General features: G+C 54.9%; 57 protein-coding genes and 1 pseudogene (1 of these 58 running past the window's edge). 22 read left to right on the forward strand and 36 right to left on the reverse strand.

Annotated features, from left to right (window positions below; all coding sequences use genetic code 11):
• Together LBW88_RS12265 and LBW88_RS12270 are read right to left on the reverse strand one after the other, a co-directional pair.
• Positions 1-244, reverse strand: a pseudogene (locus LBW88_RS12265) (acetyl-CoA carboxylase biotin carboxyl carrier protein); the annotation flags it as partial.
• 257 nt (positions 245-501) lie between these two features.
• Positions 502-1044, reverse strand: coding sequence for a chorismate mutase (locus LBW88_RS12270; RefSeq protein ID WP_224932562.1), 543 nt, complete (start codon positions 1042-1044; stop codon positions 502-504).
• A 145-nt stretch (positions 1045-1189) separates the two neighbouring features.
• On the opposite strand from LBW88_RS12270, the gene LBW88_RS12275 reads away from it, so the two are divergent.
• Genes LBW88_RS12275 through LBW88_RS12290 form a run of 4 tightly spaced genes read left to right on the forward strand, consistent with a single transcriptional unit; the run spans position 1190 to position 4198 of the window.
• Positions 1190-1762, forward strand: coding sequence for a peroxiredoxin (locus tag LBW88_RS12275; protein ID WP_224932563.1), 573 nt, complete (start codon positions 1190-1192; stop codon positions 1760-1762).
• Between the two features lie 15 nt (positions 1763-1777).
• Positions 1778-3007, forward strand: a complete 1230-nt coding sequence (locus LBW88_RS12280; protein WP_224932564.1) for a protein-disulfide reductase DsbD family protein — start codon at positions 1778-1780, stop codon at positions 3005-3007.
• 17 nt (positions 3008-3024) lie between these two features.
• Entirely contained in the window at positions 3025-3576 is a 552-nt protein-coding gene (locus LBW88_RS12285; protein WP_224932565.1) for a sigma-70 family RNA polymerase sigma factor, read from the forward strand.
• Positions 3569-4198 carry an NrsF family protein gene (locus tag LBW88_RS12290; protein WP_224932566.1) on the forward strand — a complete coding sequence of 210 codons (630 nt, stop codon included), beginning with the start codon at positions 3569-3571 and terminating at the stop codon, positions 4196-4198. Before LBW88_RS12285 ends, LBW88_RS12290 begins: the two co-directional genes overlap by 8 nt.
• 113 nt (positions 4199-4311) lie before the next feature.
• On the opposite strand, the gene LBW88_RS12295 is transcribed toward LBW88_RS12290, so the two are convergent.
• On the reverse strand, positions 4312-4707 hold the full coding sequence (locus tag LBW88_RS12295) for a winged helix-turn-helix transcriptional regulator (protein ID WP_224932567.1): 396 nt from the start codon (positions 4705-4707) through the stop codon (positions 4312-4314).
• Between the two features lie 100 nt (positions 4708-4807).
• On the opposite strand from LBW88_RS12295, the gene LBW88_RS12300 reads away from it, so the two are divergent.
• Entirely contained in the window at positions 4808-5539 is a 732-nt protein-coding gene (locus tag LBW88_RS12300) for an SDR family NAD(P)-dependent oxidoreductase (RefSeq protein WP_224932568.1), read from the forward strand.
• A gap of 126 nt (positions 5540-5665) precedes the next feature.
• On the opposite strand, the gene LBW88_RS12305 is transcribed toward LBW88_RS12300, so the two are convergent.
• A complete protein-coding gene (locus LBW88_RS12305; protein WP_224932569.1) occupies positions 5666-6016 on the reverse strand; it encodes a TonB family protein in 351 nt (116 codons plus the stop codon).
• Positions 6017-6154: 138 nt separating this feature from the next.
• On the opposite strand from LBW88_RS12305, the gene LBW88_RS12310 reads away from it, so the two are divergent.
• On the forward strand, positions 6155-6526 hold the full coding sequence (locus tag LBW88_RS12310) for a hypothetical protein (RefSeq protein WP_224932570.1): 372 nt from the start codon (positions 6155-6157) through the stop codon (positions 6524-6526).
• Between the two features lie 109 nt (positions 6527-6635).
• Here the strand turns inward: LBW88_RS12310 and LBW88_RS12315 are convergent, their stop codons facing one another.
• Entirely contained in the window at positions 6636-7703 is a 1068-nt protein-coding gene (locus LBW88_RS12315; RefSeq protein WP_224932571.1) for an SDR family oxidoreductase, read from the reverse strand.
• Between the two features lie 100 nt (positions 7704-7803).
• Here LBW88_RS12315 and LBW88_RS12320 point away from each other — a divergent pair, with 100 nt between their 5' ends.
• Positions 7804-8706: a LysR family transcriptional regulator gene (locus LBW88_RS12320; protein ID WP_224932572.1), complete on the forward strand. Its 903-nt coding sequence runs from the start codon at positions 7804-7806 to the stop codon at positions 8704-8706.
• 237 nt (positions 8707-8943) lie between these two features.
• Here the strand turns inward: LBW88_RS12320 and LBW88_RS12325 are convergent, their stop codons facing one another.
• The 7 genes from LBW88_RS12325 to LBW88_RS12355 all read right to left on the reverse strand — a co-directional run bounded on the left by LBW88_RS12325 (position 8944) and on the right by LBW88_RS12355 (position 17031).
• Positions 8944-9594: a methionine ABC transporter permease gene (locus LBW88_RS12325; RefSeq protein ID WP_224932573.1), complete on the reverse strand. Its 651-nt coding sequence runs from the start codon at positions 9592-9594 to the stop codon at positions 8944-8946.
• Positions 9578-10678, reverse strand: coding sequence for a methionine ABC transporter ATP-binding protein (locus LBW88_RS12330; protein WP_224932574.1), 1101 nt, complete (start codon positions 10676-10678; stop codon positions 9578-9580). Before LBW88_RS12330 ends, LBW88_RS12325 begins: the two co-directional genes overlap by 17 nt.
• A 2-nt stretch (positions 10679-10680) precedes the next feature.
• Positions 10681-11481 (reverse strand): MetQ/NlpA family ABC transporter substrate-binding protein, encoded by an 801-nt coding sequence (locus tag LBW88_RS12335; protein ID WP_224932575.1) that lies wholly within the window; start codon positions 11479-11481, stop codon positions 10681-10683.
• 20 nt (positions 11482-11501) lie between these two features.
• Positions 11502-12863, reverse strand: a complete 1362-nt coding sequence (locus tag LBW88_RS12340; RefSeq protein WP_224932576.1) for an LLM class flavin-dependent oxidoreductase — start codon at positions 12861-12863, stop codon at positions 11502-11504.
• The gene (locus LBW88_RS12345) at positions 12860-14062 is read right to left on the reverse strand and encodes an SfnB family sulfur acquisition oxidoreductase (RefSeq protein WP_224932577.1); all 1203 of its coding nucleotides are present in this window, start codon (positions 14060-14062) and stop codon (positions 12860-12862) included. The genes LBW88_RS12340 and LBW88_RS12345 overlap by 4 nt, the downstream gene beginning before the upstream one ends.
• A 9-nt stretch (positions 14063-14071) precedes the next feature.
• Positions 14072-15277, reverse strand: coding sequence for an SfnB family sulfur acquisition oxidoreductase (locus LBW88_RS12350; protein WP_224932578.1), 1206 nt, complete (start codon positions 15275-15277; stop codon positions 14072-14074).
• Between the two features lie 332 nt (positions 15278-15609).
• Positions 15610-17031, reverse strand: a complete 1422-nt coding sequence (locus LBW88_RS12355; protein WP_224932579.1) for a hypothetical protein — start codon at positions 17029-17031, stop codon at positions 15610-15612.
• 223 nt (positions 17032-17254) lie between these two features.
• Here LBW88_RS12355 and LBW88_RS12360 point away from each other — a divergent pair, with 223 nt between their 5' ends.
• Positions 17255-18649 (forward strand): amidase, encoded by a 1395-nt coding sequence (locus LBW88_RS12360; RefSeq protein ID WP_224932580.1) that lies wholly within the window; start codon positions 17255-17257, stop codon positions 18647-18649.
• Positions 18650-18766: 117 nt separating this feature from the next.
• Complete coding sequence (locus tag LBW88_RS12365) at positions 18767-19702, forward strand: helix-turn-helix domain-containing protein (protein ID WP_224932581.1); 936 nt, start codon at positions 18767-18769, stop codon at positions 19700-19702.
• Between the two features lie 12 nt (positions 19703-19714).
• On the opposite strand, the gene LBW88_RS12370 is transcribed toward LBW88_RS12365, so the two are convergent.
• The 6 genes from LBW88_RS12370 to LBW88_RS12395 form a co-directional block, all read right to left on the reverse strand.
• Positions 19715-20305 carry an ANTAR domain-containing response regulator gene (locus LBW88_RS12370; RefSeq protein ID WP_224932582.1) on the reverse strand — a complete coding sequence of 197 codons (591 nt, stop codon included), beginning with the start codon at positions 20303-20305 and terminating at the stop codon, positions 19715-19717.
• Between the two features lie 128 nt (positions 20306-20433).
• Positions 20434-21138, reverse strand: coding sequence for an ABC transporter ATP-binding protein (locus LBW88_RS12375; protein WP_224932583.1), 705 nt, complete (start codon positions 21136-21138; stop codon positions 20434-20436).
• Entirely contained in the window at positions 21131-21862 is a 732-nt protein-coding gene (locus LBW88_RS12380; protein ID WP_224932584.1) for an ATP-binding cassette domain-containing protein, read from the reverse strand. Before LBW88_RS12380 ends, LBW88_RS12375 begins: the two co-directional genes overlap by 8 nt.
• Positions 21859-22890, reverse strand: a complete 1032-nt coding sequence (locus LBW88_RS12385; protein ID WP_224932585.1) for a branched-chain amino acid ABC transporter permease — start codon at positions 22888-22890, stop codon at positions 21859-21861. The genes LBW88_RS12380 and LBW88_RS12385 overlap by 4 nt, the downstream gene beginning before the upstream one ends.
• Entirely contained in the window at positions 22890-23759 is an 870-nt protein-coding gene (locus LBW88_RS12390) for a branched-chain amino acid ABC transporter permease (protein ID WP_224932586.1), read from the reverse strand. Before LBW88_RS12390 ends, LBW88_RS12385 begins: the two co-directional genes overlap by 1 nt.
• A 12-nt stretch (positions 23760-23771) precedes the next feature.
• Positions 23772-25007 carry an ABC transporter substrate-binding protein gene (locus LBW88_RS12395; protein WP_058960260.1) on the reverse strand — a complete coding sequence of 412 codons (1236 nt, stop codon included), beginning with the start codon at positions 25005-25007 and terminating at the stop codon, positions 23772-23774.
• 444 nt (positions 25008-25451) lie between these two features.
• Between LBW88_RS12395 and nthA the strand changes: the two genes are divergently transcribed.
• From nthA to LBW88_RS12425, 7 genes are all read left to right on the forward strand, one after another.
• The gene (gene nthA, locus LBW88_RS12400; protein ID WP_224932587.1) at positions 25452-26036 is read left to right on the forward strand and encodes a nitrile hydratase subunit alpha; all 585 of its coding nucleotides are present in this window, start codon (positions 25452-25454) and stop codon (positions 26034-26036) included.
• Between the two features lie 13 nt (positions 26037-26049).
• A complete protein-coding gene (locus LBW88_RS26620; RefSeq protein WP_414004081.1) occupies positions 26050-26352 on the forward strand; it encodes a hypothetical protein in 303 nt (100 codons plus the stop codon).
• 9 nt (positions 26353-26361) lie between these two features.
• Positions 26362-26730 (forward strand): SH3-like domain-containing protein, encoded by a 369-nt coding sequence (locus LBW88_RS26625; protein ID WP_414004082.1) that lies wholly within the window; start codon positions 26362-26364, stop codon positions 26728-26730.
• Positions 26723-27193: a nitrile hydratase accessory protein gene (locus LBW88_RS12410; protein WP_224932588.1), complete on the forward strand. Its 471-nt coding sequence runs from the start codon at positions 26723-26725 to the stop codon at positions 27191-27193. Before LBW88_RS26625 ends, LBW88_RS12410 begins: the two co-directional genes overlap by 8 nt.
• A gap of 15 nt (positions 27194-27208) precedes the next feature.
• Complete coding sequence (locus LBW88_RS12415) at positions 27209-28195, forward strand: HoxN/HupN/NixA family nickel/cobalt transporter (protein WP_224932589.1); 987 nt, start codon at positions 27209-27211, stop codon at positions 28193-28195.
• Between the two features lie 194 nt (positions 28196-28389).
• Complete coding sequence (locus tag LBW88_RS12420) at positions 28390-30681, forward strand: TonB-dependent siderophore receptor (RefSeq protein ID WP_224932590.1); 2292 nt, start codon at positions 28390-28392, stop codon at positions 30679-30681.
• A gap of 88 nt (positions 30682-30769) precedes the next feature.
• Positions 30770-31669 carry an alpha/beta hydrolase gene (locus LBW88_RS12425; RefSeq protein ID WP_224932591.1) on the forward strand — a complete coding sequence of 300 codons (900 nt, stop codon included), beginning with the start codon at positions 30770-30772 and terminating at the stop codon, positions 31667-31669.
• A 41-nt stretch (positions 31670-31710) separates the two neighbouring features.
• Here the strand turns inward: LBW88_RS12425 and LBW88_RS12430 are convergent, their stop codons facing one another.
• From LBW88_RS12430 to LBW88_RS12465, 8 genes are all read right to left on the reverse strand, one after another.
• Entirely contained in the window at positions 31711-32820 is a 1110-nt protein-coding gene (locus tag LBW88_RS12430; protein WP_224932592.1) for a lactonase family protein, read from the reverse strand.
• Between the two features lie 195 nt (positions 32821-33015).
• Positions 33016-34035 (reverse strand): C45 family autoproteolytic acyltransferase/hydolase, encoded by a 1020-nt coding sequence (locus LBW88_RS12435; protein ID WP_224932593.1) that lies wholly within the window; start codon positions 34033-34035, stop codon positions 33016-33018.
• 21 nt (positions 34036-34056) lie between these two features.
• Positions 34057-34779: a glutamine ABC transporter ATP-binding protein GlnQ gene (gene glnQ / locus LBW88_RS12440; RefSeq protein ID WP_224933004.1), complete on the reverse strand. Its 723-nt coding sequence runs from the start codon at positions 34777-34779 to the stop codon at positions 34057-34059.
• A gap of 2 nt (positions 34780-34781) precedes the next feature.
• Positions 34782-35438, reverse strand: a complete 657-nt coding sequence (gene glnP, locus LBW88_RS12445; RefSeq protein WP_224932594.1) for a glutamine ABC transporter permease GlnP — start codon at positions 35436-35438, stop codon at positions 34782-34784.
• Between the two features lie 51 nt (positions 35439-35489).
• Entirely contained in the window at positions 35490-36242 is a 753-nt protein-coding gene (gene glnH, locus LBW88_RS12450; protein ID WP_224932595.1) for a glutamine ABC transporter substrate-binding protein GlnH, read from the reverse strand.
• A 128-nt stretch (positions 36243-36370) separates the two neighbouring features.
• Complete coding sequence (locus LBW88_RS12455; RefSeq protein ID WP_224932596.1) at positions 36371-36925, reverse strand: carboxymuconolactone decarboxylase family protein; 555 nt, start codon at positions 36923-36925, stop codon at positions 36371-36373.
• Complete coding sequence (locus LBW88_RS12460; RefSeq protein ID WP_224932597.1) at positions 36922-38250, reverse strand: aspartate aminotransferase family protein; 1329 nt, start codon at positions 38248-38250, stop codon at positions 36922-36924. The genes LBW88_RS12455 and LBW88_RS12460 overlap by 4 nt, the downstream gene beginning before the upstream one ends.
• Positions 38251-38378: 128 nt before the next feature.
• The gene (locus tag LBW88_RS12465) at positions 38379-39236 is read right to left on the reverse strand and encodes a MurR/RpiR family transcriptional regulator (protein WP_224932598.1); all 858 of its coding nucleotides are present in this window, start codon (positions 39234-39236) and stop codon (positions 38379-38381) included.
• 196 nt (positions 39237-39432) lie between these two features.
• Here LBW88_RS12465 and LBW88_RS12470 point away from each other — a divergent pair, with 196 nt between their 5' ends.
• Positions 39433-40071 carry a LysE family translocator gene (locus LBW88_RS12470; RefSeq protein WP_224932599.1) on the forward strand — a complete coding sequence of 213 codons (639 nt, stop codon included), beginning with the start codon at positions 39433-39435 and terminating at the stop codon, positions 40069-40071.
• Here the strand turns inward: LBW88_RS12470 and LBW88_RS12475 are convergent.
• From LBW88_RS12475 to LBW88_RS12495, 5 genes are all read right to left on the reverse strand, one after another.
• Positions 40042-40842 (reverse strand): AraC family transcriptional regulator, encoded by an 801-nt coding sequence (locus LBW88_RS12475; protein WP_224932600.1) that lies wholly within the window; start codon positions 40840-40842, stop codon positions 40042-40044. The genes LBW88_RS12470 and LBW88_RS12475 overlap by 30 nt on opposite strands.
• A gap of 156 nt (positions 40843-40998) precedes the next feature.
• Positions 40999-41799, reverse strand: coding sequence for an inositol monophosphatase family protein (locus tag LBW88_RS12480; RefSeq protein ID WP_224932601.1), 801 nt, complete (start codon positions 41797-41799; stop codon positions 40999-41001).
• Between the two features lie 14 nt (positions 41800-41813).
• Entirely contained in the window at positions 41814-42875 is a 1062-nt protein-coding gene (locus LBW88_RS12485) for an ABC transporter ATP-binding protein (RefSeq protein WP_224932602.1), read from the reverse strand.
• Positions 42872-45094, reverse strand: a complete 2223-nt coding sequence (locus tag LBW88_RS12490) for an ABC transporter permease (protein WP_224932603.1) — start codon at positions 45092-45094, stop codon at positions 42872-42874. Before LBW88_RS12490 ends, LBW88_RS12485 begins: the two co-directional genes overlap by 4 nt.
• Before the next feature lie 118 nt (positions 45095-45212).
• The gene (locus LBW88_RS12495; protein WP_224932604.1) at positions 45213-46241 is read right to left on the reverse strand and encodes an ABC transporter substrate-binding protein; all 1029 of its coding nucleotides are present in this window, start codon (positions 46239-46241) and stop codon (positions 45213-45215) included.
• A 215-nt stretch (positions 46242-46456) separates the two neighbouring features.
• Here LBW88_RS12495 and LBW88_RS12500 point away from each other — a divergent pair, with 215 nt between their 5' ends.
• Together LBW88_RS12500 and LBW88_RS12505 are read left to right on the forward strand one after the other, a co-directional pair.
• Positions 46457-47491 (forward strand): substrate-binding domain-containing protein, encoded by a 1035-nt coding sequence (locus tag LBW88_RS12500; RefSeq protein ID WP_224932605.1) that lies wholly within the window; start codon positions 46457-46459, stop codon positions 47489-47491.
• Between the two features lie 60 nt (positions 47492-47551).
• Positions 47552-48835 (forward strand): histidine-type phosphatase, encoded by a 1284-nt coding sequence (locus tag LBW88_RS12505; protein WP_224932606.1) that lies wholly within the window; start codon positions 47552-47554, stop codon positions 48833-48835.
• On the opposite strand, the gene LBW88_RS12510 is transcribed toward LBW88_RS12505, so the two are convergent.
• Entirely contained in the window at positions 48810-49730 is a 921-nt protein-coding gene (locus tag LBW88_RS12510; RefSeq protein ID WP_224932607.1) for a LysR family transcriptional regulator, read from the reverse strand. The genes LBW88_RS12505 and LBW88_RS12510 overlap by 26 nt on opposite strands.
• Positions 49731-49862: 132 nt before the next feature.
• Here LBW88_RS12510 and LBW88_RS12515 point away from each other — a divergent pair, with 132 nt between their 5' ends.
• A complete protein-coding gene (locus tag LBW88_RS12515) occupies positions 49863-50543 on the forward strand; it encodes an SDR family NAD(P)-dependent oxidoreductase (RefSeq protein ID WP_224932608.1) in 681 nt (226 codons plus the stop codon).
• A gap of 160 nt (positions 50544-50703) precedes the next feature.
• Here the strand turns inward: LBW88_RS12515 and LBW88_RS12520 are convergent, their stop codons facing one another.
• A complete protein-coding gene (locus tag LBW88_RS12520; protein ID WP_224932609.1) occupies positions 50704-51627 on the reverse strand; it encodes a LysR family transcriptional regulator in 924 nt (307 codons plus the stop codon).
• A 102-nt stretch (positions 51628-51729) separates the two neighbouring features.
• Here LBW88_RS12520 and LBW88_RS12525 point away from each other — a divergent pair, with 102 nt between their 5' ends.
• Together LBW88_RS12525 and LBW88_RS12530 are read left to right on the forward strand one after the other, a co-directional pair.
• Complete coding sequence (locus tag LBW88_RS12525) at positions 51730-52551, forward strand: MBL fold metallo-hydrolase (protein ID WP_224932610.1); 822 nt, start codon at positions 51730-51732, stop codon at positions 52549-52551.
• 4 nt (positions 52552-52555) lie between these two features.
• Positions 52556-53899: an amidase gene (locus LBW88_RS12530; RefSeq protein WP_224932611.1), complete on the forward strand. Its 1344-nt coding sequence runs from the start codon at positions 52556-52558 to the stop codon at positions 53897-53899.
• Positions 53900-53926: 27 nt separating this feature from the next.
• Here LBW88_RS12530 and LBW88_RS12535 read toward each other — a convergent pair whose 3' ends face one another.
• The 3 genes in view from LBW88_RS12535 to LBW88_RS12545 are tightly spaced (at most 35 nt apart) and all read right to left on the reverse strand, a layout consistent with a single transcriptional unit that may run on beyond the window.
• Positions 53927-54334: a DUF2000 domain-containing protein gene (locus tag LBW88_RS12535; protein ID WP_224932612.1), complete on the reverse strand. Its 408-nt coding sequence runs from the start codon at positions 54332-54334 to the stop codon at positions 53927-53929.
• A 34-nt stretch (positions 54335-54368) separates the two neighbouring features.
• The gene (locus LBW88_RS12540; RefSeq protein ID WP_224932613.1) at positions 54369-55226 is read right to left on the reverse strand and encodes an AraC family transcriptional regulator; all 858 of its coding nucleotides are present in this window, start codon (positions 55224-55226) and stop codon (positions 54369-54371) included.
• A gap of 35 nt (positions 55227-55261) precedes the next feature.
• Positions 55262-56372, reverse strand: partial view of an SLC13 family permease gene (locus LBW88_RS12545; protein ID WP_224933005.1) — the 3' portion only. Its footprint extends 176 nt past the window's final position; only the last 1111 of its 1287 coding nucleotides appear in the window; the start codon falls outside the window, past its right edge; it ends in the stop codon at positions 55262-55264.

Consider the following 56372-nt stretch of genomic DNA (forward strand, 5'->3'; position numbering starts at 1 on the left):
CGATGTGGCCAGTGATTTCTGGCTTAGCCGCTTCAACCGGCGCCGCAGCAACAGGTGCGACCGCAGTCGCCAGGCCTGGCTGCTGCATCATTGGTGCAGCGTAAGCCTGCTGCATCATCGGGTAGCCAGCGTTTGCAGGTGAACGGCTGATACGAACTGACTCTTCGCCTTCAGAGATTTCCAGCTCGGAGATGCCGGACTCTTCAACCAGTTCGATCAGTTTCTTAATTTTACGAATATCCATGACAAACTTTTCCTGCGCGTTATCAACTCGCAGCAGTTATAGCAGAGGGGATTCTCCAGCAGGACATAGGGAGTTCAGTTGGGGTTATAAGGAAAAGGTGGCGGTATGGATCGTTGGCCATCTGAATTTTATCCCCACCTGGGGATAGTGGGTGCTTTATCCCCAGGTGGGGATATCGTGGATAATATTGCAGTCTGTAAGGTGAACGACAGAAGAAGGAGGCGTAACCTTAATACGCCCCGCCATATAAATAACCACTACTTATTCAGACTAATTTTTTGCAGGGCTTCCCACAGCCGCGTTTTATCACCCTGTTCCAGATTCGCTTGATCAAGCGTGTGCAGAAAGGCGGCTTTATCGGTGAAGGGTTTGCCCTGCGCTAACTGCGCACGGATACCGCTCAGTATGCTGGCGCTCAGCACATTAATTTTGGTTCTGACCTGATCCAGCGGCAAAGGCTGCCATCCCTGCTCGGGCGTGGAGAGCCAATCTGCGCGATAGCGATATTGAATCGCTTTGGCTGCATCCATCTGAGCCTGCACAAAGGGTTTCACAGACTCGCCCGCTAAGCCCAGTTTTTCGGCTTGCTGCACAGCGCTGGCCAAAACCTTGTCTTCTTGCGGCAGATCTTCAATCGCAAGATGATTGGCGGCTTTATACCCCGCCACATCCTTCATATAAGACAGACGCTGGTTGATCAGTGAAGCGACATCACTGTTTATCGCCGGGGCCGCCAGCGCGGTAGCCGAGCAAGATAACCCCATTAACAAAATGATTTTACTGAAATAATTCCGATTCATCTCTCTTAGCCTCTTTTTCCATGAGTCACATTGCGCCGCTAATTTAACTTTTTTTTTACTGGCACCGAAACCTTTCCGCCCCCTCCAGCGAACTGATGTATTGAGTCACTAAAACCGGACCTCCCTTACATCGCTGGAGCAGATAATGAAATCGTTCAAAACCCTCGTTTGTACTCTGAGCATCACCGCCGCATTGGGCCTCTCTGCCACCGCTTTTAACGCCAGCGCCGCGCTGCCGGTTGGCGCAAAAGCACCGAATTTCGAACTGCAAGGTGCATTAGCCGGTAAACCATTGACCTTCTCGCTGCAAAAAGCGCTGCAAAAAGGGCCAGTGGTGCTTTACTTCTTCCCGGCAGCGTTTAGTGCAGGCTGTACGATTGAAGCGCATGACTTCGCCGAAGCCACAGACAATTTCACCAAAATGCACGCCACGGTCATTGGTGTAACAGCAGGGAACACCGATCAGGTGAGCGATTTCTCTAAACTGGAATGCCGTGACAAATTCGCCGTCGCCGCTGACCCAGGTGCAAAAATTGCCGCGCAGTATCAGACCACCATGCAGATGAAAGGCAAAACGCTTTCCGATCGCACCTCTTATGTGATTGCGCCTAATGGCGACATCCTGCTGAGTTACACTGATAGAAACCCGGATACGCACATCGAGAAAGCCCTCGCCGCCGTGAAGCAGTACGACGCCGCACATCCGCAAACTAACTAAGCAAAGAGGCCAGCGATGTTAACCGCCATGCTGGCCGCCTTTATTGGCGGCATCATTCTTAACTTAATGCCCTGCGTCTTTCCGGTCATCTCCCTGAAAGCGCTCGGCCTGTTGCGCCACACTGACAATGCCGCCAACGCGCGTCGTGAAGGTTTAGGCTTCTTACTGGGCGTGATCGTTACCATGATGGCGCTCGCAGGTATTCTGCTGGCCGCGCGTGCGGGCGGTGCCGCCGTGGGCTGGGGATTCCAGTTACAGTCCCCTTTGGTGATTGCCCTGCTGTCATTGGTGATCCTTGCCGCTGCGCTCAATCTGCTCGGCGTGTTTGAAGTGGGCTTGTCAGTTCAGCGCGTCGGAGCGGTGGAAATCAATCGCGGCGCATTCTTACGTTCTGCGCTGACCGGTGTATTGGCGATCCTTGTCGCAACGCCTTGCGCAGCACCCTTTATGGCAAGCGCGATTGGATATGCGTTGGTGCAACCGCCTGCTGTGGCACTGGTGATCTTCTTTGCCCTGGCGATCGGCTTTGCGGCACCCTTCACGCTGGTTTCCCTGTTCCCACAGCTGGCGAGATTCCTGCCTCGTCCAGGCGCATGGATGGATGTACTGAAGCGCGGTTTAGCCTTCCCGATGTTTGGCGCTTACGCCTGGCTGGTATGGGTGCTCGCGCAACAGGCAGGCAGCGCGGCATTGGCTACACTATTAGCAGCCTCTGTGGTGGTGGCATTCGCGGGCTGGCTATATGGGATGGCGCAACACCGCCGCTTTGCCGGTAAAGGCCATAAAGTTCTGTTCGCCGTAACCGCCGTATTGGTTATCGCCGTGCTGGCCCCCCTGCCGCAGTTAATTCAACCGGGCGCAGCGCTGGCAGGCGACCAGGTGGCAAGTCAGCTCACCAAAGAGAAGTGGACACCGCAAGCCGTTGCCTCTCAGCGCGGACATGGTAAAGCCATCTTTGTCGATTTCACCGCCTCATGGTGTATTACCTGTCAGGTGAATGAAAAAACCTCACTGTCGACGCAGGCCGTTAAAGATGCGCTGACAAAAACCGGTACGTTGTATATGGTGGCGGACTCCACCAAGTTTAATCCCGACGTCGATGACGCCATGAGCGAGTTTGGTCAGGGCGGACTGCCGATGTATCTGGTTTACCCCGCCGATGGCGGACCGCCAAAAGTGCTACCGCAAGTGCTGACACCGAGCATTGTGGTGAATGCGCTGCAAGCGGCCAGCACCAAGGCGTAATAGTTTCAAGGCGGATTATGCAAGCAAGTGATAGCGCGCGCGAAAGTTGGCCCGCGCTAATGGAACAGGCGCAGGCGGGCGATCAGCTCGCCTACACCCGACTGCTCAAAGCGCTAGTGCCGGTGATACGCGGGCAAATACGCAAACAACTCACCGACCAGGCATTAGTGGAAGATGTGATTCAGGATGTGCTGTTAACCGTGCATCGGGTGCGTCACACCTATGATCCTGCCTACCCGTTCTTACCCTGGCTGATGGCCATCATCTCCGCTCGCGCCGTAGATGCCCTGCGACGACGCGGACGCCATCAGCAATGGGAAGTCCATGTAGAAACGCTAACTGAAGCTGCTATTGCGCCAGAGGCACCACCGCTGGATACACAAGAGGAACTGGCTGGCTATCTGCGCCAGCTTCCCTCGCGCCAGCGCGAGATTGTCGAACATGTGCATCTACGCGAAATGAGCCTGACGGAAGCGGCAGAACATAACAATTTGAGTGTGGCAGCGGTGAAGTCGCTGCTGCATCGCGCGCTGAGCAATTTGCGTCGCTTTGGAGCACACCATGAATAATCATGACCTGTTAATTGAAAAACTCGGCCGCGATATGCAGCCCGTTCAACCAACGCGGCCGACTTATTGGCGTGTATTAATGTGGCTGCTACTGGCGCTGCCCTGCGGCATCGCCGCCAGTTTTCTGGTGCAGCGTACGCTAACCGATTGGTCACAACCCGGCGCAATGCGCGCGCTCATTCAACTGGCGCTGGCGTTTGTTCTCGGGCTGCTGGCCATTCGTAGCGCATTCAATATGAGTATTGCCGGGCGCCGGAGCATCAGCTGGAAAGCCCTGCTACCGATTGGTTTACTGTGGCTGGGATTGAGCCTGAGCAGCATTCCTCATGCGATCGCAGAAGCACACGACAACGACAGCACCCGTTGCTTTACCTTTCTGCTAGTGGTCAGCACACCGATGATGGCTCTGATGATTGCCAGTTTACGGAAGACACGCGCACTTCATCCGGTTCGCAGCCTGGCGATGGCCGGACTAGGTATCTCCTGCATGGCAGTCACCCTGTTGGCGTTTTGCCATCCGGTGCATCTGCATCCTATGGATTTCGTGATGCATCTGGCCGCGATAGCGGTGATTGTGGTGATGACTGTGCTATTAGGTCGCCGCTGGGTGAAGTTAGGTTAAGGCAATAAAGGGATACTCTCTAATAAGCGTTAATACAGAATTAAACGGCAGCGCATCGTAAATAAGCTAATGCGCTGCCAATCTCTCCAATTTCCTAAAATAAAACCCAATCCTTAGACCTCTTCCACTAACTTTTTCGCTTCAAGTTTTGTGAGGTCATAAGCGGCCTGCGCTTGTTCCATCTCAGAACCGTACTCCATCGCCCAGCTCGCCAAGGCCATAAACGGCTGCTGCAGCGTCTGCGCTAAAGGTGTGATGCTGTATTCCACGCTGATGGGCGCAGTCGGTAGCACTTTGCGATTGACCAGACCATTGCGCTCCAGACGTTTAAGCGCATCCGCCAGTGCTTTGTGCGTAATCCCATCCAGTCTGCGGCGAATCTCATTGAATCTTGAGGGCTGTGTGCAAAGCACGGTGAGAATTAATATTGACCATTTATTGGTAATATTTTCCAAAACAGGTCGAGTTTTACCGATGTCAATCAATGGCTTGTCAGTATTCTCATTCATGGCGATATACCCGTATATATCTGATATAAACTAAGTGCGTAATTGATATCAAGTATAGTTTTTATATCATCTGGGTTCCACTCTTAAAGGAGCATTGCAGATGAGCAGATTAGAAAACAAAGTTGCCGTGGTACTGGGCGGCGCAAAAGGTATCGGTTTGGCGATCAGCCAGCGTTTCGCCAGCGAAGGAGCAACCACCTGGTTTACATCCCGTCGTGAAGAAGAATTAGCCATTGCCAGCCGCAAGATATCCGGCATCGCTAGGCCGTTGCGCGCCGATGTCAGTCAGAAAGAAGAGTTGGCCGGTATTATGGACAGCATCAAAAACACCTCAGGCCAGTTGGATGTGTTGGTGATCAATGCGGGCATGTCGGAATACGCCCGGTTAGACGAGATCAGTGAGTCTCACTACGAGCAGATTTTCGGACTTAACGTGCGCTCGCCGCTCTTTGCTTTACAAGCTGCGCTGCCCCTGCTCAAACCAGGTGCGAGCGTGGTGTTGATTGGCTCAATTGCTGATGTGATTGGCACGGAAGGTTATGGTGTTTACTCTGCCAGCAAAGCCGCTCTGCGCTCCTTTGCCCGCACGTGGACCCGTGAACTCGCCCCTCGCGGTATTCGCGTCAATGTGGTCGCACCCGGCCCTGTGGATACTGAAATGATGGCAGCAGCTTCAGAACAGGTACGAAAAGGGCTCACCAGCGCCATACCGCTCGGCAGAATGGCGAAACCGGAAGAGGTGGCCAATGCCGCGTTGTTCCTCGCCAGTGATGAGAGCAGTTATATCGCGGGCGCTGAGATCTGCGTTGATGGTGGGTTGACGCAGGTTTAGAAACGACATTTAAACAGCCATCGCAAGATGGCTGTCACTAAATTCAGAGATAGTCAGTGTTCGAAAAGAATGCTTTGCTCACCACACCTTAAGCACTCTGAATTATTGCGAAGACCGCTTAGCCCATCACAACATCGAATCACTTATATTGGGCGGAGGACTCACGCGCATCACCACATTCATTGGAATATTTTTAGCGGGATGGCCTTTTTCAAATCGCCACTTGTTGACAGCTCTTATAACCGCGTCATCAAACAGATGGTCAGGTGTGGATTGAACAATGCGCATTTCACTGACCTTACCTTGCGCATCGACATCATAAAAAAATTGCACCTTTCCTTCGATATGATTCTTTGCAGCATAAAAAGGGTAATCAGGCTTATCCATTCGCAGGGCTTTGGGATGTGCTTTATTGGCGGATGGAGTGGTGCAACCTGCTAATGCCAGAGTGAGAATGATGGGCAGTACCTTGAACATAACAACCTCCTGTTGTTGATAATCATTCTCATGTTATCATCCCTTCATATCAACAAGATAGCGCCAGTTTTGCGTAAAGAAACCTTCATTAGGCTTCTGCTACCATGTTCACCCATCAAGATTAAGGATTAATCGTCGATGAAAAACATCGTATTTATCTACATGCCCAGTCCAACATTGTTCAGAACACCGGGATTCGGAATAGGTGGTGGATTGTTTGCCTATTTTCGCGAAGATAAATATATCGCCGCAGTGCAGAAGGCGATCGATAAACGCCAATTGAACTGGCGCTTCACCCGCGACACCACAGAGTCGAATATTGAAACGCTTATGAACGAAGGTGTTGAATTACTGGTCTGTGCTCCCGGTCTGCGCTTTATGTTTTATCGAAAAAATTTTGATAAGCAACGCATGGTGTTTCTCACTACGATGGAATTTATGAGTAACGACGTCCGACCCGTTATGCGTAAAATACGGGAGCTTGAAGATAATCAAGAATCATTACGTTGAAGGTCCCAAATACCTCAGGTTGGATATCTGAGCCCGAACATTTTAGAGTTAGTTTTAGGACGAAGGTGCGCTATGACGCGCACCCCGAAGCAGATGTCGATAACAAAAGTTATTGCGGAATCACCTTCTCCGCCTTCAGCCGATCAAACAGCCCAGTAAACGAATCCAGCGTTGAACGATATCCGGTGAAACCCGCCTTACGGCTTTTGCTCATGTCGGTGAACGCTTCCATTGGACGACCCAGATCCGCATCGGTGTGCCACCACGAAGCCAGCTTATTAATATCCGCCTCACGCAGCTGTTCGCGCGCGGCAATTTCACGCCATTCGTCTGCGGCTTCCTGCATGCGCCCTTCTAATGGCATCATCTGCGCAGGAAACGCGGCGGCCTCAACGCCAAAGTACGCGGCCAGACGGGGCCACAACCAGTTCCAGCGGAACACATCGCCGTTGACCGCGTTAAAGTCCTGATTCGCCGCTTCATCCGCTGTCGCTGCCCACAATAACTGCTCCGCCAGCAAACCGGCGTCCGTCACATCCGTAATACCGTTCCACTGCTCGGGCGAGCCGGGGAAGATAAACGGCCAGCCCTGCTCTCGACACAGCGTGGCATACACCGCCAGCGTCTGACCCATGTTCATGGCATTGCCCAGCGCATAACCGATGATGGTGTGCGGGCGATGCACGCTCCAGCGATAACCATATTTCCCGGCACCTGCAAAGATTTCATCTTCCTGCGCATAGTAGAAGTTATCGACCGGCTGGCGTCCCTGCTCTTCGCGGAATGGCGTCACCGGTACCGCGCCTTTGCCATATGCCTCAAACGGGCCCAGATAGTGCTTCAGACCCGTGACCAGCGCCACATGCGAACCCTTGAGGCGCTCGCCGAGCGCCTCAATCACGTTGCGCACCATGCCGCCGTTAACGCGAATATTCTCTTTTTCATTCTCCTGACGAGACCAGACGCTAAAGAACACCGCATCAGGCTTCTCTTGTGACAGTGCGACGCTGACCGCATTAGCATCGGTGAGATCTGCGGTCAGACTGCGGCAACCCTCAGGGATCGCGCCGCGTCCACGGGATAATCCAGTGACCTGCCATCCTTCACTTTGCAGTTTTTCCGCCAGCGCACGTCCAATGACGCCGCTGATGCCGACAATTAACGCCTGCTTTTGCATTTCAATTCTCCTCGGTTTCAGTAATCATTAGCCTAATAGAGAATTTAATTCCTATCTCTGGCTTTAATTCACATCATTCACAACCTGGATTCATGAATAGATGCACGATCAGCGCCTGAAAGACATTGTTCCCTTTGTAGCCAGCGTCGAGAGTGGCAGTTTTGCAGCCGCGGCGGAACGTTTGCACCTGACCGGTTCAGCCGTCAGTAAAAGCGTGACGCGATTAGAAACCCGTCTCGGTTCACGTTTGCTGGAACGCACCACGCGCAGCCTGAAGCTCACCGATGCCGGTAATGCCTACTATCAAACCTGTCTGCGCATCATGGAGGAGCTGGCCGAAGCTGAAGCGGTGCTGGCAGCGCAGCGCAGCATTCCTTCGGGCAGATTGCGTGTTGCGGTGCCAAATACTTATGGCCGCCTCGGAGTGATGCCGCTGCTGATTCCGTTTTGTCAGCAACATCCCGAGTTGGAACTCAACCTCACCTTCTCGGATCGTTTTATCGATTTGTTTGATGAGGGGATCGATGTCGCGGTGCGCATTGGCGGTTCGCCGGATGTACCCGCATCGCTAGGCTGCCGACAGATGGGGCGCGAGCGCATGGTGTTTTGCGCTGCGCCGGAGTATTTAGCCCGCGCAGGTCGTCCTCGCAACGAAAGCGAGTTGTTGCAGCATCAGGCGATTATGTACGAACGTGTGGATGGCAGCAGTAAGCCCTGGCTGTTTACCACCGCCGATGGGCATCCGCACTGGCGCAATGTGCCACACCGGATGGCACTGGGCGACGTGGATGCGCAAGTTCAGGCGCTGTGTGGCGGATTGGGCGTGGCGCAGATGCCCTCGTGGTTGGTGCGCGAGCCGCTGGCGCGCGGTGAACTGGAGATCATCTTGCCGGAACAACAACCCGATGGTCTGGCTCTGACGCTGATCTGGCCGCGCCGCAAGCAGTTGTTGCCGAAAGTCGATGCGCTATTGATGGCGCTGGCAGAATTACAGATTCGCTGAGGTAGGCGGCCTGAAGGCCACCCACACCACGAAGGTCTACAAATCATAACCACCTGCACGTTTTGCACGACGGCCATCGCTAAGTGCACGTTTCGCATCCGCGCGAGAATGATGGGCAAATTTTGCGGCGGCGCTGATGATGGCGTGTATGATTTGTAGCGTCGCAACCGTTGTGGAAACATTTAGCGAGACGCAATGTACTGTCCCTCGTTCATAGATGAGCTGAGATTCAACGGCTCAGCGGTGATTTAACCGCCGCGATAAGCGATCGCCAAAAAATTGCAGCACCGTCACCAACGCCACCAGCACCACGATCACCGTCAGCATCACCTGCATATCAAAGCGCTGATAGCCGTAGCGATAGGCGAGATCACCCAATCCGCCCGCGCCAATGGCACCCGCCATGGCGGAAGCATTGATCATCGTCACCAGCGTGATGGTAAAGCCACTCACAATGCCGGGGCGCGCTTCTGGCAACAGCACATGCCAGACAATATGCCAGCGATGAAAACCCATCGCCTGCGCCGCTTCGGTCAGTCCTTTGTCCACCTCACGCAGACTCACTTCGGCGATGCGCGCAAAAAAGGGCGTCGCTGCTAAGGTCAGCGGCACCACTGCCGCCCATACGCCATAGGTGGTGCCTACAATCCAGCGGGTAAACGGGATCAGCGCCACCATCAGGATCAAAAAGGGGATCGATCGAAACAGATTCACTACCCATCCCAATACACGATTCAACAGCGGGCTGGGAAACAGATCGTCGCGACCCGTTACCACTAAAATCACCGCCATCGGCAAGCCAATCGCCAGCGCTAAGAGTGATGACACGCCGACCATCAGCAGCGTATCCAGCAGCCCGGTCCATAAACGATCAAGACTCAGTGACATAACCTGTTACCTCCAGTTGATCCGCTGAGTCTGTCAGCAAGTCATATACCTGCGCCGCATCATGGTGGGCATCCAGCAGCAACAGCAGTTGCCCGGTGGGCTTACGCTCAACCCACTCGACCGCGCTATAAATCAGCGTTAACGCACCCGGCACGCGTGCGCTGATCGCCGCCAGATCGGGTTGCGCGCCCTGACCGCTGTAGCGTAATCGCACCAGTAAACGTGAATCAGGCTGCTGGCGCGTCGGCGTCAGTAGCGGTTGCAGTGCTTCAGGCAGCGCCGCAAACTGCGGGTTGAGCAACTGCCGCGTGGTCTCCTGTTGCGGATCGCTGTAGACCTGCCACACCGGGCCGCGCTCAATGATTTCACCCTGATCGATTACCGCCACCTGGTGACAGAGATCGTGCACCACATCCATTTCATGGGTGATCAGCACAATGGTGATGTGCCGCTGCTGATTGATTTTTTTCAACAGCGCCAGAATTGAACGCGTGGTTTCGGGATCGAGTGCCGAGGTCGCTTCGTCACACAGCAACAACTCAGGGTCGTGCACCAACGCGCGCGCAATGCCGACACGCTGTTTCTGTCCGCCAGAAAGTTGTGCAGGCCATGCGTTTTGGCGCGCCTCCAGCCCCACCAGCGCCAGCAGTTCATCCACCTTCTGCCGCCGCTGTTGCGCGGGCACGCCCGCCACTTTCAACGGCAACTCAATGTTTTCCCGAACGGTTTTCGCCGACAACAGATTAAAATGCTGGAAGATCATCCCGGTGCGACGACGCCACGCCACCAGTTCGCGGTCGGTTAAACTGCTGAGGTCGATACCATCAATCACCACCGTTCCCTGGGTGGGCCTTTCCAGACGATTGAGGCAGCGAATCAGCGTGGATTTTCCCGCGCCGCTGCGGCCAATAATGCCAAAGATCTCACCGCGCTTAACCTGCAAATCGATCTCCTTCAGCGCCTCCTGCGTCTGTCCGGCATAACGTTTGCTCAGCGCACGAATCTGCACGTGCGCCTTGCCAGGCACATCCACGGTGGGCGTCAGCAGCGCATCATGTTCGCCGGGAATCGTCAGGCTCACCATCCTTACTGGCTCCAGCCCGGCTGATACAGCTTGCCGTAAAAATCATCCAGTTTGGCGCGTACCACCTGAGAGTGCTGGTAAATATCGACAAACTTCTTCAGACGCGGATCGTCCTGATGTCCTTCGCGCACCACGAACTGAATCACATACTCTGGATGTTCGAGGCCATCAAACAGCAGCGCATTGTTGGGATCGATGGTTTTCGACAAACGCAGATAGTGCGGATAGCCTTGCGCCAAATCGACTTCATCCAGCGAACGCGACAGTTGTACCGCTTCGACTTCGATGATCTTCAGATGCTTCGGATTGCTGGCAATATCATCCACGGTGGATTTCAGGCCCGCACCCGGCTTGAGAGTGATCAGCTGCGCCTTCTGCAGCAGCAGCAGCCCGCGTGCGCCATTGATGGGATCGTTGGCAATCGCCACCGTACCGCCGTCAGGGATCTGATCAATGGCAGTATGTTTTTTCGAATAAAGACCAATGTTATTGATGATGGCCGGCGCATAGGGCACCAGGTGGAAACCGCCCTGCTGATTGGCGTTTTCAAGGAAGGGTTTGTGCTGGAACAGGTTCACATCAATGTCGCCGTTCTCCACGCTGACATTCGGTGCGGTCCAGTCTGTGAACTCCACCAGCTGCACCTCAAGCCCCTGTTTTTTGGCTTCGGCCACGGCGGTTTCAAGCGGTGGCGCGAAGGCTGCTGTGGTACCCACTTTCAGCGGGCCGCTGTAATCATTGGCGGCAAATGCGCCGAAGGTCAAAATCGAGGCGCTGAGCGCCAGTACCTGTGCAATCTTCATATCAAATCCCTGAGGTTAAATTAACGAATATTTTGAGCGGGACGCCAGCGCGCCGCCGGGTGGCGATCGGGCAAACGGTCCTGCTGCTGGAATATTTTTTGTCGTAAGCTGCCGGGCTGATAGGCGGTTTTATAACGACCGCGCTGTTGCAACTCCGGCACCACCAGATCGATAAAATCGCGGTAGCTTTGCGGATTCAGGATGCGCGTCAGGTTAAAACCATCGATGCCACCTTCATCGATCCATTCAATCAACGCATCCGCCACCTGCGAAGGGTTGCCGACAATCAGCGGATAACGGCTGCCCATGGCGTGCTGCGCCAGCAAGCGACGGCGTGTCCAGCCGTTGAACGCCTTACTCACCGATTCAATGGCGCGCGTGTCGCCGCTTTGGATAGGTTCATCCAGACCAAACGCCGCCAGATCCAAGCCAATCGAACTTGAGAAGTGTGCAATACCCGCTTCCGGGCTGGCATATTCGAGGTAGCTGCGATGCTTTTCCTGCGCTTCGCGTTCAGTGGGCGCGACAATCACGCTGACACCCATAAAAATGCGCAGATCGTCAGCATGTCGTCCTGCCGCCACCGCCGCCTGACGTAAACGTGTGGATTGCTCGCGCATCGCCGCCGGTGAAGCCGCATTCACAAACGAGCACTCAGCGTGGCGTGCGGCGAACTGCACCCCGCGCGTCGATGAACCCGCCTGAAACAGCAGCGGTGTGCGTTGCGGTGAGGGGCTGCTCAGGTGATAACCCTGCACCTGATAGAACTCGCCCTGATGATTGATTGCATGGATCTTGCTGGCATCGGCGTACAGCCGTTTGGCTTTGTTCGCTTGCAATGCATCATCCTGCCAGCTGCCTTCCCACAGTTGATAAGCCACATCGAGGAATTCATCCGCCTGGTCATAGCGGCGGTCATGATCTTGAAGCTGCTTCTGGCCCATGGCGCGTGCGGCGCTGTCGAGATAGCCGGTGACAATATTCCAGCCAATGCGTCCCTGGGTGAGGTGATCGAGCGTCGAGAAACGGCGAGCAAACGGATACGGCGCTTCATAGCTGAGGTTAGCGGTGACGCCAAAGCCGAGATGTTGCGTTACGCTCGCCATGCCGGAAATCAGCATCAAGGGATCGTTGACTGGCAACTGGATCGACTCGCTGGCGGTCAAGCCAATGCCATCTTGATACACATCGTAGACACCGAGAATGTCAGCGATAAACAGGCCGTCAAACAGGCCGCGTTCCAGCAGACGTGCCAGATCCAGCCAATACGTCAGCGAATTGAAATCCACCGAACGATCGTCTGGATGCGTCCACATCCCATGATGGATGTGCCCCACGCAGTTCATATTGAATGCGTTCAGCAGAATGTGTTGCTGGCTCATATTGTCCCCCGGCGCGGCGGCAGCACATCGTTGAGCAGATAGTTGCCAATCGCCGGATATTTCCAGCGCACTGGATCATGTAGCGTGTGGGTACGCGCATTGCGCCAATGGCGATCAAAATGGTGCTCTCGCAAGCTGGCGCGCGATCCGCCTAACTCAAACAGCAGATTGCCGGCTTCCAGCGACACTTCGGTGGTCCAGGCGCGCGCTTTCGCCACTTCTATTGAGGCACGCGCAACGTTTTCCGCCGTTGCTTCACGCTTCGCAGCGTCTACCGCCTCTCCAGCGACAGCCAGCAATGCATCACCGGCACTCAGTCGTGCCGCCATTCGGCCAATGCGATCCAGCGTGAGCGGATCCTCGCTGGCTTTTGTCACGCCGCTGTCCGGCCACGGCCGCGCACGTTCACGCACAAAGCTCAGCAGGTCGTTAAACGCCTCACGCGCGATACCCTGATCCACTGCGGCATGCATAATCTGCGCGAACGGGCCAACGGTGGTTGGTCTTTCAAACGCGGTTTGGAACGGCACCACATCTTCTGCGGCAATCGCCACCTCGCGGAACTGCACGCTGCCGCTGCCGGTGGTGCGCTGACCAAAGCCGCTCCAGTCATCAATCACCGTCACACCAGGCTGCTGGCGCGGGACAAACACCAACTGCTCTTTACCGTCATCGGCCAGCGCTAAAGTGGGAATACGATCGGCGAACAGCGCCCCCGTGGCATAAAACTTATCGCCGTTGAGGCGTAAACCTTCGGCATGCTGCGTGATAGCGGTGGATCGTTGATGGGCGGTGGGCGAACTGAACTCGGCTAAGGCATTACCCAGATGCACCCCGGCTGATACTTCGGCGTAAAGTCGCTGCTGCTGCGCTTCACTGCCGTTGACACGTAACACTTCCAGCGCATAAAAGTGATTTTGCGGCACCTGGCCGATTGAGCCATCTGCTGCACTGAGAATCACGAAGATCTCAGCCAGTTCGGCGGTGGAAATGGCGATGCCGCCATGTTCGCGCGGCACGGTGATGGCACCGAGGCCCGACTCAAAATAGCGCTGCAGTTCTGCATGCGGTAGCTCGCGCTCGAAATCGCGCTGCGCCGCACCGCTGCGGAAGCGCTCAGCAAGGCTGTACGCGACTTCCAGCGCATGTGCTGCACTGCTGATACGCTGCGCACGCTGTTTGGCGGAAACCTGCGTCATGGTAACTCCTTAAATCCAGGCATGACGCGCAGGCAGCACGTCGTTGAGGTAATAGTTGCCGATGGCGTGATGCTTCCAGCGAACGGGATCGTGCAACGTATGGGTGCGCGCATTCCGCCAGTGCCGATCAAGGCCATGACGCAGCAGCGTGGCGCGGCTGCCGCCCCATTCCAGCAGTTTCTCGCTGGCGCGGAGTGCGATCTCGGTGGTGAGCACTTTGGCTTCTGCCACCGCAATCGAGGCGCGCGCGCAGTTTTCAGCAGTGAGTGACTGCTGATCGATGCTATCAATCACGCGGGCGGCACGGGCCAACAGCGCATTGGCTGCACTCAGCTCGGTACTGATGCGCCCGACGTCGGCGAGGATATAGGGATCGTCGGCATTACGACTGACTCCGGCATCGACCCATGGACGGGAACTGCTGCGCACGAACGCCAGCGCCTCATCCAGCGCCCCCTGCGCGATCCCGGCATCGATGGCAGCCTGAATCAGCTGAGATACCGCACCGCGCAGCGTGGGTTTTTCGGCTGCAGGCAGCGGCATGGTTAGCGCCGCCTCCACCGTAACCTGCTGCAGTTTCACTGTGCCGCTGGCGGTGGTGCGCTGTCCGATGCCTGACCAATCATCAATAACTTCCACCCCCTCAGCAGGCAGTGGAATAAACGCCATCACCGGCTGTTCAGCGTGAAACGCCGTGGTGGCAAGCACGTCCGCGAACAACGCACCAGTGGAATAGAACTTTTCGCCCGTCAGCTGCAAATCCTGTGACGTTGTCACCAGCTGTGCCTGTACATCCCGCGTATGTTGGGTGTTTTTCTCTGGCCCGCCATTACCCAGACGTTGACCCTGCACCACTTTGCTCAACAAAAACTGCTGCTGTGCCGCGCTGCCTTCGCCAAGAATGAATTGAATTAAACCAAAATGATTTTGCGGAATTTGCCCCAGCGAAGGGTCGCTGGCCGAGATCACGCGAAAGACTTCCGCCACGGTCTGGAACGACAATCCGCCACCGCCGAACTCGCGCGGCACGCTAATACTGCCGAGCCCCAATTGGGTGAACTGATTGAGCAGTTCACGCGGATAAATACGCTGCTGGTCGCGTTCTACCGCACCGGCCAACGCCTGCTCTGCCAGATGTTGAGCGGCGGCAATGGCTTCTGCATCGGTGGTTATCACCGCAGCGCGCGGCGTTAAGGAATCACTGTTTTGCGTCATGTTTTATTTCACTTTTTACCGCGCAGTGAATAATAAGCCCGCTCTTTAGTGAGCCGCAGGCCATGGAATGTATAAAGAATTGAACGGGATATTAATCAGGGGGGATAAAACAAGTAAATAGCGTGGGTTATGCTATATCTGGCAATCCGTTGCCACTAATCAGATATACCATCATCAAGCCCTGGGATAATAAGGAATACGCGGAGAGCAGCAAGCGCGCTGAAAATAAATGCCGAGAAAAGTCTTAATAGCAATTAACACTAATGATGGTTAAAAAACGCATTAATAAAATAAAATGCCCAGTAGCGAGATGATGGTACTGGGCATCGTGTTTAATTCTCTGACTCAAACAGTGCGCGGGCGTAATTCTGTGAAGAGACATTTTTCTCGCTGTGCGGGATCTCCACGCTATCGATAAGCTTGGCCTGTTGATAGCTTTTTACCGTCTCATGCTGAGTGAGTTGCTGCGTGGTCTGCGCTGCCAGCTCACCCTTTTTGTTCTGCGAAACCACGGTCTGACTGCGCTCTTCATCGTCAATCAGATGGAAACGGTAATTCTGTGATGACTTAAGTGCGGTCAGTTTCGCTGCCCCATCAGAATCGAGTGCGGTATGGAAACTGGCCTTGAGTTTGAACAGCGTATCCTGTGTCAAATCCTGAGTATCAGTATGCTGCTGCGAGCGGGTTTGCTGCGCAACCTCTAATGAGAAAGTATCCTGCTCCTCCGGTTTATAAGGATTGTCAGAACGTGGCGTCTGCTGATAGCTGGCGGAGAAATCGGCCAATCCGCTAATGGCACCGTTCTTCGCGGCATTAGCATCAATTGAGATCACTCGCTGGGTATTCACGCTATGGCTTGCCTGTCCTTCAGTAGTATTTAGCGCCCGGAAGCTGGATTTGAACAACGACAGCATGTCACGATCGCCGTGCCCACGCGCAGCCGCCTGATCAAATTTGGCAGACCACTGTTCGAGTGCGGCGGCCTGCTGTTCGGCGCTGCCTGCCTGAGTCAGCCTGGATACATCTGTATCGAGCTTGATACTGACATCACCGTTGTGAAAACCGAGCCAGCGCTCGTTATCATCCGCGTGAAGGTTGAGGGACTGCGTAACGTTGTCGCCATTACGCAGATCGGTCTTCAAATCGACGCTTTTCAGCTGCGAGGTATCAAACTTCATCAGGTCGCTGATATCTAATTGCGTCGTCCCTGCGTCCAAACCGTCCAATGCTTTTTGCAAGCCGTCGGAGAGTTGGCTGATGGCAGCGGCTTCATCACTGTTGAGTTGACCGCCACTGGTATTCAGCTCCACCACCAATCCGCCCTGCTGGCGCGTCATTTGCAGACTCACCTCAATCCCCGACTGTGTGGTCAGGGTGAGTGCCACCGCACTCTGGCTATTACTGGTGACATTGGCTGCGGAGGTTGCGGGTACGCTTAAAGTGACATTGTCACTATTTTGCATCAAACCCTTAAGCAAACTACTGCCGATACCGCTCATGCCAACACCACCCGATTGGGCCGCCGCATTGAGTTGCGCCTGCAAATTGCTGCTGATCGTGCCACTGCTCTGCACCTGTGCTGGCACAATTTTATAGATAGCTGCGATGGCCTCACTCGCCTCACTGAACGTCACTTTAGTGGACGCTTCAGCCTGTAAGTGGCTTTGTGCTGCCCTGCTGTTCGCGGTGATATTTACGCTTGAACCCGCGGTAATCAGGTTGCGTAACACGCTGTTGCCAATCCCGTTTAGCATCAAAATAATCCTTCTTGTGAACTATTCCTGAAGGTTATCGGCAAGAGTTCGCCTCGCTTTAATATTCTCCCTGAGTTGTTCACTGCACTCTTCGCGGCTGGCACTTCTGGCACAGCATCTGTCTGCTTAAACACAGCCGAACCCGCGCGTCTGATTTACGTTGTTGATCAACACATTGTCTACCACACAGGTAGCATCTCATTTCAACAGAGGTAAGGTCGCGATGAACAACCTGCATTATAAAAGCTTGCTGGAAATTGGACGCCTGATTCAGTCTGGCGACATCACCTCGGTAGCGGTCACTGAAGCGCTGTTAACGCGCATCGACACTCTGGATAGCGACCTGCACAGCTACTTCCACGTTATGCGCGACAGTGCCTTAAAGCAGGCGGCTGAGGCTGATCAGGAAATCGCTGCGGGTAAACTGCGCGGTCCGCTGCACGGCGTGCCGATCGCGTTGAAAGACCTGATCTGGACCAAAGACGCCCCCACCAGCCACGGCATGATCATTCATAAAGATCACTATCCATCGGAAGACTCGACGGTGGTTGATCGTTTCCGCGCTGCCGGTGCGGTGATCCTCGGCAAGCTGACGCAAACCGAAAGCGCCTTTGCCGATCACCATCCAGAGATCACCCGCCCTAACAACCCGTGGGGCAGCGCGCTCTGGACCGGTGTCTCCTCCAGCGGTTCTGGCGTCGCTACCGCCGCTGGGCTCTGTTATGGCGCCATTGGCACTGATACCGGCGGCTCCATTCGCTTCCCGTCAAATGCCAACGGACTGACCGGCATCAAACCGACCTGGGGTCGCGTCACGCGCCACGGTGCCTGCGAGCTGGCCGCTTCGCTCGATCACATCGGTCCGATGGCACGATCCGCAGGTGATGCCGCTGCGATGCTGCAAGCCATTGCCGGGCGCGATGATAAAGATCCGACCTCCAGCAGCGAGCCGGTGCCGGACTATCTGGCCTTAATGACGCGCGGTGTCAGTAAAATGCGCATCGGACTGGATGCGGGCTGGGCGTTGGAAAAGGTGGATTCGGAAACTCGTGCCGCGTTGGAATCGGCGATGGCTACCCTGACATCGCTAGGTGCCACCTTTGTTGACATTACCGTGCCTGATACGGAAAAAGCCGCCGCCGAGTGGAGTGCGCTCTGTGCAGTGGAAACCGCCCTGGCGCATGAAGAGACCTATCCGGCGCAGAAAGATCAATATGGTCCGGGATTATCTGGCCTGCTGGATCTCGGCCATCAGGTCACTGCACTGGAGTATCAGCGCCTGCTGCTGAGCCGTGCGGCACTGCGTGGTGATATCTCAGCCCTGTTTAGCAAAGTGGATTTGATTCTGGCGCCCGCCACCGCTTATGCCGGATTAACCTGGGACACCATGACCCGTTTTGGTACCGATCAGGCACTGTTTAACGGCGTATTGCGCTATACCAGTGCATTTGACGCGAGCGGACATCCTACCATCACCCTGCCTTGTGGCATGACTTCGGCTGGTGCACCCATTGGTTTCCAGTTAGTAGCCGCCCATTTCGATGAAACCACAATGATTCAAGGCGCATGGGCTTATCAGCAAGTTACTGAATGGCATAAAAAACATCCAGCCCTCTAATAACGTTTTACCTGGCCGCACTGCATGACGGGTGCGGCCTTTTTACGCCGTTATGGCCTGAAACTTGCTTGATTTGTTGTGATTTCACCCTTTTCGCCAGGTTTAGGGGATGTTGCCATGAAAGAAACGTTCACCACGGATCACTTAGATAATCGCCACCGCTTTGATGCCTGGCGTGACGCCGTCTGTTCGCGCTTGATTAATGCAGAGGCGCGTCAGGTTAATGCCGGTGCATTTTCCGGCAGCTTTGGTTATTCAATGTTGGGCCATGTCGATATTGCACACCACGTGTCGCAAACCGCGCTGGTGTGGCAACGCACCACCGAATGCATCCGCCGCCATCCTAATCATGATTTTTATCTTGGCTACGTCCGTTCCGGCATGGGGACATTGCGGCAAAATGACCACCAGTCACGCGTGTGCGCGGGTGACGTGGTGATTTACGATGCCGCAACGCCCTTTGATTTCGCCATGGATAACGTGGCCATTAACATTGTGCACTTGCCCCGCCAGATGATTGAAAAAGAGGCGCCAGCGATTGCCCGGCTCGCGGGAAAAACGCTGGACCTCAGCCGTCCAGGTATGACCTCACTCAAGCAACTGCTGGAAGAGGCGTTTGTCTTCAACGCCGAGCGTGAAAATACCTTTCTCGCGGAACAGTTCGCCAATACGCTGATCAATATGATCTCGGTGAGTGTGAATTTGCAGAAAGGTGATGACGCGTTAAAACCGGATCTTTACTCGCGGGTGGTGAGTTATTTGCGGCAGAATCTGCAGGAAGCGGATCTGACCATGGCGCAAATTGCCAATGCCCACCATGTTTCCCCGCGCACCATCAGCCGCGTGTTTGCTGCACACGGCACCACGCCGATGAATTTTGTCTGGCAGGAGCGCCTGCTGGCGTGTCGCAAGGCACTGGCAGAAGGTAAAGCGCGCAACATCACTCAGGTAGCGCTGGATCATGGCTTTAGCGATATGTCGCATTTCAGTCTCGCTTTCCGCAAAGCCTTCGGTTACACCCCGAGCAGTTTGCTGCGACAAACCGAGGTATAACGGCGTCTTGTTCTACCCTTTCTGCAACTGACTAATGACACGCTCAGCAGTAAATTCCAGACTGCTGCGCGTGTTCATCGCTTCGGTACGCATAAATCGATATGCACCTGATTCATCCAACCCGAAAGTCTGCATCAACACGCCCTTGGCCTGCGCCAGGCGCTCACTCTTCGGTTTACGCTGCTGGCGAGCCTGCAGTTGCCCCCGCAACTGGGCATTCTGCCGGGCGGATTGCCAGGAGCCGATGATCTGCACAATCAAGGCAAAGGGATTAAGTTCTCGCTCGGCGATAGCAGTGGGCTGCAGTTTCATTAACAGCGGAAACAAGCGCGCATCGTGGCAGTTCGCCAGGGCAATCACCGGCGTATGATGCTGTTGCAATGAATGGAACAGCGGCGTTAATAACGCCTCGTGGTGATTTTCAATCGCCACCAACAGCAGTTGCGCGTCTGCCGGGCATTCGGCGACAGGCGGCCAGCTGTGTTGTGCGTGACAACCGATTTGCGTCAGTGAGGCACAAAAAGCCCGCACGCTTTGCGAATCAGGATGGAAAATATGCAACTGCACACCCGCAAGCGTTTTCAGCAAAGATGGCTCATTCATGTTTCACCCGTGTGCATTCTGAAGTTCGTACCATCACGTTAGAAGAGTCGGGCAATCGATGCTGTGTTGCTGCTGCCGGATGCTGTGTCAGGCGAGACAGGGCATTCACCCCGTCCCGCTTCCAGGATTTAGGCGTGAAAGCCTAAAAACTGCTCCGCCACACTGGCACTAGGCTGGGTGCGCGGATCAATCTGCTGCACGATCTGCCCTTTTTCGATCACATGAATCCTATCCGACAGCGCATACAGAAACTCGATATCCTGCTCCACCAGGATGATCGAGATATCCATTTCATGACGCAGCCGCTGCAACGTCTCAATGATCTCCTCGCAGATATTGGGCTGGATGCCTTCGGTCGGCTCATCCAGCAGCACCAGCTGTGGTTGCCCGCAGAGACAGCGCGCCAACGCCAGCAACTGCTGCTCACCGCCAGAGAGTGCGCCGCCCGGCTGGGCCAGTAAGCGTTTCAGGCGCGGGAAAATCTCCAGCATCTGTTCGATGATTGGACCCGCACGTGAAAAGTGCTTCACGCAGCCCATGCGCAGGTTCTCCTCCACGGTCAGTAGCGGGAAGATTTGCCGCCCTTGTGGCACAAACCCGATGCCCGCCACCGCCCGTTGGTGGGCCTGATAGCGCGTGATATCAATGCCGTTCAGCGCGATAGTTCCCTGCCAGGCGGGCAGTTCTCCCATGATGGTGCGCAGCAGCGTGGTTTTTCCCATGCCGTTTCGCCCTAATACTCCGGTGAAGGATTTCGCCCCAACAAACAGCTCGGACAAGTGCAGAACCGGAATTTTGTTGTAGCCCGAGACCATCTCTTTTATTTCAAGCATGTTTAATCTCCAGATTGCCGAGATACGCCTCTTTCACCAGAGGATTCTGCGTCACCTCGCGGAAAGTCCCCTCCGCCAGCACCGCGCCCTGATTAAACACCGTGACCTGCTGCGCGATCATGCTGATGAACTCCATATCGTGCTCCACCACCACCACGGTGCTCTGTTGATTGATCGCTTTAATCAGCTGGGCGGTTTTGCGCACTTCCTGATGCGTCATGCCTGCGGCGGGTTCATCCAGCAACACCAGTTGCGGACGAGAAATCAGGATCATCCCTAACTCCACCCACTGTCGCTGCCCGTGCGCCAGCTCCGAGAGCACGGCATCCTGATGATCTTCCAGTCCGATATCGTGCAATACCTGATCAATTGCGGCAGGCAGAGCCGCTTTCGCCAGCTTATTGGCTGCCGCCTGCCACAGATTCTCCCGGACGCTCAACCCTTCAAAGACGCTCGGCACCTGAGTTTTGATGCCGATACCCAACCGGGCGATATCCCAGGGACGTTTGCCTGAGATCACTTGATTGCGATAGCGGCATTCACCGCGTGTGGGCGTTACCTGACCGCTGAGCATTTTGAAAAAGGTGCTCTTTCCCGCGCCGTTCGGGCCAATCAGGCAGCGAAGCTCACCTTCATGCAGGGTAAAATCCACCTCCTTCACCGCATGCACACCACCAAAACTGACGCCCATTTTGCGCGTTTCCAACAGGACTGTTGCCGTCATGGTTTCACCTCACTCACCGATGTACGGGTTGCCGCCAGCGTGGCAGGACGCTTGCGCCGCCACAGCCGTTGTACGGTCGGCAGGATGCCACCGGGGATCAGCAGCACAAACACCGCCAGAATCACGCCGAGTACCAGATTGACATCCACCGTTTGCTGCGCGCCCAGCCGTGTCACCATCCACTGCAATAGCACACAACTGATCACCGGACCGATTAGCGTGCCGCGACCGCCGACAATTACCCAGATGATGATTTGCGCCGACTGACTGATGCTGAACACGCCGGGGCTGACAAACGCCCCCCAGTTGACGTAAAGACAACCGGCTAATCCGGCAATCGCCGCGCCAATGGCAAAGGTCACCAGTTTATGAGCCGGCACGTTATAGCCGAGCAGACCCGCACGCTGTTCGTTTTCCCGAATCGCCACCACGGTTTTGCCAAAGCGGCTGATTAGCACAAACTTCAGCAACGCATAGCACAGTGCCAACGCACCGGCGGTGACCATAAAGATCGCTTCAGGCGACAAGATCGCGTCTGGCTGGAACGGCATGTTAAGTGTTGGCACCGACGGGATGCCGTTAAAGCCGCCCAGCAGCGCTTCGCCAATATGGTATTCACTGCCCGAGGTGGAATTCACCCAGTTAAACAGCACCAGGCTCACCGCCAGAGTGATAGCACCGAGGTACACATCACTGACGCCACCGTAGAAAATCACGTAACCCAACAACAACGAGAACAGCGTTGGCAGCAGCACCGCCATCACTACGGCCCAGGTGGAATCACCCCAGTTGATGGCGCAAATGGCGTAGGTGTAGGCACCCAGACCGAAAAACGCTGCCTGACCAAAACACAGGATGCCGCCATAGCCCCAGATAAACGCCAGGCTGAGTGATAACAATCCCATCACCAAAAACACTGTGATAGAGAGCAAGGTGTACAGCTCAATCACGCCTGAGAGCCAAAACGCCAACAGGATCATCATCAGCGCACTGAGCAGAATGCGCACTTTTTCCGAAAACAGTTTCATTACAGCGATCTCCTGAAGAAGCGCCCGGTGATGCCCTGCGGCAGCAGACGCAGCAGTACAATGGCACTCAACAGCAGCGCCACCGCACCAAACACCGGCGTGGAGAGATAAGTGACTAATTGCGAGATGGTGCCGAACAGCATGGAGGATGAGAGCGTGCCAGCTATGATGGCGCTACCCCCGCCAATCACCGTGATAAAGGCTTTGGCGATAAAGCTGACGCCGATGGTCGGAATCACACCGGTAATGGGTGCCAGCAGCGCGCCACCCAAACCGGAGAGCGCGGCTCCCAGACCGAAGGTCAGGCTGTAGATTTTACCGGGATTACTGCCCAGCGCCGCCGCCATGCGCGCATTCTGCATGGTGGCACGCGCGCACAATCCCAACGTGGTGAAGCGCAGCAGCAGCCACAATGCCGCCACCAGGCACAGCGCGAACACAATCATAAACAGCGAGTAGCCGCTGGTGCTGTAACTGCCCACATTCACGCTGGGCAGTGGCGAACTGATGCCCAGCGTGGTGTTGCCAAACAGCATGGTCGCGGCTCCGATTAACGCCAGACTCAGTCCCCAGGTGGCCAGCATGGTGTCGATCATCCGGCCATACAGATGACGAATAATGACGCGTTCAATCACCATGCCAAACACGCCAACACAAAGCGGCGCAACCACCAGCATGGAGATCCAGATCGGCACACCAAAGTGGTTAGTGGCCATAATGGCGCTGTAACCGCCCAGCATCATAAATTCGCCGTGCGCCATATTGACGATTTTCATCATGCCAAACACCACCGCCAGCCCCAGACTCATGATCACCAGCACCGCAATGGCATTCAGCACTTCGATGCCATAGATAATCGACAGATCCATTAGCGCCTCCCGTTACAGCTCAATCTGATACTGTTTGGTATCACGTGGATTTTTCTTCAGGTCGCACACCATGGCGGTATCGACCGGTGCCTGATTGGTGAAGGTTTCCAGTATCTTCATCTGATGGTTCTCCACCTCGGCAATGTGCACGTCCAGCGAACAGTGATGCGTAGTGGGATCGACACTCAGCTGACCGCTTGGCGAGGTCAGTGTGACGCCTGACTCCAGCGCTTCGATCACTTTCATGCGGTCGATATCCCCCGCCTTACGCACCCCCTCGGCCCAAATCAACATTCCCTGATACGCGCCCATCGCCAGATCGCTGATGTACATATCGCCGTAACGTGCATGGAATTTATCGACAAAAGCTTTGTTCTCGGCAGACGGAATTTCTTGCATGTAGTTCGCCGCCACCAGAATGCCGTTGCTCTCTTCTGGCGACAGAATGATGTGTTCGTTGCCGCCGCCAAACACCGTAGAGGCAATCGGGATCTTGCCGCTCATGCCTGCCGCATGCCATTGGCGGTAGAAGGAGATGTGCGCGCCGCCCACCAGCGCTGACCACACCATGTCTGGTTTGGCGCTCTGGATTTTTGAAATGGCGGCGCCGAAGTCCGTGACATCCAGCGGGAAGAACTCTACCGTCATGACCTCACCGCCGTTGTCACGCACTGACTTCTTCACCCATGACGAAACAATCTGGCCGTAGTTGTAATCCGCCGCCAACACGTAGACTTTCTTGCCCCACTTCTTCATGGCGTACGGCACCAGTTTCTCTACGGTTTGTGCCGGCGTGGAGCCTGAAGAGAAGTAGTTGCGATCGCAGACGCCGCCTTCGTACTGCGCTGGATAAAAATAGAGCGAGCGGAAACGATCCAATACCGGACGAATCACCTCGCGCGATGCAGACGTAATGCCGCCGTGCACCACCGCCACTTTGTCTTTCAGCGCGGCCTGCTGGGCGTATTGCGCGTAAAGCTGCATGTTAGATTGCGCATCATAATTGATGATTTGCAGCGGTCGGCCTAACAATCCCCCGGCTGCGTTGATCTCATCCGCGGCTAAGTTGATGGCGTTGGACATCGGCTTGCCATAAATATCCAGCCCGCCTGACAAATCGAGAATGCTCGCCACTTTGATGGCGTCTTTGCTGTCAGCGGCGAAGGTGAATTTTGGTGCTACCCCCGCAGCCAGGCCCAATGCTGATACGGCAGATCCCTGAAGAAATGAACGACGACTAATAGCCATAGCACCCTCGCAATGAAGTAATTGGAATAAATAGAGTTGGAGTATTCCGGGAACCGGAAGAGATATACGGATACACAGACAGCGCTGTCTGCATTAATGCGAGAAAAGGGCCACAACATTGGGGCACGTTTTTAGATTAGCAATAAGCGGGCCAAAACCTTCATGTTCGTTGAAATTAATCTTATTCCCTGCCAGCAGAAGCGACCTCAACGAAAATTATTAACGCATTTAATCCTGACTAACATTAATTAACTCCAGTTACCTGGCCTTAATGCACTTAATTAAAGCAATCAGCACCATCAAGGTGCACTTAAATCTTTTAACACTGCGCTGTCCGCTCAAACACAGCGAATGGCAGCATTAACAAAGATGTAATTACCAGAAGCGTTAACGTCATTCACACACTCATTCATCTCATCAGTAAAAATCTATTCAGGAGCCATTATGTCGGACCATTCGGTATTACCTTCCGATGCCGCGTTAAAGATTCGTGCTATCCAATCCCTGCTGTCAGAAAAGGGATTTCTGAGTCAGGAGGTCACTGACACCATCGTGGATTATTTCGAAACTAAGGTCGGCCCACGAAATGGCGCGCAGGTGGTGGCGAAAGCCTGGTGCGATCCCGCCTTTAAAGCCCGCTTACTGGAAAATGGTCGCGAGGCGGTGAATGAACTTGGCTTCTCGGGCTTCGAAGCCGCCACCCTGCACGTGCTGGAGAATACCGACAGCGTGCACAACGTGGTGGTGTGCACGCTTTGCTCCTGCTATCCGTGGCCGGTGCTGGGCTTGCCGCCCATCTGGTTTAAATCGACACCTTATCGTTCACGTGTGGTGATCGATCCCCGTGGCGTATTAGCGGAATTTGGCACTGAAATCCCGGCCAATAAGGAGATTCGCGTTTGGGACAGCAATGCCGAAATCCGTTACTTCGTGCTGCCACAACCCCCTGCAGACAGCGAAAGCAAGAGTGAAAGCGAACTGGCCGCCTTGGTCACGCGCGACTCCATGATTGGCACACGCACGCTTTGAGCGGAGAAATACCATGAATAATATCCACGACTGCGGCGGTATGCAGAATTTAGGTCCGATCGAGATTGAAGCCAATGAACCTTATTTTCACAGCCAGTGGGAAAAAGATATTTTCGCCACCACGCTGGTGTTCTTTATGAGCGGAAAAATCGTGCTGGATGATTTCCGTTTTGAAATCGAGAAAATGTCCGTAACGGAATATTTGCAATCCAGTTATTACGAGCACTGGTTATTTGCCATTGAGCAGTTGATGTGTAAAACCGGCGTTTTCACCGAACAAGAGTTGCAGCAGCGTCTCACTGAACTCTCCGCCTGAGGACACAACATGAATACTTATTCACCGCAGGGCTACCTGGATTTAATTACCACGCCGCCCAATTACCATCGTGAGGTTGAGGTCGCACCGCAATATCAGCCGGGTGACAGCATTATTACGCACAATTTAAACCCGCTGAGTCATACACGCCTGCCGCGCTATGCGCGCGGTAAAAAAGGCGTGATTGTTGCCAACTACGGTGCCTGCGTATTCCCCGATGCGCTGGTCGCGGAGCAACAAGAGAAACCGCAGTACGTCTATCTGGTGAAATTCACCGCTGCCGAGTTGTGGGGAGAGAATAGCGAAAATTTCAGCGTCCACCTGAGCGTCTGGTCCGACTATATTCAGGGCAAAAGTGAGGATGCTGCGCATGGATGAGTTAAACGCGATTATTGCTCAGGTAAACGAAGCCGATCCCGCCTTTGCACAACCCTGGGAAGCCGATGCGTTTGTCATCGCGGTGGCCCTGTCACAACGCGGCTATTTTAGCTGGCCCCAATGGGTGGAGCAATTTGCCCAGGAGATTCGCGACTTCCCGCAGCGTAGCGATGAAAGCGCCCACACCGCCTACTATCGCCAATGGCTGAGATGTCTGGAAAAAATCCTGTCACAACATCATTTGATTCCGATGTCCGAACTGCTGATTCGTGAAGAGCAGTGGCGTCAGGCTTTCCTCAACACGCCACACGGCAGCCCGGTGGATCTCGCCGCCGCCAGCTGTCCGCCCGACCACCCGCATGATCATGGCCATCATCATCATCATCACGACCATCACCACCATGATCATCACGACTCGCAGCCGCTGATCCAGCCGCTGCGCGTCTTTGCCGCTGTCGGGTAATTCTCAGGAGCATTTATGAAGGTGCTGAGTCATAAGCAAAAAGGCGCGGCGGTGATTGGTAGCGCCGTGCTGTTTAATTTGCTGGTCATCGGCACGGCGTTGGTGACGTTTCAGCATTCACCCGCCGCGCTCAGTGTCGCGCTGTTGGCCTATCTGTTTGGTTTGCGCCACGCCGTTGATGCCGATCATATCGCCGCCATTGATAATGCCACGCGCAAGCTGAGCAATGAGGGCAAGAGCCCATTTACCGCAGGTATGTGGTTCTCACTCGGCCACGCTTCTGTGGTGCTGATCGCCTGCCTGATATTCGCTTTGACCACGCACCCCTTGCAGCAGATGTTTCCCGGCGTGAAAGAGGTTGGCGGTATGATCAGCACACTGATTTCCGGTGCTTTCCTGCTGCTGCTCGCCTGGGCTAACTCCCGAACTTTGTGGCAATCTTTTCGCCAACGTCAGCGGTTGCTGCGTGGCGATACAACGCTGCTCCCGCAGGAGAGCCATCACCATGGTGTGTTGACCCGTTTGTGCGCGCCACTGTTTCGCATGGTGAGCAAAAGCCATCATCTGTTCCTGATTGGCTTCCTGTTCGGCATTGGCTTTGATACCGCCACCGAAGTGGCGATTTTCGGCATGTCCGCCAACCATGCCGCAGGTGGCGAGGCGATGTTGCACATCATGCTGATGCCGCTTTTATTCACGGCGGGCATGATGCTGATCGATACCACTGATGGCGTCATGATGTTGAAACTGTATCGCTGGTCGCAATTCGATCCGTTGCGCAGCCTCAACTACACCCTCGCCATTTCATCACTCTCGATTGTGGTAGCGTTTGCGATTGGCTGTTATGAGGTATCGACAGTGCTTCAGCTCACCACACTGCTCTCCCCGGCGCTGGATGGCGTGATGGAAGCCGTCATCAGTCAGATGGGTTGGGTGCTGATTGTGACGTCCATTGGTGTATGGCTGCTGTTTTCACAGCGGGCCAGGCGTCGGGCGCTGTAAGTACAATGGCGGCCGTGTGCCGCCCTGTTTATAGAATCTGCTCATGTAAAATCCCCTCTGCGTTAGTAAACATCCTGTTAAAGAAGCCTTTCCCGAAACATGCCACCAAAAGTTAAATCCACCATTGAAATTAAGAATCATTCTCAATAAGGTGTTTTCTCTTTTTTACTCTTACAAGGAAGTGGTTGAATATCATGGCAAAGCATATTTATGCTCGCTCGCTGCTCAGTATCGTTATTGCAGCAGCATTACAGATTCCAGCTGTTCAGGCCGATGACAACACGATAAAAGACAGCCAAACCGCAGAAAAATCACAGCAGAAACCACTGGCGATTTCCGATAAGAAAAGCAGTACGGAAAATACCCTGGTGGTGACAGCCAGAGAACAGACTCTTCAGGCGCCAGGCGTCTCCACCATCGACAGCGAAGCCATCAAAAAGCACCCTATCCAGCGCGATGTGGCCGAAATCATCCGCACTCAGCCCGGCGTCAATCTCACCGGCAATTCCAATAGCGGCCAGCGCGGCAATAACCGTCAAATCGACATTCGTGGTATGGGCCCGGAAAACACCCTGATTCTGATCGATGGCATGCCGGTCAGCAGTCGCAACTCGGTGCGCTACGGCTGGAGCGATGAGCGTGATACGCGCGGTGATACCAACTGGGTGCCACCCGAAATGATCGACCGCATTGAAGTGATTCGCGGTCCGGCGGCGGCACTTTACGGTAATGGTGCGATGGGGGGTGTGGTCAATATCATCACCAAACCCACCACCGACGAATGGCATGGCAATTTCAATACCTACTTCAATGCGCCGGAACACAAAGATGAAGGCGACACTAAGCGCTATAACGCCAGCCTGAGCGGCGCACTGGCTGATAACCTCACCCTGCGCCTGTACGGTAACTGGAGTAAAACCCAGGCTGACGCGCAGGACATTAACGAGAGCCATACCACCCCGCGTATTGGGTCTTACGCAGGCAGTTATCCTTCGGGCCGTGAAGGTTCGATAAACAAAGATATCCACTCTGCCCTGCGCTGGGAGTTTATGCCGCGCCAGGCTCTGGAACTGGATGCCGGCTTTAGCCGTCAGGGCAATTTGTACGCCGGAGACACGCAGAACACCAATACTAATGCGCTGGTGCAGAAGTATTACGGCAAAGAGACCAATGTGCTCTATCGCCAGACATTGAGTTTGAAATACACCGGCGCGTGGGATAACGGTGTCACCACCAATAACTACGTGCAGTTTGAAAAAACGCGCAATACCCGACTCAATGAAGGCCTGTCGGGAGGTATCGCCGGGATTTTCAGCCCATCGAATGAAGGTTTCTCCACCATCTCACTGTATGACACTAATCTGCATTCTGAGGTGAATATTCCGCTGGAAGCATGGGTGAATCAGACACTGACGCTCGGTGCAGAATTCAATCATCAGGCGATGAAAGATCCCGCGTCAAATATCGAAACCACCACGGCTGGTGGCACGGTCAACGGCATCACCAGCGATGGACGCAGCCTGTATAGCTCGGCGGATATTTATGGTGTGTATGCCGAAGATAACATTGAACTCACCGACTCAACCCGCCTGACGCCCGGCATCCGCTTCAATCATCAAAGCATCAGCGGCAGCAACTGGAGCCCCGCGCTCAATCTCTCGCAGGATCTGGGTGACGACTTCACGCTGAAGTTAGGCATCGCACGCGCCTGGAAAGCCCCGAATCTTTATCAAACCAACCCCAACTATCTGCTGTTCAGTAAAGGCCAGGGGTGCTATGCCAGTTCCAGTTACTGCTATTTGCAGGGTAATAGTGATTTAAAAGCTGAAACCAGCGTCAACAAAGAGATTGGTATTGAATATCATCATGATGATATTCAGGCCGGACTGACCTGGTATCGCAATGATTATCACGACAAAATCGAAGGTGGCTACAGTCCGGTTTATAACAACGGCACGTCGGATGTGTACAAGTGGGAGAACGTGCCGAAAGCCGTGGTTCAGGGGCTGGAGGGCACGCTGAACTTCCCGATCACTGACTCGGTGAAGATGAACAATAATTTCACTTACATCATTGATAACGAGAATAAAACCACCGGCGATTATTTGTCGATCATTCCAAAGTACACCATTAACTCAACGCTGGACTGGCAGGCCACCAACGATCTCTCGGTGCAGGGCACGCTAACCTGGTATGGTCGTCAGAAACCGAAGAAGCTGAACTATAAAGGGGAAGCGACATCGGGCAGCGAAACCCGCCAGGTTGCTCCGTACGCGCTGGTTGGCATGAGTGCGACTTATAACGTGACGAAGTATCTGGATGTCACCGCCGGTATCGATAATCTGTTTGATAAACGCCACTTCCGTGAGGGCAACGCCCAGAGCACGGGCAATGCCACCACCGGCGCCTATCTTTGGGGCGCGGGCGCAAACACTTACAACGAATCAGGACGCACCTACTATATGGAACTGGGGATGCATTTCTGATGTGAATCAGCGGCTATCGGATCCGATGGCCGCTCTATTTTAGGGTGCATCATGATGCGCACCCATCAACCAGAGTATCGGAATTTCAATGCTTTATAGATTTCCAGCAATAAATCGTCCCCTTAGCCTGCTGCTGTTGTTGCTCAGCAGTGTCACCACCAGCGTTGTTGCACGCCCGAATATGACGCCGCTCGGCCCGAATATCGCCGACAAAAGCTCCGCTTATTACCACTTCTCCATCAGCGAATATGACTCGGCAGATGGCCAGCGGCATTACAAAGTTTGGACTGCTGTGCCAGATAAAGCGCCTCCGCCATCTGGCTACCCGATGATCACGATGCTGGATGGCAACGCGGTTATGGACAAGCTGACCGATCCTCTGCTGCAAAAAATGTCAGCGGGCAACCCTCCGGTCTTAGTGGTGGTCGGGTATCAAACCACCCTGCCGTTTGAGGTGAACGCACGCACCTTCGATTACACCCCGCCTGACAAAGAGCATGGCGAGGCAGGATACACCTTTAGCCGCGGTCGCAAGGGCGGCGGCAGCATCGCATTCCGCACTTTGCTTGAGCAGCGTATCGTCCCAGCAGCGGGGAAAGGTTTGCGTATTAATCAACAACAACGCGCGCTGTGGGGGCACTCCTACGGCGGATTGTTTGTGCTCGACAGCTATCTCTCCTCTCAGCTGTTTACGCGCTATTTCGCTGCCAGTCCATCGGTCGGCCAGGGATTCAACTCTCTGTTGAGTGAGATGCAGAACCGTAAACCCAGTGATAAGCAGATCACCCTGATGGAAGGCAATGGCGACCGCCGCAGCGACAGCAACACGGCGGAACCTGAAGTATTGCGCGCAGTGCGTACCACGATCAAAGGTATGGCGGAGAATGGCGCGGCTGCGCGCTATCAACTTTATCCGGGACTTTCCCACGGACAAATGTTTGGTGCATCAATGGAAGAGGCGCTGCTGGAAATGTCGCAGGTAAAATAGCGTGGTGAAGTGGGCGCATCTGGGTGCGCCCACTGAATGGCTTAATTAAAGAACTTTATATCCGTGGGCGTGGATACTTTTGCTGCATCGCCCGCCGCTTTCAGCTCACCGCTGTTCTCATCGAAATGGAACAGGGAAATATTGTTGGTGAACACGTTAGTGACATAGAGATATTTCCCGCTGGCATCAAATGAAAACGCCCGCGGTTCAATGCCGTTGGCTTTATAACTCACCGGCTTGCCTAATTGACCATCCGCCTCAATTTTAAACACCAGCAGCTTATTATCCGAACCGCGATTCGCCGCAATCACATATTTACCGTTTGGGCTGAGAATAATTCCGCCGCCGCCACGGTATTCCGCGCTGTTATTTTCACCGTTCAGCTTCACGGTGGCAGTGCGATCGAGATGATCGTCTTTCACCGCAAATACCGCTATCTCACCGGCCATTTCTGTCGTGACATACGCATGTTTACCATCTGGTGAGAACACCATATGACGCGGGCCAGAACCCGCGGTAAAGGTCACGTCGCGCGCGCTATCCGCTTCCAGTGGCTGTGCTTTGCTGGCGTGATAACGATAGGCATGCAGCTTGTCACCGCCCAGATCGGCCGCGTACAGATACTTACCGTCGTGGGTAAAGGTGGTCGAGTGTGCATGACCGCCATCCTGACGCCCTTTCACCGCGCCCGTACCATGGTCAAAGGCAAAGTGCTGCACCTGCTCACCCAGTTTACCGTCGTGATGAATCGGGAACACCGACACGCCCGCGCCGCCTTTCGCCACCGAGTAGTTAGCGACAAACAGGAATTTCCCGTCCGGGCTGATGGTGGCGTGCGTCGGCTGTTGCCCATGGCTATCAACCACATTCAGTACCTTTACCTGACCGTTTTTATCAACGGACAGTGCGGTGACAGACCCGGCATTTTCTTCATTGGTGGTGTAGGCAAAACGTCCATCGTGGGATTTTACAATCCATGACGGGCTTTTCATTTTGATCACATCAAGTGGCGTTAAGGTGCCGTCAGCATTCACCTTAAGACGATATAAACCTTCGCTTGGATGTTCAGGTTTTTGCTCTAAGGGTGCATCGGGAATCGATGTCCAGGTGCCCACTAGTGCTGTTTGATGATGTTCCGCGGCATTTGCCATAGCGCTCCCCGCCAGTGTAAAAACAGCTACGGATAATGCCATGGTTATGTTTGCTGCTAAACCGCTGATCACGGCTTTTTTATTTCTATTCATTTTAGTACCCCACCATAATCGGAATGTTTAACGACTATAGTGGGATTAAATTGAATAGCGCCCGGCCAGGGTGACCGGGTTCACAATATAGCAGATTAGTTTTTAGGAAATCGTGCCTTTAAATTCTGGCTCGTCTCGGTTCAAAGTAAATATTTGCCAGTCAACCTGTTTGGCATGCAGCGTAAATACCGCCGTTGCCAGGGTATTCTCTTCATCCGGATCGTTCGGCGAGAGGCGATAAATGGGCAGCACGGCATCATGCTGGTCAGAGAGAATCGCTTTTGCAGTATCGCCATCCAGTTGCGTTTGCATCTCCAACCACTCAATTAAACGCTGCTGGCGTGAGCCGGAGCTGGCGGTAACGACCTGTTCAACGGCATCAAGCTGCGGGTGAATCAGGTGATTGGCATGAGCGAACACTTCGGTCAGTTGCGTTACGGAGCAACCCGAACCCGTTGCTTCCACGCTAAACAAACGGCTATCGCCCATCTGTCCCAGCGTGTGGTGGAACGATCCGGCGCGCGGTGATGCAGTCAGAATCGCGATGGCCTCGTCCAGCGTGGCCGCATTTAGCGCGGCGCGGGCCAAAACCTGGCGTGGCATGCCTTCAGGGCGATACAGCGCCCGAATATTGTTCACCGTATTCACCACGCCCTTCTCATTGACGGCAATCGTATGACCGCAAATCGAACCCGGATAAGCAAAGCTGGTAAAGGCCAGGCCGTGTTCTGGGCTGATGCTGACGATGGCACAGTCATCGCGTAATTGAGGAAAACCATCTTCGTTGTGCGCAATGGTTAACACGCCATCAGCACTTTGACCCGCGACGGTGGTACATCCATCCGAGGTTGAACGCACCAGATCGCCACGGCAGTTCCAGGCAAACACCTCATCAATCGGTGCCTGCAAACCCTCAGCCAGCCCTTCCAGCTCTTGCCAGATCAGCGGATAGTGTGCCTGGACCAACGCACGCATGGTCAACGTTTGATCGGCGTCTTTCATGGCTGTCACCGTCTGCCAGAGTGCGGTGAGCGTCAGCTTTTGGTGCCATGCTTCATGGCCAAATTCACCCAGTTGCTGGCCAATTTCAAAAGCAGAACCACTGATTGCGAGTTTTTTCATTTTGTTATCGTTCACTTCTATTCAGGATACGTGTTGCAAGAATTCTTTCAGGCGCGGATTGTCGCTGGCCGTCAGCAGCATATCAGGTGAACCGTCTTCGGCAATGGTGCCGCCATCAATAAAGATCAGACGTGAGGCCACATCACGAGCAAAGCCGATTTCATGTGTCACGATCACCATCGTCATGCCCTCTTCAGCCAGTGATTGCATCACTTTCAAAACTTCGTGGCGCAATTCTGGGTCGAGAGCTGAGGTTGGCTCATCAAACAGCATCATTTTTGGTTTAACAGCCAGTGCACGTGCAATCGCCACTCGCTGCTGTTGGCCGCCAGAGAGTTCAGAAGGATAGTGATTGGCGCGCTCCCGCAAACCCACACGATTAAGCAGTGCCATGGCTTGTTCACGTGCCGCGGCTTTGCTCTGCTTACGCACGCGAATCGGACCAAACATCACGTTTTCCAGTGCGGTGAGATGCGGGAACAAGTGAAATTGCTGAAACACCATACCCGCCTCGCGGCGAATATCGCACTCATTGGCGTGCGGATCGGTGATGTGCATGCCTGCCACCAGCAGTGTACCGGAAGAGATCTCTTCGAGTTTATTGATGCAGCGTAGCAGCGTCGATTTACCCGATCCCGATGGCCCAATAATCACCACCACTTCACCGCTTTCAATCTTTAAATTGATGTCGTGCAGTACCTGAGTGGTGCCGAAACTCTTCGACACCGCGCTAAATTCAACCATGCTCATAAAATATGAATCCTTTTCTCCAGTTGCTTCAGCAGGAAACTCAGGCATAACGTCACCAGCAGATAAATCATCGCCACCGCTGTCCAGACTTCCAATGCGCGGAAGTTACCGGCAATAATCTCTTGCCCCTGGCGAGTTAATTCCGCTACGCCAATCACAATAAACAGCGATGTGTCTTTAATACTGATAATCCACTGATTGCCTAACGCGGGGATCATACGACGTAGCGCCAGCGGCATAATAACGTGTAATACGGTACTGCGTTGTGATAAACCCATTGCCAGACTGGCTTCTTTGAAACCTTTATTAATGGAAAGAATTGCACCGCGTGTAATCTCCGCAATATAGGCACCAGAGTTAATTACAATGGTTACGATTGCGGCCGTCACCGGGTCGATACGGATCGGCATGACCATCGGCAGTGCAAAGTAGATAAACATCACCTGCACCATAATTGGCGTGCCGCGAATTAGCTCAACGAAAATCAGCGAAAGGGTTTTTGATACTCTGCCGCCTAACGCGCGACAGGTGCCCGCCAGCAAACCAATAATAAAACCACCCACCAAGCCTGATAAGGAGATAATCAGCGTTAACTGTAATCCCTGTAACAGCAGCGGGAGGGACTCCCAAATATATTTACTTTCGAAATTCATCTTTCAACCCGTAAAAGCGAAACGAGGCCGGTGTGCACCGGCCTGGCGGGATTATTTAGGCTGTTTGGCAAACCACTTCACGTAGATCTTGCTGTAAGTGCCGTCGGCGCGCAGCGCTTCTAACGCGGCGTTAATTTTAGGCGTTAAGCTGCTGTTCTTCTGCATAGCGAAACCATACTGCTGTGGCAAAATGCTGTCAGTTTCACCCGTGGATTTCACTTTGCCATCGCCCGCCGTTTTCACGTAATAGAGTACGTTAGGTGAGTCATGCACCACGGCATCCAGATTACCGGCTTGCAGGTCGAGATACGCGTTATCGATATTGGGAAATTCAACATAGTCCGCTTTATATTTGCTTTTCATAAAGCTGGCGGCAGCAGTACCTTGTTTCAGACCCACTTTCTTGCCTGACAAATCGCTAAATTTGGTGATGGAATTATCAGATTTTTTTACCGCCATCAATAAATCGGCGTCATAATACCCTTCACTGAAATCCACTACCTGTTTACGTGCATCGGTAATAGTAATACCCGCCATCGCCACATCCAGATTACGGGATTGCAGACCGGGAATTAAACCGCCGAAATCCATTGGACGTAATTCATAGCTAACATGCATCTTCTTAGCAATGGCATCCCATAAATCGATATCAAAGCCGACATATTTGTCGCCTTGTTTAAATTCAAACGGGACAAATGCGGTATCCACACCGACGGTTAATTTATCTTGCGCTGCTGCAACAAAACTGGCTGAACAAGCAACCAATGCTAACGTAACTTTTAATTTAGAGAATAATGCAGACATAATAACCCTCAGCGTCAGTGAAATAGTATGCGATGAATGTCACCCGGCGAAATATTTCGGCGGGAGTAAGAAGATAAATCCATTTGATATTCAGGGCGCATCCGATCACGCCCTGATAAAACGACGGCTTATGCCGGGATAATATAATCCCGTGTTTCGGGCACCGGCGTCTGTGCGCCGTTCATGATCATCGAGAGGAAGCTGTAATAACCATTAATACCAATCAAATCCACTACACCTTTTTCGCCCCATAAATCGATGGCTTGTTGCCAGGTGGCGTCAGAGACTTTTTGCTGTTGATGCAGTTGCTGGCAGAAGTGGTAAATCACCCACTCATCTGCCAGCAAATCATTGGGCAGACGATTTTCATTAATGGCCTGTACAGCAGCAGCGGATATGCCCTTGTCTCGCGCGATGGGCGCATGAATCGCCCACTCCACCGGCTGCGACCAGTGACGAGCCGTCATGAGAATCGCCAGTTCCGATAAACGCTGACCGAGCGCGCTGCGATAGCGCAGATACTCTCCCATGCGCTGTGCGTGTGCCATCAACTCCGGGCTACGTAACAGCGGCTCAAAGGGTGGAAGCAGCGCACCACGTGGCCCGTTAATGATCTCTTCTGCCAGTGGACGCTGCTGCTCGTCCCACTCGTGTTCCGCCAGCGGCGGCAAACGATTGATCATAATTTACCGCTCTCTTCGCGAATAACAGTGGCCAGCGTATCCACCACAAAGTCCAGTTGGCTCGGGGTGATGATAAACGGCGGTGCAATCAGGATATGATCGCCATACTGCCCGTCAATGGTTCCGCCCATCGGATAAACCATTAAGCCGCGTGACATACAGTTGGCTTTAATCCCGGCATGCAATTTCAAGGCGGGATCGAACGGTGTTTTGCTCTCTTTATCGCGCACCAGCTCCACACCCGCGAATAGGCCGCGTCCACGTGTGTCACCCACATGGGGTAATGCGCCCAGCACTTCACGCAACGCATTTTGCAGGTAAGCGCCCTGCTGCTTCACCGCATCCAGCAGATTGTCGCGCTGAATAACCTGCTGCACCGCCAGCGCGGCAGAAGCCGCTGTAGCGTGACAGATGTAGGTATGACCGTGCTGAAACAGACCACTGCCCGATTGCAGTGCTGCAACGATCTTTTCACTGGCTAGTACCGCGCCGATAGGCTGATAACCGCCGCCCAACCCTTTGGCGATGGTGACCAGATCCGGCACCACGTCATCTTGTTCAAACGCGTGTAGCGTCCCGGTGCGGCCCATACCGCACATCACCTCATCGGCGATATACAGGATGCCGTATTTATCGCACAGCGCACGCACGCCTTTTAAGTAGCCCGGCGTTGGCGGGGTAGCGCCAGTCGTAGCCCCCACAACCGTTTCAGCGCAGAAGCCAATAATGGTTTCCGGGCCAGCAGCAATGATTGCCTGTTCCAGTTCGTTGAGCAGACGCGTGGTGTATTGCTGCTGCGTCTCATCAGCACGACGATCGCGATATTCGTTACAGGCAGAGACGCGAATCACATCAATCAGTAATGGCGCAAACTGGCGACGACGCCACTCATTGCCGCCAACGGCCAGCGCACCCAGCGTGTTGCCGTGATAGCTCTGCTTACGCGCAATAAATTTGGTGCGTGACGGTTGGCCGATTTCAACGAAATACTGACGCGCTAATTTGAGCGCGGTTTCCACGGCTTCAGAACCGCCGGAAACGAAATAGGCGTAGTTGAGATCGCCAGGCGCAGTGCGCGTCAGGTGCTCGGCAAGTTGTTCAACGGTGTCACTGGTGAAGAAGCTGGTATGAGCGTAAGCCAGTTGGTCGATTTGACGATGCATCGCGGCCAACACATCGGGATGCGCATGCCCTAAGCAGGAAACGGCGGCGCCACCGCAGGCGTCAAGATACTGCTTTCCTTGTTTATCGAAGATGTACGCCCCTTCGGCGCGAGCGGCCACGGCGGGCGTGCTGCGCAAACTGCGGTGAATAATGTGGCTCATACTGGGTCCTGCTCCTGAATACGCTGCGGTGATTAAGCGCATCTTGCAGGATTCATTTGGATCACGTCAATGCAATAATGATTCACATGCATTCTATTTTCTTATGACGGATGCAAATGAATCATTGATCAGGATTTGGCGGGCACCACATACGCACCTGATTCAATCAGATAGCGTTCAGCATTTTCGATTTTACTCACGGCATCACGCCCATGGCGCGCCACCAGCATCGCCAGCAAACACTCGGCCAGCCCCATGCCAGAGACCACAGAGGGGAAGAAGGACGGGCTGTCGATGGAGAACAACAAGGTGCAATCGGCGGCTTGCGCCAGCGGAGAGACCGGTGAATCGGTAATCGCGATGATCTTCGCGCCTGCCTGTTGTGCGGCGTGCAGCACATCCAGTGACTCGCGGGAATAAGGCGCAAAGCTGGTCAGCAGCACACAATCCTGCGCCGTGAGTTCGCGGGTAAATACTTCGATATTGCTGGCCAGGCCATCAATCAACGAGACCTGACGATTGAAGAGTCGGTAAACATAAAACAGTGACCAGGCGATGGGAAAACTGGCGCGAAAGCCGCAGATATACACGTTATCAGCCGCATCGAGCAGGGTCACAGCCTGCTCCATTTCCAGCTGATTTTCGTTTTGCGTAAAGGCCAGATTGGCCTGATGCGCGCTAAACACCTCATCATACAGTTGTGGCTGAGTCCCTTTGGCGATCAGTTTCTCGGCTTTGGATACGTATGTATCATTGCGCAGGCCAATATCATCAATGAAGGCATCTTTCAGTTCGCCCCAGCCGTTGTAGCCCAAACGTTGCGCCAGACGCAGCAGGGTGGCGGGTTTGACACCGGCTTCAACGGCAAACGCGCGCATCGATTGCACCACCAGCTGATTGGCATTTTGCAGAGAGAACTCAGCCGCGCGCTGCAGTTCCGGCGACAGCTCACTGAACTGGCCGACAATTTTTTCCCGAAGATTCATGGCGTTTGGTCGTTGATGGCAGATGGATGCATATAAACATAATTGCGACGGCGAGAAAACCAGACGGAGAGACGATTCATCCTGGAGCCATTGCCGTGGTGCATTGGGCGCTGAGGCGCAATTCTTTCCAATACAGTTTGATCCGTGCCGTGGTTTAATCCCGCCCACGGAAAATAATAAGGACAGGCTCGTTGCTATGCTGCAGTTTTCAAATGGTTTTCTGCTGAGTTTATCGCTGTGCCTTGATATTGGGCTGGCCAATATCGCCATGATTACCCTCGCGATGCAGCGCGGCTATTTTCATGGCTTTTGGTTAGGGATTGGCACCTGCATTGGCGACCTGATTTATGCGCTGCTGGCGCTGGCAGGCATGGCGGTGGTTTTGCAGTTTACGGCAGTTCGCTGGGTGTTGTGGATCGGCGGTGGATTATTACTGCTGTGGTTCGCGGGGAAAATGTTGATCGCTGCACTGCGCAAAGACGCGGCATTACCCTCAGCGGAGCAACAGCCTTATCGTTCGTTACTGCGCGAATTCAGCCGTGGCGTGGTGCTGGCGATGTCATCTCCCACGGCGATTTTGTGGTTTGCCAGCGTGGGCGGTGCACTGATTGCTCGCATGGGGCATGGCAGCGTGAATGCCACCTCCACTTTCCTTGGCGGGTTCTTTATCGCGGGAGTGGTCTGGACCTGCGTGTTGTGCCTGGTGGGTAGCATGGGCGGTAAGCTGTTAGGGCAGCGCCTGTTGAAATATTCGTATCTCGCCTCAGCACTGATCTTCTGCTATTTCGCCGCTTATGTGATGGTGTCAGGCTATCGGGAGTTTGTGCTGGGCTGAGGCAATTTGCTGGGCGTAATGGTGTGGCGTGGTCCCCATCACTTTGCGAAAAGCATTAATGAAGTGGCTCTGATCGTAAAAACCCAGTTGCAGTGCAGCTTCCTGCGGATGTACCCGACGGCGCAACAGTTCCCGCGCCTGTTGCAGCCGCAGTTGCATGTGATATTGCAACGGTGGCAGCCCGGTAAGCTGGGTAAAACGACGCACCAGATGATATTTACTTAGCCCGGCGCGTTGCGCCAGCGCATCCAGTTGCGGTTTCTCGTGCAAGTGTTCACCCAGAAACTGCTTCACCTGCTCGATAACCTGCACTTCCCCCTGATGCGCGCTCTCCTGGTCGTCGAGGAGTTCACCACACAGCCACAGCAACTGCTGTTCCAGCAGTAACTCATCTCCTGCGCGCGCGGCCTGGTCGAATTCAGTGATTGCTTTAAACAACTGTGCGTCATCGAACACCCCTTCACGCAAAGCTGGCGCAGCGGTGCTGCTAAACATTTCGGTTAGGATCGCCTGCGGCAGATGGATGCTAATAAAACTCACTGGATCATTGCTGAACAAGGAGGACTGAATCGCGCCAGGGTTATAAATCGTCACCTGCCCGGCAAACACGGCAGACACCTTACCATCGAGCCAAATCTCTTCCCGCCCGCTGAGATTGGCACAAATCACATATTCATCATGCAGATGACGCGGAAAGCGGCTGCCGCTCGCGTTAACGCGCGAACATTCAATCCCGTTACGGTTAAACCAATCAGATGAGGAGAGTGACACGCGATAACCCGCTAAATATGGCGATGGGTTATAACAGCATCGACAGGTTTGAATTGCAATGCTGTTCGGGTGTGAGGGCTTATTGCTTCAGTGCAGTTTTAAAGCGTTTGCCGAGAGTGCCGCAGCGGCAACAGCTCTCAGCAAATATGACAGAGTTTAAATTCCCGCAACCCGTTTCAAATCAGCCTCAGCCCCAGGCGCCACCGCCAGCACCTGAGCGCCTTTTAGCAAACGTTCACCTTCGGTATTGAACGGGTGATACCAACCGCCCGCCTCTTTCACCAGGCAATAACCGGCCAGGCAATCCCATGCGTGCATATAGGGTTCGTAGTAGCCCACCACCCGGCCAGCGGCTACCCATGCCAGCATCAATGCGCCAGAGCCGATGCGGATGAAGTTGCCACCGGCTTCCAGCAAGGAGGCCAGAATCTTGCCCACCTCAGCAGGGCTGACATGGCTGTTAGCACCGAAGCCAGTGACATGGTTTTGTAGCGTGCGGCTCGGATCGACCTGCAAGCGGCGACCATTTAAGGTTGCGCCTTGTCCCAGCGCCGCCACGTAGCACTCCTGATAAGTGGGGGCAAAAATCACGCCAATCACCGGCACGCCGTCATGCAGTACCGCAACCGAAACGCACCAGTTAGGCATGCCATTGAGGAACGGGCTGGTGCCATCAATAGGATCCACTACCCAGGTGTACCCTGATGTGCCTTCCTGCAATCCGTACTCTTCACCCAGAAAACCGTCATCGGCAAACTGAGCGCGAATCTGCTGGTCGATCATCTGCTCGACTTCGCGGTCAGCGCGCGACACCACATCCTGCAGATCATATTTGGTCTCGACCACCAGCGTGTCGCGATGATGGAAATACTCCAGCGCCTTCTCGCCCCCTGCGCGAGCCACTTTTTCTGCCAGAATCAAACGTGATAGCAGTGCTTCATTTACGGTGTCACTCATTATTTATCCTTAAATTATCCGGCAATCAGGGCTAATCCCTGAGGTTTAAAATCAATCGTCACGGCAGAAGCCAGCGGCAAGTGCTGCTCCATCTGCGCATCAACAATAAACAGAGAACCCAGCGCCGTGGCCACTTCATATTCGATGTGATCCCCCAGCCAGGTGCTGTGGGTCACTTCACCTTGTAATGCGCCAACGCCATCGCTACGCAGGGTAATAAACTGCGGTCGCACCGACAGTTGCGCTGAGCCGGTTGGCAGGCCGTTGCCGCGCACGCGATAGCGCTGATTTCCCAGCCGCACCAGCGCATCGTTGCCTTCTACCTGCTCGACCTCGCACGGCAGAATGTTGGCTTCCCCCATAAAATCAGCGATGAACACCGAATTCGGGGAGTGGTACAGGCTTTCTGGTGCGCCTTGCTGGGCAATATCACCCTCTTTCATGACAATAATTTTATCAGACACCGCAAGGGCTTCTTCCTGATCGTGCGTGACATATACTGCCGTAAAGCCAAGTCGTTGTTGTAGCTCACGAATATCTGTACGCACGCGGCGACGAAGACGTTCATCGAGATTGGATAAAGGTTCGTCCAGCAGCAGCACTTGCGGTTCCAGCACCAGCGCACGCGCCACGGCGATACGCTGTTGCTGGCCGCCCGACAGCTCTGACGGCAATCGCTGCCCCTGATTTTCCAGGCCCACCAGTTTCAATCCTTCGCGTGCCCGGTCTTGCGCTTCCCGCTTATTCATTCCCGATGACTGAAGACCATACATGATGTTGTCGATCGCGCTCATATGAGGAAACAGCGCGTAAGATTGGAACACCATCGCCACATCGCGCTCATTGGCAGGTAAATGCGTCACATCTTTGCCACCAATCAGAATACGTCCGGAGGTGGGATGTTCCAGCCCCGCCAGCAAGCGCAGCGTGGTGGTCTTGCCGCAACCGGAAGGGCCCAGCAGCGTGACCAGCGTGCCCGGTTCCACCGTCAGCGACAGATCCGGTAAGGCGTTGAAGCCCGCAAAACGTTTAGTGACATGCTCAAATACCACGGAACCCGCATTAATACTGGTCATACGGTTCTCTCCTGGGTTAACGAAGTTGAAGTAGGCGGCACGGCAATATCCACGGGGCGCGCAACCCGACGCAGTTTTCGCTCACCCACCAGCCACTGAAACACGCCAATGATCAGCAACATCACCACAATCAGTACGGTGGAGTAAGCAATCGCCACGCCGTACTCACCGTTTTCGACCAGCCCGACAATGTAGGAGGTCGCCATGTTGTATTGCGCACTGACGAGGAAGATGACGGCGCTAATCGAGGTGATGGCGCGGACGAAGGCGTACACCAATGCGGCGCTGATCGCCGGTTTGAGTAACGGCAGCACCACTTTTCGTAGCGTGCGGAAACTGTTGGCACCCAGCGTCAGTGAGGCTTCATCGAGACTTTTATCCAGCTGACTCATAGCCGCAATACCCCCGCGCACCCCCACCGGCATATTACGAAACACAAAGCAGGCCACCAGAATCAAAGCCGTGCCGGTGATCTCCAGTGGCGGCAGGTTGTAGGCCATCACATAACTCACGCCAATAACCGTGCCTGGAATAGCGAAACTCAGCATTAGCAGGAATTCAAAGGTCTGACGGCCGGCAAACTTCTGCCGCACAATCAGCCAGGCGGTGAGTAGACCGACAATCGCGGTGAGCGGCGCGGCAATCAGCGCAATCTCCAGCGTGGTCCAGAACGAGTTCCATGCCACGCCCGTCCACAGCAGATGCCCGTCACTGACGCTGACACGGAAAGCCCGCACGTAATGCTCGACGGTGAGTGCATCATTTAGCCCCCATGACTGCACAAACCCACCAACGACAATCATTCCGTAGATCACCAGCGTGAACAGCCCCCATGGAATCACCATTCCGTATACGCCGAAGCGCAATGCCCGTGGTAATTGACCATGTTTGCCGCCATCGCCCTTACCGGTGACGGTGGCGAAATTTTTGCCGCCCAGCCACCAGCGCTGCAGCACAAATGCCGCCAGGGTGAAGCTGAGTAAAATCATCGCCAGCACCGCTGCCCGACTGGAATCATTCTGCGCCCCCACCACGGAGAAAAAGATTTCAGTGGAGAGCACACCATGACTGCCGCCCAGCACCATTGGGTTTCCAAAATCAGCCATGCTTTCAATGAAACTGATCAGAAAAGCATTGGCCAGGCCGGGCGCCATTAACGGCAGAGATATACGACTGAAGGTGCGCCAGCGGTTGGCGCGCAGGGTTTGCGAGGCCTCTTCCAGTGAAGGACTCACCCCCTCGACCACGCCAATTAACACCAGAAACGCGATAGGCGTGAAAGACAACACCTGTGCGATCCAGATGCCGGTTAAACCATACAGCCAGCGGCCAGGTTCGATGCCAAACAGCGCCGCCAGATATTCCGTGACCACGCCTGAGCGGCCAAACAACAGAATCAGCGCCAGGCCAATCACAAACGGCGGCGTGATAATCGGCAAAATGGTCAGCATGCGCAGCGCTTTTTTGCAGGGCAGCGGCGTGCGCGTGGCGGCCAGCGCAAAGGCCAGCCCCAGCAACGTAGAACCGGAGGCGGTCATCAGTGCCAGCCACAGCGTGCGCCAGGCTGTACCGCAACTCCCTCCTTTTAAACAGGCCAGACTCCAGATTGAAGGATCCTGAATATTGCTGATCAGTCCGTCGGGTTTAAAACTGCCATCAACGTCCTGCACCGAGACCACAAACATGCTCAGCACCGGATAGAGAACAAAAATGCTGACCAGCGCGGTCAGTAGCACCAACGACGCCACCACAAAGGCATCGCCTTTCAGTACGCCCCGCTCGGCCAGCGCAAAGGAAAACAGCAGCAGAAAGGTGGTCAGTAACAGCAGTGCACCCGCGCCCATCGCCGGTTGGCCCTGCTCCAGTGCCCCGAAGCGATTTTCCAGCCACAGCCAACTCCAGCCGCTGTAGCCGATGGCATGACCCTCAATCACCATAAAAATGACGCCCAGCGCGCTAAATAACAGCATCAGGCGGCTGCGCGCGCCAGGTGGAAGTAATCCGCACGCGGCACACAGCGCGAACAAGGTCAGCGCAATCGCCAGCCATGGATGCGTGCTGACCTGCCACAAGGCGGGTGCATTAGCAGGATCGCCCCACAGATTGAGCAGCCAACCGCCATCGAAAAAGCCGGCTTCCAGGCTGTACCACGGCAGTACGAGTAGAGCCGCCATGCCGATCAACAGTGCGCCGGTAAGCCGACGATTATTTGCATTCATGAAACACCTCAAGAGGGAGAGACGCGCTCTCCGGCTCGCAGTGGAATGATGTGTTGAAAGACGCCACGACGAGAATAGGCCCTCACGTAATGTGGCGCGCTTTTACGCTGTCAGAGCATCACTGTGCGCTGGCACCAATCTCTTTATCCCAGCGGCTGAGTAACGCTTTGCGCTTGGCGGAGTCGCCATAGGTTTTGAAGTCGTAATCGATCAGTTTGATGTTCTCGAAGCGCGGGGCGTATTCCGAGATTTCTGCGTTGCGATTTGACGGCAGCTGGAAGGATTTCGCTTCCTTCATGTGCGACTGCGCTTCTGCACTGAGCGCCCAGTCGTACCAGACTTTGGCATTGGCCAGGTTGCGCGCCCCTTTCACAATCGACATTGAGCCAATCTCATAGCCCGTGCCTTCACACGGCGCGACGGTTTTGATCGGGAAGCCATCCACCTGCATCGCAACAGCATCATGCATAAACACGATACCGACGGTGGTTTCGCCTCGCGCGGCAGCTTTCACTGGCGCGGAGCCGGACTTGGTGTATTGCGAGACGTTGGCATTAAGTTTTTTCAGGTAATCGAAGGCCTGCTCCTCTCCCATGATTTGCACCAGCGTGGCCAGCGTGTTGTAGGCGGTACCGGATGAGTTCGGGTTGGCGATTTGGATTTCCCCCTTAAAACCGGGATCCAATAAATCCTTCCAGCAGAGGGGCTCTTTCAGCTTTTTATCGGCCAACAGTTTGGTGTTATAGCCCCAGCCCAGTGCGCCCGCGTAAATTCCTACCGTGCGATAGCCCGAGTTCTCGGCTTGTTTTTGCGCCCAATCCTGCTGCTGGCCGAGCAGTGGCGATTTATACACCTGAGTTAATCCTTCGTCGGCCGCCTGCATATGCGGATCGCCGGTTCCGGCCCACCAGATGTCGGTACGTGGATTACGCGCTTCACTGCGCAAGCGCGCATAAGCTTCCCCCGCCGACAAGCGCACCATACTGACTTTGATATCCGGATGGCTCTGGCTGAAGATGCGCGTCATATGCTCGCACACCACCACATCAGCGGAGCAAACCATGTTGAGATTGCCCGCCGCAGAGGCAGCAAAAGGCAGTGCAGTACAAGAGAGGGAAAGTGCGACGGCGATTGAGGTGGCTCGCATGGTGTTCTCCTTGGATTGTAGGGTGGTGCTTCACTGGCACCTTTTTGCACATCTGTGCAAAGTAGTAATGAACAAAAAAACAGCTGTCAATTAGCTTGCTGCGCAATTGATAGGCCATGTCACAAAAATGCAACAAATCAGTTCCTCAACAGTTTGCACAGCTTTGCAAATTGAGGCAGACTCTTTTTCAACCGATGTCTGCACAGGAGTTGAGCATGCTGAGTGAGAAAACCGTGGTGAGTGCCCAGGATGTGGCTGAGCGCGCTGGCGTATCGCGTTCCGCGGTATCACGCGTATTTACACCGGGTGCCAGCGTGTCCTCTGCCATGCGAGCCCGCGTGATGAAAGCCGCACAGGAATTGGGCTATCACGTCAATCATCTGGCGCGTGGCCTGGTGCGAAATCGCAGTGGGATTGTGTGCTTGGTTGTTTCGGAAATCGCCACGCCCTATCGTGCCAGCCTGGTGCGCTGGCTGACGCAGTGTCTGCAGGAAGCGGGAAAAATTGCCATGCTGATCAATACTGATCGTTCCGACAACAGCGTGTCAGCCGCCTTACAGCAGGCGATCAACTTCCGCGCGGATGCCTCGATCATCCTTTCCGGCATGCCGGATCGCACCATCACTCGCCAGTGTTATCAGCATGGTCAGCGCATCATTTTGATAAACCGCGATGAAGCGCTGCCCGGCTCCCTCAGCATCAATCTTGATGCACAGCGTGCCGCTGCCACGGCGGTCATGGCCTTTCAGCGTGCTGGCTGTCAACACCTCGCCTTTGCCAATTCCCTGGCAGGCACACCCAGCCTGATGAAGCGCGAAGCGGCATTTATCGCCGAAGCGCAGCGCGTGGGGATGAGCGTAACAGTGGAGCGATTTGGCACCACCTCGTATGAAAGTGGGCAAATTCTGGCACATCGACTGCTCACTCAGCATCAACGCCCAGACGCCGTCTTCTGCGTGACCGATCTGGTTGCCTGTGGATTTATGGACGAAGCGCGCCACCGCTTTGCCCTGCGCGTGCCGGAAGATCTGTGCCTGATTGGCTATGACAATATCGCGCAGGCAGGCTGGTCTTCTTATAACCTCACCACCTTTACCCAACCGGTTGAGCAGTTTGCGCGTGATGCCGTGAACTGGCTGATCCAGACTGAGTCCGATGAAACCCACCTGCCCCCGCAAACCGAGCAACAGCATGACAGCTTGATGTACCAGGCCGATGTGGTGTGGCGTGGATCCGTGCGTGGCGCATGAACCCAGCATGCTATCTGACCTTGTTCAGCATGAGCGCAATATTTTTGTATAAGGATCACGATGAACCTTCCCAGAAATCAGATTTCCGCAGGCTTGTTGATTGCCTGTTCGATGTGGTTAAGCGCCTCACCGGCACACGCAGAAGCGCAGTATCAACTGGAAAAGGTCGTGGAATTAAGCCGACATGGTATTCGCCCTCCCACGCCCGGCAACCGTAAAGAGATTGAAGCGGCGACCCAGCGATCCTGGACAACCTGGACCACGCACGATGGCGAGTTGACCGGGCACGGCTACGCTGCCGTAGTAAACAAGGGACGCTGGGAAGGCGATCATTATCGCCAGCTCGGATTGCTGAGCTCCGGCTGTCCACAGGCGCAGGAGGTGTATGTTCGCGCCAGCCCATTGCAACGCACCCGCGCCACCGCCCAGGCGCTGGTGGACGGCGCATTTCCAGGCTGTGGCGTCACGGTTCATCGCGTGGCGGGTGAGGATGACCCCCTGTTCCAGACCGAAGCGTTCCCAGCCACCAACACGGATCCCGCAAAGCAATTTGCCGCCGTGACTGCCGTAACTGGCGATCTGGCCGCGCGCCAGCAGGCGTTGCAACCGGCGGTTCAGGCTTTGAAAAATGCGGTGTGTCAGTCTGGCACCGATTGCACGTTGTTCGAAAAGCCGTGGCAGATAAAACAGAGCAAAGGCGGTCAAACATATGTTCAGGGATTGAGCGTTCTTGCCAGCATGGTAGAAACGTTGCGCCTGGGCTGGAATGAAAACCTGCCGGCGGATCAACTGGCGTGGGGCAACATCACCCACTCCGCGCAAATCACCGCCGTGCTGCCGCTGCTAACCGCCAATTACGATCTCAGCAACGATGTGCTTTACACCGCGAAAAAGCGGGGTTCCATTCTGCTGAATGAGATGATTCAGGGTGTTAAACAGGGTGTCAGCCCTGTTTCGGATGCCGTGCCGGATGCCCGCTGGCTGCTGTTTGTCGCGCATGACACCAATATCGCGATGGTGAGGACTCTGATGGGCTTCACCTGGACTTTACCGGGCTACACGCGCGGGAACATTCCGCCCGGCAGCAGCCTGGTGTTTGAACGCTGGCGGGATAAGCAGAGTGGCGAGCGATGGCTGCACGTTTACTTCCAGGCACAAAGCCTCGACGACCTGCGTCAGCTGCAGTCCGTCGATCATGTGCATCCGCTGTTGCGAGAAGAGTGGCGAGCGCCTGATTGTCGGGTCACCAGGGTCGGCACACTGTGTCCGATGGCATCCACGTTAGCGGAATTCGGTCAGCAACTTGACCCTACCGCCATTACGCCGGTGAGTTACGCTCAATAGCGCACACCTGTTTCACCACGCCGCGCAGCCAACGATGCGCGGCATCATTCTCCAGTCGAGGATGCCACATTTGTGACACGGTCATTTCTGGCGTCGCAAAGGGCAACTTGACCATCGCCAACGCCTGGCTGTGAGCAATCAATGGGTGATGTGCAACCAGCGAACGGGGCACCAGCGCTACCCAATCCGAATCGACCACCAACGCCACGGCGGCGGAGAAAGCGGGCACCACGGCCACCACCTTGCGCTGCAATCCGGCTTGCTCAATGGCGTCATGGATCGGTCCACCCCGCTCTGCGCGACGGGACGCGACAATGTGGCCAAATCGCGCCAGTTGGGTGATATCCATCTGCTGTGTTAAAGGATGTCCCGCGCGCACCACGCCGACAAAACGGTCACGAAACAACGCCTGCAAGCGGATTTCTGGCCCCATATTGCCGAGCACGCCAATCTCTAAATCAATACTGCCTTCACGTAACTCGCGGTCACTTTTTTCCGGTTTCGCCACGAAGACCAGCTCGACATTGGGCGCCTGTGCGCTCATCGCAGCAATCAGCGCGCTTCCGAACGCTTCGACAAAGCCTTCATTGGTGCGCAATGTAAAACAGCGATCCAGCTGAGCCAAATCGAGGATTTCCGCATCAGGGCTGAGCACGGCGTGCGCTTCTCGCAGCGTGCGGTGCGTCCGTTCACGCATCGCTTCCGCATAAGGGGTCAGCACCATTTGCCGTCCGGCTCGCACTAACAACGCATCGCCCGTCACATTGCGTAGTCGGCCCAGCGTGCGACTCATCGCTGATTCGCTCAGGTTGAGCTGGCGTGCCGCGCCCACCACGCTGCCGGTAGTGAGCAGCGCGTCGAGTGCGGTGAGTAAATTCAGATCGGTTGTGTTCATGATCAGTATCCTGCTGGATGTCACGCAGCATAACAAGGCGTTTGATGCAGGTTATCACTGCATAGGCTGCGTGTTCCGCCTCCCCTCACTCCGCGCTAGACTTTTCCCATCTACTCAACTGAGGAACACATGATGAAAACATTATTGATTGGCGCATCACGCGGGTTGGGATTCGCACTGGCAGAGAACATGCTGCAACGAGGCTATCAGGTTGTGGCGACTGGACGGGCGCAATCCATCGATAAACTCACGCAACTGGCTGCGCGCTATCCGCAACAACTGACGGTGGAAACGGTGGATATTACTGAAACCGAGCAGGTTCGCGCCCTGCATCAACGCCTGGCAGACACGGAGTTTGACATGCTGTTCGTCAATGCGGGGGTGAAAAATGACGATCGGGAAACCATCGCCGACGTTTCAACCGAGGAGTTCACCCGTGTGATGGTGACCAATGCGCTCAGCCCGTTGCGCGTGATCGAGGCCTTTAAAGATCGGGTCAGCGCCAGCGGCACGATTGCAGTGATGTCATCCGGCCAGGGCAGTATCACCAACAACACTAACGGCAACTACGAGGTGTATCGTGGCAGCAAAGCAGCGCTGAATATGTTTATGCGCAGCTTTGCCGCACGCCATCAGGATGCGCGCACCTTGCTGTTGATGGCGCCAGGCTGGGTGCAAACCGATATGGGCGGGCCGGAAGCACGCCTGACCATTGATGAGAGCATCCCCAATCTGCTCAACACCATGGAGGCGTATGCGGGCCGCACCGGGCTGCATTATCTCGATTACCTCGGTCGCGTCGTGCCGTGGTGAAGTCAAAGGGATGCGCCGAACGCTGAAGTCTGAAGTCTGAAGTCTGAAGTCTGAAGTCTGAAGTCTGAAGTCTGAAGTCTGAAGTCTGAAGCCTGAAGTCTGAAGCCTGAAGTCTGAAGCCTGAAGCCTGCAGCCTGCAGCCTGAATTCTGAACGCCAGACTATATCTTCCGCTGCAGCAGACTGCGCAAAATTTCCCGCAGCCAGCAGTTTGCCGGATCGTCTTGCTGCGCGTTGTGCCACAGCAAGCTCAGCTCATAATCCGGCATCTCAACCGGCACCGGCGCAGCATTTAAGCCATAGCGTTGGCACCACGCAGGCGCCAGCCCTTGAGGTACGGTGGCGAACAGCGGCATCTGCTTTAGCAGCAAAGGTAAGCTGGAAAAGTGCGGCGTGACATAGCGAACACGTCTGGATTGGCCCAGGCGCTGCAAAGCATGGTCAAGGGCACTTTCGCTGGCACCGCGATAAGACACCAGCGCATGCGGATGTTGTACAAACTGCGTCAGCGTCAGCCGTTTCAGCGCGATTTGTTTGTCGCTCCATAAGGTGCAGAAACCCGCCGGACCGATTTTCTCGCGGGTTAAGTCACGACTAATTTCATTCCCAACGGTGATCACCACATCCGCCTGCTGCTGCTCCATCAACGGAATCGCCTGCCAGGGATCGGCGGCCACGACATGGATATCCACGCCAGGCGCGTCATTGGCCAGTTCAGCCAACAAATCAGGCATCAGCCACTGCTCCAGCCAGTCACTCATGCCGATGCGAAAACGGCGGTTATCACGCTGGGGATCAAATGCAGCGGGCGTGAAGATCACCCGGTGCAGCCCCTGCATCAGTGGTGCGAACTGCTGCACTAATTGCTCGGCACGCGGCGTCGGTGTCATACCGTATGAAGTGCGGATAAACAGCGCATCATCGAACATCTCACGCAGCCTTTTCAGGGCGGCACTCACCGCTGGCTGGCCGAGGTAAAGGCGATTGGCGGCCTGCGTAACGCTGCGCACCTCGTACATCACCATCAACACAACCAGCAGATTGAGATCGATACGTGAGAAATCATTTTCATTGATGCTGTTCATGATTTTAATCGATTTAAATAATGTTATGCGCCTCAGTATAGTGACTTTCAACTTACTGTCACGGACGCTATTGAACGCGTCCTCTATCAAGTGGAGCACAGCATGAACATTCAGGTGGGCGAGTGCCAGGTTGAAAAAATCACTGAACAGCGCGCAACCTTTCCTTTCGGTGCATTGTTTAAAGCACATCGCACCGAAATGAGTGACGCCTTTGCCGAACAACCTGCAGAGGTCTCGATTCACAGTTGGCTGGTGCGCACCGCCGAGCACACCATCCTGATTGATACCGCAACCGGCAATGGCCGTCATCGCGATAACAAACCTTTATTTCATCTGCTGAATACGCCTTACGCCGACAATCTGGCACAGGCGGGCGTTAACCCGGCGGAAGTGACGCTGATATTAATGACGCACATTCATACCGATCACGTTGGCTGGAACACCCACTGGGTTGACGGCCAGTGGCAGCCGATGTTCCCCAATGCGCGTTATATCTGCTCAGCGATTGAATTGCAGCACTGTCAGGACGATCCCGCCAGCCAGGAACTTTATCGCGACAGTATTCTGCCGCTGATCGAGCGCGGCCAGTTGCAGACCATCGATGTGCAGGATTCCCCGCTGTTTGCCGGCGTGCTGCGCTATATTTCCACGCCGGGTCACAGCATCGATCATGCGTCGATTGTGCTGGAAAGCCAGGGCGAATATGCGATTTTCCCGGGCGATGTGATGCACCATCCGGTGCAATTTCAGCACCCGCACTGGAACTCGCTGTTCTGTGTAGATCTACCGCTCGCCACGGCATCACGTCAACGCGTTATAGACTGGTGCCAGCAACATCAGGCAATCTGGTTCAGTTCCCATTTTCATAGCAGCTCTTTGGGCCGTGTTGCGCCTGATGGGCAATGGAGTCCACTTGAGGATTGACCGGATGCAATACGCTAACTATCTCACCGCGTCGCTGAGCGACTTACGGCAGGCGCTGCAACGCGGCGATGTCACGGCACGCGAGTTGACCGACTATGCACTGCAACGCATAAGCGAGGCAGACCAGCCGCGCTACAACGCCATCACCTGGCTGTTTGCGGATGAAGCGCGTGCGGCAGCAGAACTGAGTGATACACGCCGTCAACGTGGTGAGGCGTTGGGTCAGCTGGACGGCATTCCGGTGCTGATTAAAGACAATATTGAAGTACGAGGCTGGCCCACCAGCGCGGGTTCGGTGATGTTGCGTGACGTCATCGCCCAAACCGATGCCCCGCTGGTCACCACACTGCGCCACCAGGGCGCGGTTCTTATCGGTAAAACCGCGATGCATGAACTGGCGGCGGGCATTACCGGCGCCTCCTCACTGACCGGCTTCACCCACAATGCCTGGCGGGAAGGACGTTCTCCGGGCGGATCGAGCAGCGGCTCCGCAGTTGCCGTTGCCGCCGGTTATGTACCACTGGCTATCGGCAGTGACACGGCAGGTTCGGTGCGTATTCCCGCCGCGTTTAATGGCCTGTTTGGCTTACGTATGACGCGCGGTGCGCTTAGCACAGCCGGCATTGTGCCGCTATCAACAACGCAGGATATTCCCGGCCCGCTGGTGCGCTGCGCGGCCGACCTGCGCATTGTCAGCGAGGTGCTCAGCGGCAAGAAATTTGCCACTGAGGGAGAAGCGTTGCGGGTTGGCATCTGGCAGGAAGGATTCGCCGCCGATGAAGATGAGATTAACCAGTCGGTACAGGCCGCCGTCGCCGGATTCACGCCAGCAACGCTGAGCTGGCCTGAGTTAGAGGCGTTAGCCGCGGATGCCAATATCATCGGCTATGAATTTGCTGAAGCGCTGGCGAAGTATTTAGCCGATAAACCTCAGGCACAGTTCCATTCCTTGCCGGCAATCGCTGCGTCCGGGCTTTATCATCCTCAGCTCGAAACCGTGTTTAAAACGCGTGCGGTTCATCCGGGCACTGATAGCGAGGGTTATGCACAGGTGCAGCAGCGCCAACATGATCTTTACCAGCAGTTGGTGGCGATGTTCGACCAGCACAACATAAACCTGCTGGCCTACCCGGTGGTGCGCCGCGCGCCAGTCAAACACGGCGAGATGCAGGAAGGCAGCAATGCGCTGGTTTCAGCGGTGACTGGCGCGCCAGCGATTTCGATTCCCGCTGGCTTGAGCGATGAGGGATTACCGATTGGTGTCGAATTACTGGCGCTGCGTGGTCGGGAAGATTTGCTGTTGCGCGCGGCTGAAGTCATCGAGCTACGCATTTCGCTAAACAAATAAAAGCGTCGCCACAGTTGGCGACCGCGTTTATCCGTGCAGAGACAGCCCTTTAATCGCCTTATCCACCGCTTTCTTTGGCCCACGAATCGCGATGCCGACCAGGTTCAGGTTGTCAGCATCTTCCGCCATAAACACCTCGCGGTTGGCAGCATCATGTCCGGTGGAGAACATCGCTTCGACATACGGGATCACCGTCAATTCCCGCTCCATACCCTGGCGATGTGCCCGCTGTAATCCCGCCACATCGCCGGCAAACACCAGCATCGGCTGGCCCGCCATATTGCCGTATTGCCGCCCTTTCGCATCCACGTAGGGTTCTCCCATCATGTCAGGTGCGGCAGAGGCAATGCCGGTGGCGAGAAAGGCCACTACGTTCAGGCGCTGCCAGGTGGCTAAGTCATCACGAACAATCAGGGCGATTTTGGTATCAAACATCTGCAACTACTCTCCGATGAGGTCTAAAACACCATCATCTTAGAGTTGCGGGGGTGGCATATAGAACGTTTGTGCACTGTCTTTGATAAGAGGCGGGAGTCATGCGATAGGCCCGCTGGAACCAGCGCCCGAGGTGACTTTGATCGGCAAATCCGACTTGCGCGGCAACCTGCACCGGCTCAATGCCCTGCGCCAGCAGCACACGTGCGCTGCGCAATCTCAGGCGCACCAGATACGCATGCGGTGACTGGCCAAACGCCTGTTTAAACTGGCGCGTCAGCTTAAAACGATCGATGCCCGCCAGACGTGACAGTTCATCGAGCCCGACATCCTGCGCCATAAAATCGTGCAGATAGTCGCGTAATAGCTGCATGTGTTGCATCGCTGCGCCTGTTTGCGCATTGGGTTTGGTTTCAAGATGGCGGGAAAGCATCGTCATCAGATGATCGAGGCTCTGATCGCGTGCCAGTCGCCCTTCACTGTGATGCACTGAAAACCACGCCTGCTGGATGGCACTGGCCAACAGCGCATCATCATTTAGCGTGTGGCGAAACGCCCCTTCAATGTTGGAGACATCGCCCAGACCGCGTCGCTGCATCATCTCTGCCACCCAACGCTGCGGCAGATAGAGCATGGTATAGGTGAAACCCTCTTCGTTGGGCGCGTGGCCGTCATGCACCGCGCCCGGCTCAATCAAAATGGCGCGGCCCGGCGTGCTGGTGTGCAATGCACGATGACAATTAAAACGCTGTAAGCCCTGCTGCGTCACGCCCACCAGTAATTCATCGTGATCGTGCGGATCGTAGGCGTGTCCGCGAAAATGCGCGTTGACGCTTTCGATACCGGTTTCGTCATCGCGACGAAAATCGACCCAATCATTATTGGCTGACATAACGGCGATCTCAGTGCAGGGGTTGTAAGGGAAAGTCAGGCATAGCCTAGCAGCCTGAACCAGAGATAATCCAGTGGTAACAGCAGCAGTACGCTGAAGATAAATACCAGCACACACAGCTGCAGTCCTGCTTTGGCAGGCACGTTGCCCAGCCCCATCGCTACCACCACTGGCGATGCCTGATAAGGCAGTAACGGCGTCGCATAGGCAAATACCTGCATCATCACCACGCTTATCAATGAAAAGCCGGATGCATTAGCTAGCTCTTGCGCGATCGGCGTCACCATAGCCGGCACGCCGTTGGCGGTCAGCACAAAGTTAAGCAGTGAGACCAGCGCGTTAAGCACCGCGAAATTGCCGAACGAAGCATGATCCTGCAGTGGCAGAACGCTCAGCAGTAGATTAGCGATCAGACGACCCAGCCCAGAATCCACCACCACCGTGGCCACGCCAAGAATGCCCGCGATATAGATACAGGTGCGGAAATTAACCCCGCTGGCGAAATCATCCCCCGAGAGAAAGCCAATGCGCGGCAGCAGGCAAATACACGCCGCCGCCAGCCCGACCCATGCGGCTGGTAAGCCGTGCAGGCTGTCGGTCATCCAAAGCAACAGGGTCATAGCCAGCAGACCCATCAACCGCCATTCGCTGCGACTGAGCGGCTCAAGTTGATCGCGATGGCGCACGGACTGAGGTTGCGCGTGGAACAGGAACAGAATAGCGGCAGCGAGTATCATTCCCTTGCCGATCCCCACCACCGGCATATGCAGCAGCCACCAGGGCAGCCACTGTAGATGGATCTGATAGGCGTTTTCGGCTGCGCCGCTGAGCACCAAGTTGGGCACATTAGCCGGTAAGATACTGGCGGAGAGCTGGAAAGTGCCAAACCCCACCGCCAGCGCCAGACCAATACTGCCGCGACTCCCGGCCTTGATACCGGCCCGTTCCCCCATAGCCAGTACTACAGGCATCAGTAAAGCGATGCGCCCCATATTGGAAGGCATCACCAATGCCAGCAGATAGGTCAGCACCAGGGTGCCAACGACCATGCGCGGCCAGCTCTGACTGAGAGGCACCACCAGATAGTTCGCCCAGCGTTGTGCAAGCCCGACTTTGCGGATCGCCGCGCCGAGCACAAAACCGCTC

Source organism: Pantoea sp. alder81, from assembly GCF_020179835.1.
In the GTDB taxonomy this organism is placed as follows: domain Bacteria; phylum Pseudomonadota; class Gammaproteobacteria; order Enterobacterales; family Enterobacteriaceae; genus Pantoea.

Bases quoted from the DNA above. Each gene is read 5' to 3' on its own strand.
- LBW88_RS12270 (WP_224932562.1), bottom strand. From the start codon at position 1,044: ATGAATCGGAATTATTTCAGTAAAATCATTTTGTTAATGGGGTTATCT.
- LBW88_RS12275 (WP_224932563.1), top strand. From the start codon at position 1,190: ATGAAATCGTTCAAAACCCTCGTTTGTACTCTGAGCATCACCGCCGCA.
- LBW88_RS12280 (WP_224932564.1), top strand. From the start codon at position 1,778: ATGTTAACCGCCATGCTGGCCGCCTTTATTGGCGGCATCATTCTTAAC.
- LBW88_RS12285 (WP_224932565.1), top strand. From the start codon at position 3,025: ATGCAAGCAAGTGATAGCGCGCGCGAAAGTTGGCCCGCGCTAATGGAA.
- LBW88_RS12290 (WP_224932566.1), top strand. From the start codon at position 3,569: ATGAATAATCATGACCTGTTAATTGAAAAACTCGGCCGCGATATGCAG.
- LBW88_RS12295 (WP_224932567.1), bottom strand. From the start codon at position 4,707: ATGAATGAGAATACTGACAAGCCATTGATTGACATCGGTAAAACTCGA.
- LBW88_RS12300 (WP_224932568.1), top strand. From the start codon at position 4,808: ATGAGCAGATTAGAAAACAAAGTTGCCGTGGTACTGGGCGGCGCAAAA.
- LBW88_RS12305 (WP_224932569.1), bottom strand. From the start codon at position 6,016: ATGTTCAAGGTACTGCCCATCATTCTCACTCTGGCATTAGCAGGTTGC.
- LBW88_RS12310 (WP_224932570.1), top strand. From the start codon at position 6,155: ATGAAAAACATCGTATTTATCTACATGCCCAGTCCAACATTGTTCAGA.
- LBW88_RS12315 (WP_224932571.1), bottom strand. From the start codon at position 7,703: ATGCAAAAGCAGGCGTTAATTGTCGGCATCAGCGGCGTCATTGGACGT.
- LBW88_RS12320 (WP_224932572.1), top strand. From the start codon at position 7,804: ATGCACGATCAGCGCCTGAAAGACATTGTTCCCTTTGTAGCCAGCGTC.
- LBW88_RS12325 (WP_224932573.1), bottom strand. From the start codon at position 9,594: ATGTCACTGAGTCTTGATCGTTTATGGACCGGGCTGCTGGATACGCTG.
- LBW88_RS12330 (WP_224932574.1), bottom strand. From the start codon at position 10,678: ATGGTGAGCCTGACGATTCCCGGCGAACATGATGCGCTGCTGACGCCC.
- LBW88_RS12335 (WP_224932575.1), bottom strand. From the start codon at position 11,481: ATGAAGATTGCACAGGTACTGGCGCTCAGCGCCTCGATTTTGACCTTC.
- LBW88_RS12340 (WP_224932576.1), bottom strand. From the start codon at position 12,863: ATGAGCCAGCAACACATTCTGCTGAACGCATTCAATATGAACTGCGTG.
- LBW88_RS12345 (WP_224932577.1), bottom strand. From the start codon at position 14,062: ATGACGCAGGTTTCCGCCAAACAGCGTGCGCAGCGTATCAGCAGTGCA.
- LBW88_RS12350 (WP_224932578.1), bottom strand. From the start codon at position 15,277: ATGACGCAAAACAGTGATTCCTTAACGCCGCGCGCTGCGGTGATAACC.
- LBW88_RS12355 (WP_224932579.1), bottom strand. From the start codon at position 17,031: ATGCTAAACGGGATTGGCAACAGCGTGTTACGCAACCTGATTACCGCG.
- LBW88_RS12360 (WP_224932580.1), top strand. From the start codon at position 17,255: ATGAACAACCTGCATTATAAAAGCTTGCTGGAAATTGGACGCCTGATT.
- LBW88_RS12365 (WP_224932581.1), top strand. From the start codon at position 18,767: ATGAAAGAAACGTTCACCACGGATCACTTAGATAATCGCCACCGCTTT.
- LBW88_RS12370 (WP_224932582.1), bottom strand. From the start codon at position 20,305: ATGAATGAGCCATCTTTGCTGAAAACGCTTGCGGGTGTGCAGTTGCAT.
- LBW88_RS12375 (WP_224932583.1), bottom strand. From the start codon at position 21,138: ATGCTTGAAATAAAAGAGATGGTCTCGGGCTACAACAAAATTCCGGTT.
- LBW88_RS12380 (WP_224932584.1), bottom strand. From the start codon at position 21,862: ATGACGGCAACAGTCCTGTTGGAAACGCGCAAAATGGGCGTCAGTTTT.
- LBW88_RS12385 (WP_224932585.1), bottom strand. From the start codon at position 22,890: ATGAAACTGTTTTCGGAAAAAGTGCGCATTCTGCTCAGTGCGCTGATG.
- LBW88_RS12390 (WP_224932586.1), bottom strand. From the start codon at position 23,759: ATGGATCTGTCGATTATCTATGGCATCGAAGTGCTGAATGCCATTGCG.
- LBW88_RS12395 (WP_058960260.1), bottom strand. From the start codon at position 25,007: ATGGCTATTAGTCGTCGTTCATTTCTTCAGGGATCTGCCGTATCAGCA.
- nthA (WP_224932587.1), top strand. From the start codon at position 25,452: ATGTCGGACCATTCGGTATTACCTTCCGATGCCGCGTTAAAGATTCGT.
- LBW88_RS26620 (WP_414004081.1), top strand. From the start codon at position 26,050: ATGAATAATATCCACGACTGCGGCGGTATGCAGAATTTAGGTCCGATC.
- LBW88_RS26625 (WP_414004082.1), top strand. From the start codon at position 26,362: ATGAATACTTATTCACCGCAGGGCTACCTGGATTTAATTACCACGCCG.
- LBW88_RS12410 (WP_224932588.1), top strand. From the start codon at position 26,723: ATGGATGAGTTAAACGCGATTATTGCTCAGGTAAACGAAGCCGATCCC.
- LBW88_RS12415 (WP_224932589.1), top strand. From the start codon at position 27,209: ATGAAGGTGCTGAGTCATAAGCAAAAAGGCGCGGCGGTGATTGGTAGC.
- LBW88_RS12420 (WP_224932590.1), top strand. From the start codon at position 28,390: ATGGCAAAGCATATTTATGCTCGCTCGCTGCTCAGTATCGTTATTGCA.
- LBW88_RS12425 (WP_224932591.1), top strand. From the start codon at position 30,770: ATGCTTTATAGATTTCCAGCAATAAATCGTCCCCTTAGCCTGCTGCTG.
- LBW88_RS12430 (WP_224932592.1), bottom strand. From the start codon at position 32,820: ATGGCAAATGCCGCGGAACATCATCAAACAGCACTAGTGGGCACCTGG.
- LBW88_RS12435 (WP_224932593.1), bottom strand. From the start codon at position 34,035: ATGAAAAAACTCGCAATCAGTGGTTCTGCTTTTGAAATTGGCCAGCAA.
- glnQ (WP_224933004.1), bottom strand. From the start codon at position 34,779: ATGGTTGAATTTAGCGCGGTGTCGAAGAGTTTCGGCACCACTCAGGTA.
- glnP (WP_224932594.1), bottom strand. From the start codon at position 35,438: ATGAATTTCGAAAGTAAATATATTTGGGAGTCCCTCCCGCTGCTGTTA.
- glnH (WP_224932595.1), bottom strand. From the start codon at position 36,242: ATGTCTGCATTATTCTCTAAATTAAAAGTTACGTTAGCATTGGTTGCT.
- LBW88_RS12455 (WP_224932596.1), bottom strand. From the start codon at position 36,925: ATGATCAATCGTTTGCCGCCGCTGGCGGAACACGAGTGGGACGAGCAG.
- LBW88_RS12460 (WP_224932597.1), bottom strand. From the start codon at position 38,250: ATGAGCCACATTATTCACCGCAGTTTGCGCAGCACGCCCGCCGTGGCC.
- LBW88_RS12465 (WP_224932598.1), bottom strand. From the start codon at position 39,236: ATGAATCTTCGGGAAAAAATTGTCGGCCAGTTCAGTGAGCTGTCGCCG.
- LBW88_RS12470 (WP_224932599.1), top strand. From the start codon at position 39,433: ATGCTGCAGTTTTCAAATGGTTTTCTGCTGAGTTTATCGCTGTGCCTT.
- LBW88_RS12480 (WP_224932601.1), bottom strand. From the start codon at position 41,799: ATGAGTGACACCGTAAATGAAGCACTGCTATCACGTTTGATTCTGGCA.
- LBW88_RS12485 (WP_224932602.1), bottom strand. From the start codon at position 42,875: ATGACCAGTATTAATGCGGGTTCCGTGGTATTTGAGCATGTCACTAAA.
- LBW88_RS12490 (WP_224932603.1), bottom strand. From the start codon at position 45,094: ATGAATGCAAATAATCGTCGGCTTACCGGCGCACTGTTGATCGGCATG.
- LBW88_RS12495 (WP_224932604.1), bottom strand. From the start codon at position 46,241: ATGCGAGCCACCTCAATCGCCGTCGCACTTTCCCTCTCTTGTACTGCA.
- LBW88_RS12500 (WP_224932605.1), top strand. From the start codon at position 46,457: ATGCTGAGTGAGAAAACCGTGGTGAGTGCCCAGGATGTGGCTGAGCGC.
- LBW88_RS12505 (WP_224932606.1), top strand. From the start codon at position 47,552: ATGAACCTTCCCAGAAATCAGATTTCCGCAGGCTTGTTGATTGCCTGT.
- LBW88_RS12510 (WP_224932607.1), bottom strand. From the start codon at position 49,730: ATGAACACAACCGATCTGAATTTACTCACCGCACTCGACGCGCTGCTC.
- LBW88_RS12515 (WP_224932608.1), top strand. From the start codon at position 49,863: ATGAAAACATTATTGATTGGCGCATCACGCGGGTTGGGATTCGCACTG.
- LBW88_RS12520 (WP_224932609.1), bottom strand. From the start codon at position 51,627: ATGAACAGCATCAATGAAAATGATTTCTCACGTATCGATCTCAATCTG.
- LBW88_RS12525 (WP_224932610.1), top strand. From the start codon at position 51,730: ATGAACATTCAGGTGGGCGAGTGCCAGGTTGAAAAAATCACTGAACAG.
- LBW88_RS12530 (WP_224932611.1), top strand. From the start codon at position 52,556: ATGCAATACGCTAACTATCTCACCGCGTCGCTGAGCGACTTACGGCAG.
- LBW88_RS12535 (WP_224932612.1), bottom strand. From the start codon at position 54,334: ATGTTTGATACCAAAATCGCCCTGATTGTTCGTGATGACTTAGCCACC.
- LBW88_RS12540 (WP_224932613.1), bottom strand. From the start codon at position 55,226: ATGTCAGCCAATAATGATTGGGTCGATTTTCGTCGCGATGACGAAACC.